55 protein-coding genes (2 of these 55 cut by a window edge) are annotated in these 55,411 nt (G+C 69.2%); 21 read left to right on the top strand and 34 right to left on the bottom strand.

All coding sequences use genetic code 11. The features are described from left to right. Both BBX35_RS17975 and BBX35_RS17970 read left to right on the top strand, forming a co-directional pair. On the top strand, window positions 1-539 hold the 3' end of the coding sequence (locus BBX35_RS17975; RefSeq protein ID WP_067223005.1) for a ribulose-bisphosphate carboxylase large subunit family protein. 718 nt of this gene lie to the left of the window's left edge; the window shows 539 of its 1,257 coding nt (coding positions 719-1,257); its start codon lies beyond the left edge, outside the window; its stop codon occupies window positions 537-539. Next, window positions 539-1,852: a four-carbon acid sugar kinase family protein gene (locus BBX35_RS17970; RefSeq protein ID WP_067223003.1), complete on the top strand. Its 1,314-nt coding sequence runs from the start codon at window positions 539-541 to the stop codon at window positions 1,850-1,852. The genes BBX35_RS17975 and BBX35_RS17970 overlap by 1 nt, the downstream gene beginning before the upstream one ends. A 13-nt stretch (window positions 1,853-1,865) precedes the next feature. Here BBX35_RS17970 and BBX35_RS17965 read toward each other — a convergent pair whose 3' ends face one another. From BBX35_RS17965 to BBX35_RS17925, 9 genes are all read right to left on the bottom strand, one after another. After that, window positions 1,866-2,951 carry a LacI family DNA-binding transcriptional regulator gene (locus BBX35_RS17965; protein WP_067223000.1) on the bottom strand — a complete coding sequence of 362 codons (1,086 nt, stop codon included), beginning with the start codon at window positions 2,949-2,951 and terminating at the stop codon, window positions 1,866-1,868. Window positions 2,952-2,973: 22 nt separating this feature from the next. After that, entirely contained in the window at window positions 2,974-3,996 is a 1,023-nt protein-coding gene (locus tag BBX35_RS17960) for a M14 family metallopeptidase (RefSeq protein ID WP_067222999.1), read from the bottom strand. Between the two features lie 25 nt (window positions 3,997-4,021). Next, a complete protein-coding gene (locus BBX35_RS17955) occupies window positions 4,022-4,366 on the bottom strand; it encodes a RidA family protein (RefSeq protein WP_067222996.1) in 345 nt (114 codons plus the stop codon). Window positions 4,367-4,458: 92 nt separating this feature from the next. Further along, window positions 4,459-5,238: a transporter substrate-binding domain-containing protein gene (locus BBX35_RS17950; RefSeq protein WP_067222994.1), complete on the bottom strand. Its 780-nt coding sequence runs from the start codon at window positions 5,236-5,238 to the stop codon at window positions 4,459-4,461. Between the two features lie 34 nt (window positions 5,239-5,272). Beyond that, window positions 5,273-6,004 carry an amino acid ABC transporter ATP-binding protein gene (locus BBX35_RS17945; RefSeq protein ID WP_067222992.1) on the bottom strand — a complete coding sequence of 244 codons (732 nt, stop codon included), beginning with the start codon at window positions 6,002-6,004 and terminating at the stop codon, window positions 5,273-5,275. Next, window positions 5,991-6,641, bottom strand: coding sequence for an amino acid ABC transporter permease (locus BBX35_RS17940; protein ID WP_067222989.1), 651 nt, complete (start codon window positions 6,639-6,641; stop codon window positions 5,991-5,993). The genes BBX35_RS17945 and BBX35_RS17940 overlap by 14 nt, the downstream gene beginning before the upstream one ends. An 11-nt stretch (window positions 6,642-6,652) precedes the next feature. Next, on the bottom strand, window positions 6,653-7,321 hold the full coding sequence (locus tag BBX35_RS17935) for an amino acid ABC transporter permease (protein ID WP_067222987.1): 669 nt from the start codon (window positions 7,319-7,321) through the stop codon (window positions 6,653-6,655). Between the two features lie 15 nt (window positions 7,322-7,336). Next, window positions 7,337-8,572, bottom strand: a complete 1,236-nt coding sequence (locus tag BBX35_RS17930) for an alanine racemase (RefSeq protein WP_067222985.1) — start codon at window positions 8,570-8,572, stop codon at window positions 7,337-7,339. A gap of 324 nt (window positions 8,573-8,896) precedes the next feature. Then, complete coding sequence (locus tag BBX35_RS17925) at window positions 8,897-9,418, bottom strand: winged helix-turn-helix transcriptional regulator (RefSeq protein ID WP_067222983.1); 522 nt, start codon at window positions 9,416-9,418, stop codon at window positions 8,897-8,899. 87 nt (window positions 9,419-9,505) lie between these two features. Between BBX35_RS17925 and BBX35_RS17920 the strand changes: the two genes are divergently transcribed. Beyond that, window positions 9,506-10,162, top strand: a complete 657-nt coding sequence (locus BBX35_RS17920) for a dihydrofolate reductase family protein (protein ID WP_067222981.1) — start codon at window positions 9,506-9,508, stop codon at window positions 10,160-10,162. 25 nt (window positions 10,163-10,187) lie between these two features. Here BBX35_RS17920 and BBX35_RS17915 read toward each other — a convergent pair whose 3' ends face one another. The 4 genes from BBX35_RS17915 to BBX35_RS17900 are packed head-to-tail and all read right to left on the bottom strand — an operon-like array spanning window position 10,188 to window position 16,345. Then, a complete protein-coding gene (locus BBX35_RS17915) occupies window positions 10,188-13,433 on the bottom strand; it encodes an error-prone DNA polymerase (protein ID WP_067222979.1) in 3,246 nt (1,081 codons plus the stop codon). Beyond that, on the bottom strand, window positions 13,430-15,004 hold the full coding sequence (locus tag BBX35_RS17910; RefSeq protein WP_067222977.1) for a Y-family DNA polymerase: 1,575 nt from the start codon (window positions 15,002-15,004) through the stop codon (window positions 13,430-13,432). Before BBX35_RS17910 ends, BBX35_RS17915 begins: the two co-directional genes overlap by 4 nt. Further along, window positions 14,910-15,707 carry an ImuA family protein gene (locus tag BBX35_RS17905; RefSeq protein WP_083206415.1) on the bottom strand — a complete coding sequence of 266 codons (798 nt, stop codon included), beginning with the start codon at window positions 15,705-15,707 and terminating at the stop codon, window positions 14,910-14,912. Before BBX35_RS17905 ends, BBX35_RS17910 begins: the two co-directional genes overlap by 95 nt. Continuing rightward, on the bottom strand, window positions 15,704-16,345 hold the full coding sequence (locus BBX35_RS17900; RefSeq protein WP_171901487.1) for an endonuclease III domain-containing protein: 642 nt from the start codon (window positions 16,343-16,345) through the stop codon (window positions 15,704-15,706). The genes BBX35_RS17905 and BBX35_RS17900 overlap by 4 nt, the downstream gene beginning before the upstream one ends. Before the next feature lie 6 nt (window positions 16,346-16,351). Between BBX35_RS17900 and BBX35_RS23710 the strand changes: the two genes are divergently transcribed. After that, a complete protein-coding gene (locus BBX35_RS23710; protein WP_171901486.1) occupies window positions 16,352-16,810 on the top strand; it encodes a small membrane protein YohP in 459 nt (152 codons plus the stop codon). 21 nt (window positions 16,811-16,831) lie between these two features. Here BBX35_RS23710 and BBX35_RS17895 read toward each other — a convergent pair whose 3' ends face one another. From BBX35_RS17895 to BBX35_RS17860, 8 genes are all read right to left on the bottom strand, one after another. After that, a complete protein-coding gene (locus BBX35_RS17895; protein WP_088946120.1) occupies window positions 16,832-17,545 on the bottom strand; it encodes an SDR family NAD(P)-dependent oxidoreductase in 714 nt (237 codons plus the stop codon). Window positions 17,546-17,550: 5 nt separating this feature from the next. Then, window positions 17,551-18,597: a glycerol dehydrogenase gene (locus tag BBX35_RS17890; RefSeq protein ID WP_067222974.1), complete on the bottom strand. Its 1,047-nt coding sequence runs from the start codon at window positions 18,595-18,597 to the stop codon at window positions 17,551-17,553. 6 nt (window positions 18,598-18,603) lie between these two features. Beyond that, window positions 18,604-19,440, bottom strand: coding sequence for a carbohydrate ABC transporter permease (locus BBX35_RS17885; RefSeq protein ID WP_067222971.1), 837 nt, complete (start codon window positions 19,438-19,440; stop codon window positions 18,604-18,606). After that, window positions 19,437-20,297 carry a carbohydrate ABC transporter permease gene (locus BBX35_RS17880; RefSeq protein ID WP_067222969.1) on the bottom strand — a complete coding sequence of 287 codons (861 nt, stop codon included), beginning with the start codon at window positions 20,295-20,297 and terminating at the stop codon, window positions 19,437-19,439. The genes BBX35_RS17885 and BBX35_RS17880 overlap by 4 nt, the downstream gene beginning before the upstream one ends. A gap of 118 nt (window positions 20,298-20,415) precedes the next feature. Continuing rightward, the gene (locus BBX35_RS17875) at window positions 20,416-21,753 is read right to left on the bottom strand and encodes an ABC transporter substrate-binding protein (RefSeq protein WP_067222966.1); all 1,338 of its coding nucleotides are present in this window, start codon (window positions 21,751-21,753) and stop codon (window positions 20,416-20,418) included. Window positions 21,754-21,799: 46 nt separating this feature from the next. After that, window positions 21,800-22,882 carry an ABC transporter ATP-binding protein gene (locus BBX35_RS17870; RefSeq protein ID WP_067222963.1) on the bottom strand — a complete coding sequence of 361 codons (1,083 nt, stop codon included), beginning with the start codon at window positions 22,880-22,882 and terminating at the stop codon, window positions 21,800-21,802. Beyond that, the gene (locus tag BBX35_RS17865; protein ID WP_067222960.1) at window positions 22,882-24,384 is read right to left on the bottom strand and encodes a xylulokinase; all 1,503 of its coding nucleotides are present in this window, start codon (window positions 24,382-24,384) and stop codon (window positions 22,882-22,884) included. Before BBX35_RS17865 ends, BBX35_RS17870 begins: the two co-directional genes overlap by 1 nt. Continuing rightward, complete coding sequence (locus BBX35_RS17860) at window positions 24,377-25,834, bottom strand: FAD-binding oxidoreductase (protein ID WP_067222957.1); 1,458 nt, start codon at window positions 25,832-25,834, stop codon at window positions 24,377-24,379. Before BBX35_RS17860 ends, BBX35_RS17865 begins: the two co-directional genes overlap by 8 nt. Before the next feature lie 369 nt (window positions 25,835-26,203). Here BBX35_RS17860 and BBX35_RS17855 point away from each other — a divergent pair, with 369 nt between their 5' ends. Both BBX35_RS17855 and map read left to right on the top strand, forming a co-directional pair. Beyond that, on the top strand, window positions 26,204-26,422 hold the full coding sequence (locus BBX35_RS17855) for a ParD-like family protein (protein ID WP_067222955.1): 219 nt from the start codon (window positions 26,204-26,206) through the stop codon (window positions 26,420-26,422). Further along, window positions 26,419-27,216 (top strand): type I methionyl aminopeptidase, encoded by a 798-nt coding sequence (map, locus tag BBX35_RS17850; protein WP_067222952.1) that lies wholly within the window; start codon window positions 26,419-26,421, stop codon window positions 27,214-27,216. Before BBX35_RS17855 ends, map begins: the two co-directional genes overlap by 4 nt. Window positions 27,217-27,223: 7 nt before the next feature. On the opposite strand, the gene BBX35_RS17845 is transcribed toward map, so the two are convergent. From BBX35_RS17845 to BBX35_RS17830, 4 genes are all read right to left on the bottom strand, one after another. Next, a complete protein-coding gene (locus BBX35_RS17845; RefSeq protein ID WP_067223934.1) occupies window positions 27,224-27,646 on the bottom strand; it encodes a VOC family protein in 423 nt (140 codons plus the stop codon). A 186-nt stretch (window positions 27,647-27,832) separates the two neighbouring features. After that, entirely contained in the window at window positions 27,833-28,909 is a 1,077-nt protein-coding gene (locus tag BBX35_RS17840; RefSeq protein WP_067222950.1) for a LacI family DNA-binding transcriptional regulator, read from the bottom strand. A gap of 207 nt (window positions 28,910-29,116) precedes the next feature. Beyond that, window positions 29,117-30,715 (bottom strand): MBL fold metallo-hydrolase RNA specificity domain-containing protein, encoded by a 1,599-nt coding sequence (locus tag BBX35_RS17835; protein WP_067222947.1) that lies wholly within the window; start codon window positions 30,713-30,715, stop codon window positions 29,117-29,119. Window positions 30,716-31,025: 310 nt separating this feature from the next. Continuing rightward, a complete protein-coding gene (locus BBX35_RS17830; protein ID WP_067222945.1) occupies window positions 31,026-31,982 on the bottom strand; it encodes a LysR family transcriptional regulator in 957 nt (318 codons plus the stop codon). Window positions 31,983-32,087: 105 nt separating this feature from the next. On the opposite strand from BBX35_RS17830, the gene BBX35_RS17825 reads away from it, so the two are divergent. Beyond that, window positions 32,088-32,708: an FMN-dependent NADH-azoreductase gene (locus tag BBX35_RS17825; protein WP_067222942.1), complete on the top strand. Its 621-nt coding sequence runs from the start codon at window positions 32,088-32,090 to the stop codon at window positions 32,706-32,708. Window positions 32,709-32,802: 94 nt separating this feature from the next. On the opposite strand, the gene BBX35_RS17820 is transcribed toward BBX35_RS17825, so the two are convergent. Next, the gene (locus tag BBX35_RS17820; RefSeq protein ID WP_067222940.1) at window positions 32,803-33,615 is read right to left on the bottom strand and encodes a helix-turn-helix domain-containing protein; all 813 of its coding nucleotides are present in this window, start codon (window positions 33,613-33,615) and stop codon (window positions 32,803-32,805) included. Window positions 33,616-33,743: 128 nt separating this feature from the next. Here BBX35_RS17820 and BBX35_RS17815 point away from each other — a divergent pair, with 128 nt between their 5' ends. From BBX35_RS17815 to BBX35_RS17770, 10 genes are all read left to right on the top strand, one after another. Then, complete coding sequence (locus tag BBX35_RS17815) at window positions 33,744-34,526, top strand: aspartate/glutamate racemase family protein (RefSeq protein ID WP_083206413.1); 783 nt, start codon at window positions 33,744-33,746, stop codon at window positions 34,524-34,526. A gap of 2 nt (window positions 34,527-34,528) precedes the next feature. After that, window positions 34,529-35,413 carry an asparaginase domain-containing protein gene (locus BBX35_RS17810; RefSeq protein WP_067222938.1) on the top strand — a complete coding sequence of 295 codons (885 nt, stop codon included), beginning with the start codon at window positions 34,529-34,531 and terminating at the stop codon, window positions 35,411-35,413. A 212-nt stretch (window positions 35,414-35,625) separates the two neighbouring features. Further along, window positions 35,626-37,056 (top strand): alanine/glycine:cation symporter family protein, encoded by a 1,431-nt coding sequence (locus BBX35_RS17805; RefSeq protein ID WP_067222935.1) that lies wholly within the window; start codon window positions 35,626-35,628, stop codon window positions 37,054-37,056. A 102-nt stretch (window positions 37,057-37,158) separates the two neighbouring features. Then, window positions 37,159-38,541, top strand: coding sequence for an aspartate ammonia-lyase (locus BBX35_RS17800; protein WP_067223928.1), 1,383 nt, complete (start codon window positions 37,159-37,161; stop codon window positions 38,539-38,541). Window positions 38,542-38,762: 221 nt separating this feature from the next. Beyond that, the gene (locus tag BBX35_RS17795; RefSeq protein ID WP_067222932.1) at window positions 38,763-39,470 is read left to right on the top strand and encodes a GntR family transcriptional regulator; all 708 of its coding nucleotides are present in this window, start codon (window positions 38,763-38,765) and stop codon (window positions 39,468-39,470) included. 97 nt (window positions 39,471-39,567) lie between these two features. After that, window positions 39,568-41,136 carry a class I adenylate-forming enzyme family protein gene (locus BBX35_RS17790; protein WP_067222930.1) on the top strand — a complete coding sequence of 523 codons (1,569 nt, stop codon included), beginning with the start codon at window positions 39,568-39,570 and terminating at the stop codon, window positions 41,134-41,136. Window positions 41,137-41,213: 77 nt separating this feature from the next. Then, window positions 41,214-42,947 (top strand): thiamine pyrophosphate-binding protein, encoded by a 1,734-nt coding sequence (locus BBX35_RS17785; RefSeq protein ID WP_067222928.1) that lies wholly within the window; start codon window positions 41,214-41,216, stop codon window positions 42,945-42,947. A gap of 9 nt (window positions 42,948-42,956) precedes the next feature. Continuing rightward, complete coding sequence (locus BBX35_RS17780) at window positions 42,957-43,703, top strand: SDR family NAD(P)-dependent oxidoreductase (RefSeq protein WP_067222924.1); 747 nt, start codon at window positions 42,957-42,959, stop codon at window positions 43,701-43,703. A gap of 8 nt (window positions 43,704-43,711) precedes the next feature. Beyond that, complete coding sequence (locus BBX35_RS17775) at window positions 43,712-44,932, top strand: acyl-CoA dehydrogenase family protein (RefSeq protein ID WP_067222921.1); 1,221 nt, start codon at window positions 43,712-43,714, stop codon at window positions 44,930-44,932. Further along, on the top strand, window positions 44,929-45,957 hold the full coding sequence (locus BBX35_RS17770; protein WP_067222919.1) for a phosphotransferase family protein: 1,029 nt from the start codon (window positions 44,929-44,931) through the stop codon (window positions 45,955-45,957). Before BBX35_RS17775 ends, BBX35_RS17770 begins: the two co-directional genes overlap by 4 nt. Before the next feature lie 11 nt (window positions 45,958-45,968). Here BBX35_RS17770 and BBX35_RS17765 read toward each other — a convergent pair whose 3' ends face one another. Continuing rightward, window positions 45,969-46,970 carry a GlxA family transcriptional regulator gene (locus tag BBX35_RS17765; protein ID WP_067222917.1) on the bottom strand — a complete coding sequence of 334 codons (1,002 nt, stop codon included), beginning with the start codon at window positions 46,968-46,970 and terminating at the stop codon, window positions 45,969-45,971. Further along, entirely contained in the window at window positions 46,967-47,533 is a 567-nt protein-coding gene (locus BBX35_RS17760; protein WP_067222914.1) for an isochorismatase family protein, read from the bottom strand. Before BBX35_RS17760 ends, BBX35_RS17765 begins: the two co-directional genes overlap by 4 nt. Window positions 47,534-47,756: 223 nt before the next feature. Between BBX35_RS17760 and BBX35_RS17755 the strand changes: the two genes are divergently transcribed. Genes BBX35_RS17755 through BBX35_RS17745 form a run of 3 tightly spaced genes read left to right on the top strand, consistent with a single transcriptional unit; the run spans window position 47,757 to window position 49,279 of the window. Next, window positions 47,757-47,963: a DUF1737 domain-containing protein gene (locus BBX35_RS17755; RefSeq protein ID WP_067222913.1), complete on the top strand. Its 207-nt coding sequence runs from the start codon at window positions 47,757-47,759 to the stop codon at window positions 47,961-47,963. Between the two features lie 16 nt (window positions 47,964-47,979). Beyond that, the gene (locus BBX35_RS17750; RefSeq protein ID WP_067222910.1) at window positions 47,980-48,519 is read left to right on the top strand and encodes an RBBP9/YdeN family alpha/beta hydrolase; all 540 of its coding nucleotides are present in this window, start codon (window positions 47,980-47,982) and stop codon (window positions 48,517-48,519) included. Between the two features lies 1 nt (window position 48,520). Further along, entirely contained in the window at window positions 48,521-49,279 is a 759-nt protein-coding gene (locus tag BBX35_RS17745; protein ID WP_083206409.1) for a sulfite exporter TauE/SafE family protein, read from the top strand. Between the two features lie 10 nt (window positions 49,280-49,289). On the opposite strand, the gene BBX35_RS17740 is transcribed toward BBX35_RS17745, so the two are convergent. Beyond that, a complete protein-coding gene (locus BBX35_RS17740) occupies window positions 49,290-50,684 on the bottom strand; it encodes an aminotransferase-like domain-containing protein (protein ID WP_067222908.1) in 1,395 nt (464 codons plus the stop codon). Between the two features lie 197 nt (window positions 50,685-50,881). On the opposite strand from BBX35_RS17740, the gene BBX35_RS17735 reads away from it, so the two are divergent. Continuing rightward, complete coding sequence (locus tag BBX35_RS17735) at window positions 50,882-51,778, top strand: LysR substrate-binding domain-containing protein (protein WP_088946119.1); 897 nt, start codon at window positions 50,882-50,884, stop codon at window positions 51,776-51,778. Here the strand turns inward: BBX35_RS17735 and BBX35_RS17730 are convergent. The 5 genes from BBX35_RS17730 to BBX35_RS17710 form a co-directional block, all read right to left on the bottom strand. Further along, complete coding sequence (locus tag BBX35_RS17730; RefSeq protein ID WP_067222905.1) at window positions 51,757-52,269, bottom strand: cupin domain-containing protein; 513 nt, start codon at window positions 52,267-52,269, stop codon at window positions 51,757-51,759. The genes BBX35_RS17735 and BBX35_RS17730 overlap by 22 nt on opposite strands. Next, a complete protein-coding gene (locus tag BBX35_RS17725; RefSeq protein ID WP_083206408.1) occupies window positions 52,266-52,700 on the bottom strand; it encodes a cupin domain-containing protein in 435 nt (144 codons plus the stop codon). Before BBX35_RS17725 ends, BBX35_RS17730 begins: the two co-directional genes overlap by 4 nt. Window positions 52,701-52,713: 13 nt before the next feature. After that, window positions 52,714-53,307: a LysE family translocator gene (locus tag BBX35_RS17720; RefSeq protein ID WP_067222903.1), complete on the bottom strand. Its 594-nt coding sequence runs from the start codon at window positions 53,305-53,307 to the stop codon at window positions 52,714-52,716. 134 nt (window positions 53,308-53,441) lie between these two features. Next, complete coding sequence (locus BBX35_RS17715; protein ID WP_244271660.1) at window positions 53,442-54,041, bottom strand: tyrosine-protein phosphatase; 600 nt, start codon at window positions 54,039-54,041, stop codon at window positions 53,442-53,444. 147 nt (window positions 54,042-54,188) lie between these two features. Beyond that, on the bottom strand, window positions 54,189-55,411 hold the 3' portion of the coding sequence (locus BBX35_RS17710; protein WP_067222901.1) for an ABC transporter ATP-binding protein. It continues 532 nt past the right edge of the window; the window shows 1,223 of its 1,755 coding nt (coding positions 533-1,755); its start codon lies beyond the right edge, outside the window; it ends in the stop codon at window positions 54,189-54,191.

Raw genomic sequence — 55,411 nt, 5'->3', positions numbered from 1 at the left:
CCTGCATCATGGTCAGCCTGCACTCGATCGGGCTTGCCGGCCTCGGCGCCATTCGCCGCCATGCCAGCCTGCCGCTGCATTGCCACCGCAACGGCTGGGGCCTGTTCTCCCGCTCGCCCGACATCGGCATCGCCTATGAGGCCTGGCAGAAGTTCTGGCGCATCGCCGGCGCCGACCACCTGCATGTCAACGGACTGGCCAACAAGTTCTCCGAGAGCGACGCCTCGGTGATCGCCTCGGCGAAAGCAGTCGGTACGCCGCTGTTCGGCGCCGGCCTGCCGGGCTTCGAGGCGCTGCCGGTCTTCTCCTCCGGGCAGACCGCGGCGCAGGTCGCCGGCACCCATGCGGCGGTCGGCTCGCCCGACTTCCTCTATTGCGCCGGCGGCGGCATCATGGGTCATCCGGGCGGCATTGCCGGCGGCGTGGCCAGCCTGCGTCAGGCGGCGGATGCAGCGATGGCCGGCATCGATATCGATACCCACGCCCGGACGCATCCCGAGCTCGCCGCCGCCCTTTCCCTGTTCAAGGACAAGCGCTGATGGCCGGCGACGTGCTGCTCTCCTATTACGGCGACGACTTCACCGGTTCGACCGACGTGATGGAGGCGCTGTCCTCCAACGGCATCGAGACCGTGCTGTTCACCCGCAAGCCGGACGATGCCCTGCTGGCGCGCTTTGCCGGCTGCCGGGCCGTGGGGCTTGCCGGCACCAGCCGTAGCCGCTCGCCCGCGTGGATGGACGCCGAGATGCCGCAGGTCTTCGCCTGGCTGAAGTCGCTCCACGCGCGCTTTTGCCATTACAAGGTCTGCTCGACCTTCGACAGCGCTCCCCATCGCGGCTCAATCGGCCGGGCGATGGAAATCGGCCTTGCCGCCTTCGACCAGCACCGTCTGGCGCTCGTGGTCGGCGCGCCGCAGCTGCGCCGCTATACCTTCGCCGGCCATCTCTTTGCTGCCTGGCGCGACACGCTGCATCGCATCGACCGGCACCCGGTGATGGCGAACCACCCGGCAACGCCGATGGGCGAAGCCGATCTGTTGCTGCACCTTACCGCCCAGACCTCCCTGCCGTCGGCCCTTGTCGGCCCGACCGACCCGGCACTGGGACAGGCGTCGCCGGACGAAGCTCGCATCGTACTCTTCGACGTCTTCGACAAGGCCTCGCAGGCGGCGGCCGGCGCCTGGCTGGAAGACGCTGCCCGGCAGAACGGGCCTCTGGTCTTCGGCTCCTCCGGCATCGAGTATGCGTTGCTCGAAGCGTGGCGGCAGAGCGAGGCGGGCGTGCGGCCCGTGCGTTTCGAACCCCTGGTGCCGCAGGAGCGGATGGCGGTCGTGTCGGGGAGCTGCTCGCCGACGACGGAGCGCCAGATCCGCACCGCGCTCGGCGCCGGCTTTACCGGCATCGAGATCGACTATGCGGCGCTGGCCTCCGGCCAGGGGCGCGAAGCGGCGTTCGAAACAGTGCTGGCCCGTGCCGAGGGGGTGCTGTCCGCCGGCGGCAGTCCGCTCGTCTACACCGCGCTCGGCCAGTCCAGCGTGGTGGCCTCCGGTCAGGATCAGGGCGGCGACGATGCGGTGGGCGAGGCGCTCGGCCGGTTGCTGGCAGCGCTGCTCGCGCGTCACGGGCTTACCCGCGTGGCGGTGGCCGGCGGCGATACGTCGAGCCATGCGCTCGGGGCGCTCGACATTCACGCCCTCACACTGCGCCATCCGATTTCCGACAGCCCAGGCTCGCCGGTCTGCAACGCCCATGGCGCCGACGGGGACCCGGGCGTCGAGCTGATCCTCAAGGGCGGCCAGATCGGCAAGGACGACTATTTCGTGCGCCTGCGCGACGGAACGCTGACCGCTTAGGCTTCACTTCCGGTCAGGTCGTCTCGCCGGGAATGAGCTCCAGATCGAGGCACAGGCTGGAGGCGAGCGTGCCATCGCTGCGCGGATCCAGCCGGTCGACGATCATCTCGCCCGCGCGGGTGCCCATCGCGTTGCTGTCGAAGGAGATGGTCGACAGGCGCGGCGACAACTCGCCGGCGAGATCGTTGTCGCCGAAGGTCAGCAGGGCAAGCTCGTCGGGAATGCGCCGTCCCTGTTGCCGCGCTTCCAGCAGCGTGCCGAGGCCGAGAAGGTCGTTGGCGCAGAAGATCGCATCGAAGCTGCGCCCGCCCTCCAGCAGGGTCCGGTAGGCCCGGCGCCCGTCGATGACGCTGTCCACCTGCTCCACCCGGATCGTCTCGACGATCTCCGCGCCCAGCTCCGCCGCGCGCTCGGCAAAGCCGGCGAGGCGCAACGCGCCGCGGCCGCCGCTGCGGCCCATGAAGGCAAGGCGCCGATAGCCGCGCCCGACCAGATGGCTCGCCGCCAGCCGGCCGGCATCGGTGTTGGAAAAGCCGACCAGCATGTCGAGCGGATCCGGCGGGTAGGCCCAGCTTTCGACGATGGGAATATCGAGCTCGCGCAACAGGTCGCGGTTTTCCTCCAGCTCGATGACGCCGGTGAAGAAGACCGCAGCGGGCCGCAGCGAGCGCAGCGACTGGATTGCGCTGAGTTCCCGCGAATAGGAATAGGAGGTCTGCCCGACCATCAGCTGGTAGCCGTGCTGCTCCACCACCCGGGCGCAGGCCAGCACCGCCTGGCTGTATTGCTGGCTGAGCAGGTTCGACACGAAGGCCGCAACGATGCTGGAGCGGCCCGAGCGCAGCGCCGAGGCATGCGGGTTGGACCAGTAGCCAGTGGCCTCGACCACCTGCAGGATGCGGTCGCGGGTCTTCGGCGAGACCATGTCGGGCGTGCGCAGGGCGCGGGACACGGTGATCGGCGACACGCCGGCCTGGCGGGCGACGTCCTCGATGCGCGGCGGGCGCGCCGGGCGGGCGGCAGCGCCTTCCGGCCTGTCGGGCGAAAGGCGCAGCACGGCATCATGGGTATGTGCCGTCAGGTCGGTCGCTTTCGCCATGCTGCCCCGCTCTCCCGCGCGTTCAGGTCATTTCGTCCTCCCGCAGGGGACGCGCCGCCTGCACGAGACAATCGCCGGCCTGGCTGTCGCAATGCAACCGGCGCGACAGAACGATACCCGACCGGGCGAAGCGCAGCTCCTCCTCCGGCAGGTCCAGCCGTTCGAAATCATGATACCAGCCGGCCAGATCGCCGGCCTCGACCCTGTCACCCAGCGCCACCGCAGGCTCGAACCAGCCCCGCCGAACCGCATAGATCGCCTGTGCGTGGCTTTCAAGGGCCAGCACCGTCATTTCCTTGCGCACCAAGGGCTTACGGGACAGCAAGGGCGCCTCGATGACGCCCAGCTCGATCAGGACGTTGTCGATGGCACAGGCCGTCGCCTGCATGGAGTCGGTCGTGACCGTGCCGCCGCCGCCGAACTCGCCGCTGAGGCCGATGGCCCCGGCGCGCGCGGCCGCCGCCATGGAAGTGGGGGCTGCCGCGCCGTTCTCCGCGACGAAGCCGTAGGGGAGCCCGGTCGCCCGCATCAGCCGCATGGCCTCCGCGAAGCGTTCCGGCGGACCCTGCCGCTCGATCAGCGCGCAGTGCAGGTGCTCCATCGAGGTGCCGCCCGAATGCAGGTCGAAGACCACGTCATGGACGGGGAACAGCTCGTGCTCGAGAAAATGCGCGATGCGGGCCGTCGGCGTGCCCAGCGGGTCGCCGGGGAAGGCGCGGTTGAGGTTGCCCTCGTCGAGCGGCGAGCGCCGCCGCGCCGCCATGACGGCGGGCGCATTGGCGAAGGGGATGATCGTCACCTCGCCGCGCATGCGCTCGGACGTCAGCTCGCGCGCAAGGCGCGCAAGCAGGATTTCGCCCTCGTATTCGTCGCCGTGATTGCCGGCCATCAGCAGGATGCGCGGCCCCTCGCCGTTGCGCAGACGCACGACGGGGATCTTCGCCTGGAAGTAGGGCGAGCGGTCGATCGAAAAGGGCACGGACAGGCGGGCAAGCCGCCGGCCCTGCGCCGTCAGGTCGAGATCGTGGAAAACACCAGTATGCATGGTCGCCCGGCCTGAAAGAGGAAGATCAGAGAGCGGCGATCGCGGTCATCTCGACGCGAAGGTCCGGATCGGCAAGACGCGCCTCGTAGCAGGCGCGCGCCGGCGGGTTGGCCGGATCGATCCAGGCGTCGTAGACGGCGTTCATCGCATCGAAGTCGATGATGTGCGGCAGCAGGACGGTCACCGCGACGAGGCGCGAACGGTCGCTGCCGGCTTCCGCCAGAAGCGCGTCGATCTTGGCCAGGACCTCGCGGGTCTGCTCCTCGAGGCTGCCCTTGCGGTTGTCGGCCACCTGGCCGGCGATATGGACATGACCGCCCGAGACGACAGCCTGGGACATCCGCGGGCCAACCTGGAAACGCTTGATCATCGACTTTACTCCGTGACTGTCGAAAACGCTGGAACGCCCGGACGGACGAGACCACGCCACAGGGGACGCGATCCCGCCCGTCCGGGAGGAACTCACATGTTGGGAAGCGGCGTCGCTTCCTTGAACCACTTGACCTGCAGAGCCTCGAGCTTGCCGTTCATGCGGTTGAAGAACAGGTCCGTGTTCAGCCACTGCAGCAGGTTGTGCTCGCCGTGACGGACGGCGGCGTGGGCCGGCGACTGACGGATCAGGAACTTCAGCTCCACATCGGCCGAGCCGGACGCATTGAGCGCGATGGCGCTGTTCTCGGCGAAGTACTCGGTCTGGCCGGCGAAGAAGGCGGCAAGCGCGCTGGCCGCATCCTCGAAGCGCACGAGGTTGGCATCCGGCACGTTGTCGGTCAGCCAGACGTCGAGCGTGGTGCCGCGGGCAACCGCGATCGACTTGCCGGACAGCTCGGCCGGGGTCAAATAGGCGGGGCTGCCGGCCTTGCCGTAGACGCCGAGCTGCACGGCGACATAGGGCGAGGTGAACATGACCTGCTGCGCGCGCTCAGGCGTCGCGCCGGCGGCGGCGACGAGCACGTCGATCTGGTCGGACAGGAGGCTCGGCAGGCGGGCAGCGCCGGTCACTTCGACGATCTCCAGATCAACGCCCAGATCGGCGGCAACGAGGTTCGCCAGCTCAACGTCGAAGCCCGTGAGCTTGCCCTCGCCGTCGCGGAAGCCCCAGGGGGCGGAATCCGCAAGCACGCCGATGCGCACCTTGCCTGCGTTGAGGATGTCCTGCAGCTTGTCGGCGAAAGCCGTGCCGGAGGTGAGCGAAACGGCGGCGATGGCAGCCGCGGCAAGAGCCGTCCTGAAGAAATTCATCGGGGTTCCCCTTTCCTTTGGAAGAAGCCGGCCGTCAGCGGACCGAGCTTATGAAATTCGCCAGTTCCGGCGTTGCGGGGTTGGCGAACAGATCTGCGGGCCGGCCTTCTTCGTGGACCATGCCCGCATGCATGAAGACGAGCTTCGAGGCGACGTTGCGCGCGAAGTTCATCTCGTGGGTGACGAGGATCATCGTCATGCCCTGGGTGGCGAGGTCTTCCATCACCTTCAGCACTTCGCCGACCAGTTCCGGGTCGAGCGCCGAGGTGACCTCGTCGAACAGCATCAGGTAGGGCGACATGGCGAGGCACCGGGCGATGGCCACGCGCTGCTGCTGGCCACCGGAGAGCTGGCCGGGATAGGCGTCGATCTTCTCTTCCAGTCCGACCTGGGCCAGGACCTTGCGCGCCAGCTCGCGCGCCGCATCGCCCTTGGCGATCTTTCCGGTCAGTACCGGCGCCAGGGTGATGTTGCGCTCCACCGTCATGTGCGGAAACAGGTTGAACTGCTGGAAAACGATGCCGACATGCTCGCGCAGCTTGCGAAGGTCGGTGGAGCGGGAGTGGACCAGTTCGCCGGCCACCTTGATCTCGCCGCCGTTGATCTGCTCCAGGCCGTTGATGCAGCGCAGGAGCGTCGACTTGCCGGAGCCGCTGCGGCCGATGATGGTGACGATCTCGCCCTTCTCGACGGTCAGGTCGATGCCGCGCAGGACCTCCACCTCGCCGAAGGACTTGTGGACGTTGCTGATCTCAACGAGCGCCATTGAGCTTGTCCTCCAGGGAACGGGACCAGAGCGTGAGCGGGAAGCACAGGGCGAAATAGATCGCCGCCACGCAGGCATAGGAAAGAAGCGGCTGGAACGTCGCCGCGCTGGCGAGCTGTCCGGCACGGGCCAGCTCGACGAAGCCGACCACCGAGGCGAGCGACGTGTTCTTGATGAGCTGCACCAGGAAACCGACCGTCGCGGGCAGCGCGATGCGGAAGGCCTGCGGCGCAACCACGTAGCGGAAGGTCTGCCAGCGGGTCAGGCCGAGACAGGCTGCCGCCTCTGCCTGCGCCACATGCACCGCCTGGATGCCGCCGCGCCAGATCTCACCAAGGAAGGCGGCGGTGAAGATGGTGAAGGCCGCACCGACCGAGACCAGCGCCGGGACCTGGATGCCGAGGAAGACCGGCATGCCGAAATAGAAGAACATCAGCAGGCCGAGCACCGGCACGCCCTGCACGAGCTGCAAGATGCCGGTGGCGACGAGCCGCGCGATCCAGCTGCGCCCGGTGCACATGCGGGCGAGCAGCAAGGCCAGCGGCGCGCCGAAGGCGAGTGCCAGGACCACCAGCGTCGCCGTCCACTGCACGGCGGCCAGCATGGTGAGGAAGTCGGAGATCGTGAAACCGCGCATCGTCCCGCCTCCTATCGACCGGTCGGCCAGCGGAAGGCGATCCGACCGATGCCTGCGAAGGCCAGCCGGAATGCCAGGACCAGGGTGAAGTAGATCGCGCAGACGACCGCATAGACCTCGAAGCTGCGGAACGTGCGGCTCTCGACGAAGGCGGCGGCGTGGAACAGTTCCGACGCGGAAACCTGCGAGGCGAGCGAAGTGCCGAGCAACAGCAGCACGATCTGGCTGGTGATCGAGGGATAGATGTTGCGCAGCGCCGGCGGCAGGATCACATGGCGGAAGACCTGCCAGCGGGTCAGCCCGAGGCACTGGCCGGCCTCGATCTGGCTGCGCGGGATCGAGGCGAGGCCGCCGCGGATGATCTCCGTCGCATAGGCGCCCATGTAGATCGAGAGCGCCGTGGCCGCGGCATAGATCGGCGGCAGGCGCAGACCCGCATAGGGCAGCACGAAGAAGATCAGGAACAGCTGGATCAGCGCCGGGGTGTTGCGGATCACTTCCACATAGCTGCGCACGAGCAGGCGGAGGGCGGCGAAGCGGCTGCCGGCGGCGGAGGCGCAGACAAGGCCGATCGCCAGGCCCGCCACCGTCGCCACGAGGGTGAGCAGCAGGATCAGCGACACGCCGTGCAGGAACTCGTCCTGATAGCGCCAGAGCTGGTTGAAGTTGAGCTGAACCATGAGCCTTCCGGCGACTTAGCTGAAGTGGGTGGGATAGGCGGCGGCAATGCGCCCGTCCGCGCCGCGCCCGAGGATCACGCGCCAGCGGTCGAGACAGGTGCAGGGATGCGAAATGCCGAAGGCGACGATGTCGCCGACGCCAAGCCCGCTGCCCTCCGGCAGCCTCAGGAAGGCGTGCTGGTCATTGAGCTTCACCACCGACCCGAGGGCATCGCGGCTTGCTGTTTGCACTCCCTCGCGCCAGGCCGCAAGCGGCACCGGCAGATCCTGGTCGTAGGACACGTCGCGCATGCCCATGCCGCAGATCGCAAGCCCCGGCTCGGGCCGCGACAGCACCTCGGCCCACACGGTCAGCGCCGGGCGGAAGGCGTCGAGCGCGGCAACGCCCGTCACAGCCGCAAATCCGCCGCGCGCATCCATCGCCGCGAGCGAGCGCTCGTAGACGCCGTGGTCGTGAAAGAAGATCGCGCCGCTGCGCAGCACCAGTTCCGTGTTGCCGTCGCGGGTCGCCAGCGGCTTGAGATCGCCGACGACGAGATCGAAGAAGGAGGACCCGCCGGCGCTGAGGATCAGCGCGCGCTCCGGCGCGGCGGCACGCAGCAGCGCATGCACCTCGCCGGCCAGCGCGTTCAGCGCAGAGATCGCCTTGACCGTCTCCCGCGGATCGGCGGTTGCGGCAGCCCCCTCATAGGCGGCAACGCCGGCAAGCTCGACATGGGACAGGCGGGACGCGGCATCAATCACGGCGCAGGCGGCGTCGAGACTGCGCGCGCCGGCGCGGCCCGCCCCCACTTCCACCAGCACCGGCACGGTGCGGCCGGCAGTGCGACCCACATGATCGATCACCTCGAGGCTCTCGGGCGCATCGGCGAAGAAGACGAGCGTCGCATCGCGAAAGCGCTGCAGGAGCGCGGCGAACCGCTCGGCCGAGCGGCGGCCGCCGATCTGGTTGGCGACGAGCAGGCGGCGAGCGCCGTTCTCGAGGAACACGCGGGCCTGCTGCAGGTTGGCGACGGAAAGACCCCAGGCGCCGCGACCCAGCAGACGGCGGGACAGTTCGGGAGACATCGGGGTCTTGGCGTGAGGGGCGATGGAGACGCCGGCCTTGGCGACATAATCGAACATCGCCTCGACATTCGCGTCGAAGGCGGCCTCGTCCATGGTCAGGACCGGCAGGGCGAGCTCTCCGCGCTCCGGCGACAGGCCGATGTCCTGCGCAGCGCTTGCCGTTTGGATCCCGTCTTCCCGCATCGTTCCGTCCCTCGCGCGGCCCTTGCCGCCTCTCCCAAACCCGATTGCCGCCTGCAACCGGCACTGCCGATCGCTGTGCGGCCATGCCCTCCGGCCACCGATCCCACGATCCGGCGCCGGTTCGCACCGACGTCATACCGGAAGTCATGATCGCGCCATGACAACGTTATCATTGGCACTAGCACTCGAATGATAACGTTGTCAAGAACGTCTATGTCAGGAGGTCCGGGCTAAATGGTTTCTGGCTGCGGTGCTGGGCAGAGACAATGCCGCAGCGGTGAGCTTGCGGCCGATGGCAGGGAACGAGACGACCGGAAGGCAGCCCTACCCGGCGGGCGCGCTGCGCGCCCGCACAGCCTCGTAAGCCCGCGTGAGATCGCCCAGAACCGGCGAGGCGATGGCTCCGCTCGCACCGGCCACGGGATCTTCCACATGCAGTCGGCGCAGGTCGTCCATGAAGGCGTTCCACATCGGTTCGCCGCCTTCCTCCAGAAGCTGCGCGCGGATCGACAACTCCTCGCTCACCGGCAAATGCCGGCGCCCCCAGGCACCGAGCGTCGCCAGCACCGGCACCAGCTGGATCGCCGGCTCGGCCAGGCTGTAGATCGCCTTCTGGCTGTGGCTGGGGTCCTCGCACCGCGTGACCAGGCCCAGCGCGACCAGGCGCTTCAGCCGGGCGGCCAGGATGTTGGAGGCGATGCCTTCTTCCGACCGGGTCAGCAGCTCGCGGAAATGCCGGCGATTGCCGAACATCATGTCGCGGATGACGACCAGGCTCCAGCGGTCGCCCAGCACTTCCATCGCCAGATTGATCGGGCAGCCCGACCGTCGCTCGATTCCCTGCATGCGCCCCTCGTCAAAACCGGTTGCAAAGTAGGATCGGCCATGGCACAAAACAACCAGTTTCAATTTGCAATCAGTTCGGGAGATGCCATGCCCAAGCTTCGCGTTGACTGTTTCAGCCTGTCGCTCGACGGCTACGGTGCCGGCCCCGATCAGGGATCGGAAGAGCCGATGGGCGTCGGCACCGAGGCCCTGCGCGAGTGGGTGTTCGACACGCCGAGCTTCCGCCGCCGCGTGCTGGGCGAAGACGGCGGCACTCCCGGCATCAACGAGAGTTTCATCGCCCGCAGCTTCGAGAATGTCGGCGCCTGGATCATGGGCCGGAACATGTTCGGCCCCGTGCGCGGTCGCTGGCCGGACGACGGCTGGAAGGGGTGGTGGGGCGATACTCCGCCCTTTCACTGCGACGTCTTCGTCCTGACCCGCCATCCTCGCGCCAGCTTCGAGATGGAGGGCGGGACGGTGTTCCATTTCGTCACCGATGGCATCCATGCCGCGCTCGACCGGGCAAGGGCTGCGGCCGGCGACCGCGACGTGCGCATCGGCGGCGGCGTTTCGACCTTGCGCCAATATCTCGAGGCCGGCCTCATCGACGAAATGCACCTTGCGGTCGTCCCTGCGGTGTTCGGCAAGGGCGAAAACCTGCTGCAAGGCCTCGACCTTCCTGCCTGCGGGCTCGGCAATGTCACTGTCGCTGCGGGCGAGCACGGCATCGCGCATTATACGCTCCGACGTTCCGCCGCCTGAGCCGGAGCACCAGCCCCTGCCGCCGTCAGTGGAAGTTCCGCCCCTTCGGCAGCACCCTCGTGTCGCGCGGATGCCGCCACAGGCTCGCTCCCGAAAGTTTCGGTCCCTCCTGCGGCGGTTCTTTCGAAAGCGAGGCCATCAGATCTGGCGTGATGTCGGTGAGCTGCCGCGCCACCACATGGATGACGCCGTCCTCCTTCTGGATCGCGCCATCCACCATGACGGCACGCGCGCCCATGACGATCCGGCGGCTGCGCTCGAAGATCCGGCTCCAGACCACGATATTGGCGATGCCCGTCTCGTCCTCCAGCGTCAGGAAAGTGACGCTCTTGGCCGTCTGCGGCCGCTGGCGCACCAGAACGAGGCCGGCGACCCGCACGAACCGGCCGTTGCCCTGCGCCTCCAGATCGGCCGCGCGCAAGCTGCGGCGGGCCTCGAGCTGCCCGCGCAGGAAGGCGAAGGGATGCGCCTTCAGCGACAGGTGCAGGCTAGCGTAGTCCTCCACAACATGCTCGCCCGGCCGCATCGGCGGTAGCTCCACCTGCTCTTCCCTCGCGACAAGAACGGCCAGCCCCTTTCGGCCGCCGAACAGCGGCAGGTCGTCCTGACGGGCAGCGCGGCCGAGCCGGCCGGCCAGTCCCTTGATCTCCCACAGGGCCTGCCGCCGGTCGAGGCCGAGCGAGCGGAAGGCATCGGCATTTGCAAGCGCCACCAGCGCCCGGCTGTCGAGGCCGACGCGGCCATGCAGGTCGGCCAGATCCGCAAAGCCCATGCCGCGGGCGGCAACCAGCGCCTGCCCCGCCTCCTCGCTCAAACCGTCGACCTGGCGCAGGCCGAGCCGCAGGGCGAAGGCATTGCCGCCCTCAGCCCCCGTCTTGCGGGCTGGAAGCTCTTCCTCCGTCAGCGTGTGGTCCCAGTCGCTGTGATTGACATCCACCGGCAGCACGCGGCCCCCATGGGCGCGCAGGTCCCGGACGATGGAGGCCGAGGAATAGAAGCCCATCGGCTGCGAGTTCAGCAGCGCGCAGGCGAAGACCTCCGGATAGTGGCACTTGAGCCAGGAAGAGGCATAGGCAAGCAGGGCGAAGCTTGCCGAATGGCTCTCGGGAAACCCGTAGTCGCTGAAGCCCTTGATCTGCTCGAAGCAGCGGTCGGCGAAGTCCGGCTGGTACCTGTTCGCGATCATTCCCGCGATGAACTTTTCGCGGAACTGCTCGATCGTGCCGATGTTGCGGAAGGAGGCCATCGCCCGGCGCAACCGGTCCGCCTCGTCCGGCGAAAACCCGGCGCCGACGATGGCGATCTTCATCGCCTGCTCCTGGAACAGCGGCACGCCCAGCGTCTTTTCCAGCACCGCGGCAAGCTCGGGCGAGGGATAGTCGACCAGCTCCGGGTGCTTGCGCCGCTGCAGGTAGGGATTGACCATGTTGCCCTGGATCGGGCCGGGCCGGACGATGGCGATCTGCACGACGAGATCGTAGAAGTTTGCAGGCCTGAGGCGCGGCAACATCGACATCTGCGCCCGGCTCTCGATCTGGAAGACGCCGACCGTGTCGGCCTTCCGGATCATCGCATAGGTCGCCGGATCGTCGCGCGGCACGCTGGCCAGCCCCATGTCGCGCCCGTAATGGCCGCGCAGCAGGTCGAAGCATTTGCGCAGGCAGGTCAGCATGCCGAGCGCCAGCACATCGACCTTGAGGATGCCGAGCGCATCGAGATCGTCCTTGTCCCATTCCACTACGGTGCGGTCCTCCATCGCCGCATTGGCGATGGGGACCACCTCGTCGAGACGTTCGCGGGTGATGACGAACCCGCCGACATGCTGCGACAGGTGGCGGGGGAAGTCGATCAGCTGGCGGACCAGCCGGATCGTCTGCATCAGGCGGGGATCGCGCGCATCGAGTCCGGCCTGGCGGATTTCGCTTTCCGCCGGCGCGCTGCCGGACCAGCCCCAGATCAGGCCGGACATGGCGCCGACCACGTCGGTCGACAGGCCCATCGCCTTGCCGACGTCGTTGACGGCGCTGCGGGCGCGATAGCGGATCACCGTCGCGGCAAGCCCGGCGCGTTCGCGGCCATAGCGGGCGTAGATGTACTGGATCACCTCCTCGCGCCGCTCGTGCTCGAAATCGACGTCGATGTCCGGCGGCTCGTTCCGCGCCGCCGATACGAAGCGTTCGAACAACAGGTCGATCTCGGTCGGATTGACCGAGGTGATGCCGAGGCAATAGCAGACGACGGAATTGGCCGAGGACCCGCGCCCCTGGCAGAGAATCGGCGGATCCTGGCTGCGGGCGAAGCGGACGATGTCGTAGACGGTGAGGAAATAGGACGCGTAGCCGAGCTCACCGATCAGCCGCAGCTCGCGCGCGATGTTCGCATGCACCTTATCCGGGATGCCTTGCGGGAAGCGGTTGTCGGCACCAAGCCAGGCCAGCCGCTCCAGCTCCTCCTGCGGCGTCGCGCTCTCGCCCGCCGGCTCGACCGGATACTCCGGCTTCAGTTCGTCGAGGTTGAACCGACAGCGCGCGGCGACCTCAAGACTGCGCGCCAGCGCCTGCTCGTGTCCCGACAGGAGCCGCGCCATTTCCTGCGGCGGTTTCAGATGCCGCTCCGCATTCGGCTCCAGCAGGAAGCCGGCCGCATCGATGGTGACGTGCTCGCGGATGCAGGTGAGCACATCCTGCAAGGGGCGGCGCTCGGGCACATGGTAGAGCACATCGTTGGTGGCGATCAGCGGCGTGCGACAGGCCTCGGCCAGCTCCGCCAGCCGGTCGAAACGAGCCCGGTCGTCGCCGCGATGGGCCGGCGACAGGGTCAGCGAAACGGCATCGGGGAACCGGCGCCCCAGCTCCGCAAGACGTGCGGCAAAGTCCGCATCGGGCCAGCGCGGCGGCAGGGCGATGAGCTGCTGACCCTCGCCGAGCGCGCCGAGGTCGGCGAAATCGAGATGACATTCCCCTTTCGGCGCCCGCCGGTTGCCAAGGGTGAGCAGGCGGCTCAGCCGGCCATAGGCCTCCCGGTCCTGCGGATGGACGACCAGTTCCAACCCGTCGCGCAGCACCAGCCGCGCCCCGACGATCAGGCGCACGTCATGCTCGCGCGCGGCCACATGCGCCCGCACGACGCCGGCCAGCGTGTTGCGGTCGGCGATGCCGATGGCGGCAAGGCCGAGCCGAGCGGCCGTTTCCACCAGCTCCGCCGCATGGGAGGCGCCGCGCAGGAAGCTGAAATTGCTGGTCGCCACCAGTTCCGCGAAGGCTGCCGTCATGCGAACAGCCCGTGGACGAACCAGCGCACCGTGTCGCCGGGCCGATCATAGAGGCCTTCGCGGAACAGCCAGAAACGCCGCCCTTCCGTGTCCTCGACGCGGTAATAGTCGCGCGTCAGACGGTTGGCCTCGCCGCCGGCCCACCATTCGGGCGCGATCCGCTCCGGCCCTTCCGCGCGCACGATGCGGTGCGCGGTGCGCCGCCACTCGAAGCGCGCCGGCGGCTTGTCCGGCATTTCCACCAGCACCTCCACCGGCTCGGGCCGGGCGAACAGCAGCGGCGGGCGGGCAAGCGCGGTGCCGCCGTGCAGAGCCCGGCCATGGGCGGTCCAGTCGTGGCGGGCCACCTGCGCAAGCGCCGAGACCGGATGGCAGGAGCGCTCCGGCACGTGGCTTTCGCGCGGTACGAAGCGGCAGACGCGCTCGGGCCCGAAGCGGTTGACCAGCCGGTCGAGAAGCCGGTCGAGATCGTCCAGCGGCGGCTGGGCGTGCCCGCGTCCCGACAGTGCCGCCTGCACCGCCTCGGCGCGCTCCACCTCGAAGGCGGAAAGCACCGCAGCCTCGAAACCGAAGCCGGCATGGTCTCGCAGCCGGTCGAGCCGCTCGCCAAGCAGGCGCAAAAGGTGCGCGGCATCGTTGCTCGGCCGGGTGATGCGCAGCTCCAGCGCCTCGCGCCAGCCGTCGACGCGAAAAAGCGCCAGTTCCAGCCGCCGCGCCGCCTTGCCGAGGCCCTGCAGCATCCCGGCAAGCTCCCCGGTCAGCCGCGCGGCCACCTCGCCGATGGCCTCCAGCGTCGACACCGGCTCGGCGAAATTGCGGGCGATCCGGTAGACGGGCGCAGCCTCCACAGGGTCGAACCGCTCGCCCTCGCGCCCCAGCGCCTGGTCGAGCCGCAGCACCAGCAGTGGGCCGAAGCGGCCGGCGAGCGGCGCGCGCGGCTTGCCGACGAGAAGGCCGATCCGGTCGAGGCCGAGCCGCTCCAGCGCGCGCACCGTTTCCGCCTCGATGCGCAGGGCCGCAACGGGCAGCGGCGCCAGCACCTCGCCCACCTCGCCCGGCGCCACCTGTACCATCTGCGTGTCGCCATAGCGGGCGAGCGCCCAGGCCGCCCCGAGCGTCGGCGCAAGGGCCAACCGTGCGGTCAGACCGAAGCCGTGCAGCCGGTCAGCAAGATCCGTCATCAGCGCCTCTTCGCCGCCGAACAGATGGGCGCAGCCGGCAATGTCGATGGACACCCCGTCCGGCGCATCGATGCGGGTGAGCGGGCTGTAGCGCTGGCACCACAGGGCGAGCCGGCGCAGTCCTTGCGCATCGCCGTCCGGGTCCGCCGGCGCGACACCGAGCGGGGGATGGATCGCCCGCGCATCGGCCAGCGGCATGCCGGGCCTCAGGCCGAGTGCGGCGGCAGGCGCGTTGACCGCACTGACCCTTGCCCCGTTCTGCTCCAGCGCGGAGAGCACGAGAGGACCAGCCTCGTCAGGCGGCAGTCGGCCGCCGCGCGAGAGTGCCGGTCCGGCGGAGCGGCGCTCTGTCGGCCAGCGGGGCAGCCAGACGGAAAGACAGCGTTTCATGGTTCCACTCGAGATCCCAGGCATCCAGGAGACCCTTGCGCGATTTCACCAGCCGGGCCTGCCAGCGCGGCGGGCCGAGGCCGGGCACCGCCTGACCGACATGGGGCACCGGCCGGCTGGCCAGCGCCGCCAGCGACCAGCGGGTGGAGGCGGCCGTTGCCATGTCGAAGACCGGCGCCGCCCCCAGCAGCAGCACCGTCGCCCCGTGGCGGGCGGCACGCATCGCCAGCCTTCGGCTTGCCGTGAAGTCGTAGAGCCGGTCGCCTTCGGGCAGCAGGCCGACGACGACGGCAAGCGAAGGGTGGTCCAGCGCCTCCTCCAGGCTCCACAGGAGGTCGGCGGTCTTCTTCACCTCGACCTGGACCACCCGGTCCGGATCGATGCCGAAAGCGGCAAGCCCGACCGGGTAGAGCTGCCCTTCGCGCCAGCCCCGCGTCGACGGCAGCCCCCACAGCAGCGGGCCCGGGCGCTGCGCCAGCAGCCGCGAGGCCAGCCCCAGCGCAAACCCGGTCGCCGCGCCGATATCGGCCGGCGTCGCCGGCTGCAGCTCGTGCAGCGCCCCGCTCGCCAGCCCGCCGGGCAGCACTTCCCCTTGCGCGTCCGCCCCTGCATCCAGCCCGACCGCCGGCCAGGCCGCCCCCTCGTCCAGCCCGCCTGCCTTGATGCGGGCGCGCAGCGCCGCCAGCGTCTCGCCGTCCCTCATGCTCGCCCCTCCGGCACCGACCGGCAGAGGCGGCACAACGGGCAATCGGGACAAAGCGGCTGCCTGTAGACGCAATGGCTGCGGCCCAGCCCCTGCATCAGGAAATGGTGTGTTTCCGTGTCATTGGCCGTCCATGCGGCGGGCAGCTGCCGGTTGAGCAGCCGCGTGGCACGGGCGATGTCGGCCCGTGCCGGCACGAGGCCCAGCCGGCAGGCGACCCGGTTATGGGCCGTGTCGACCATCAGCACCCGGCGATGCAAGGTGCTGAGGCCGAGCACCGCCATGCTGGTCTTGGGACCGACGCCGGTCAGGCTCTCCAGCCAGACCCGCCCCTCGTCCACCGGCCATCGGGCAAGAAACTCCAGATCCAGCCGCCCGCGCCGGGCCGCGATCTCGCGCAGGGCCGCCGGGATCTGCCGCGCCTTGCGCTCGGCGAAGGTCACTGCGGCGATGATGCCTTGCAGCTCGCTCGCCGCCGTTTCCGCCAGCCGCTCCCATGCGCCCATCCTGCGGGCCAGCGCTGCAAAGACCTCCATGGCGACCGCATCCCGTGTCCGGCCGCTCAGCATTGCGAAAACGAGCTGGCTCACCGGGTCGAGCCGGTAGCACTCCGGCACCGGACCGAACCGGGCAAGCAACAGTCCGTGGACCCGCGCAAGGCGGGTATCGGCAACGAGCGGCAACGTGTATTGCATGCCCGAATGAAAGAACAAAATAAGAACAAACGCAACATGAGTCTGCAGGCCGACAGGCGGTTTTCGGCCATCGCCTTGATTCAAAAACATGAATCAATTCAGGCCGATTGCCGGCACGGCACCTCGCCCGAATCCGAGCGGCGACGGGCGACGACACCGGCCTCGCGGCCGGGGCCCTCTTCCACCCGAAAGCTTGATGAAAACGGAAGCCGGGGAACGCCCGCCCAAGGCTTCAGGCCATCGAATCGGCCCGCCGATCCCGCAAGGGTTCGAACCGATCGGCCTCTTGCGCGTTACCCTTCCGAAACAAGGAGACGCATCATGCTCAAGTTCATCGGCGGTACCATCGGCTTCATCTTCCTGGTCGGCCTCGTGGTCGTGATCGCCATCCTGAAGCTGATCTTCTGATCCGGCGTCCGGATACGGGGCTCAGGCGGCGAGATAGCCGCCATCGACCGGAATGATGGCGCCGTGCACGTAGGATGCCTCCGGCGACAGCAGGAAGGCGATCACCGCCGCGATCTCGGCCGGGTCCGCCCAGCGCTGGAGCGGTATGCGGGCGGCGATGCGCGGGCCGCGCACCGGATCGGCCTTGGCCCGTGCGGACAGCCGGGTGTCGACCCAACCGGGCGCGACCGCGTTGACGCGGACCCCGCGCCCGCCCCAGGCAACCGCCAGCGAGCGGGTCATGGAGGACACCGCCCCCTTGCTCGCCGAATAGGCGGGGGCGGCCGAATTGCCGAACCAGCTCCACATGGAGGCGATGTTGACCACCGCGCCGCCGGCCCGTTCCAGCGCCGGCAGGGCAGCATTGGCGACGGCGAAACTGCCGCCGACATTGATCTCCATCACCTTGCGAAACCCGTCCTCGGTCCACTCGTCGTCGAAGCGGATGACGCCGGCACAGTTGACGAGGCCGTGCAGCTCGCCGACCCGCGAGAACAGCGCGGCCCGCGCGCCCGCATCGGTGATATCGCAGTCGGCAAAGGCGATGTCGGAGGGAAGGTCCGCGTCGCGCTCCAGCCCGGCCGCCGTCACCTGCCAGCCGCGCTGCGCCAGATATTCGGCCGTTGCCCGCCCGATCCCGGTGCCCCCGCCCGTCACGATGGCCTTGCGCATGATCCCGTCCCGAAGCTGCGCCATTCGCCTCACATCCTGTCGAGGCTGCGCATGGCCTCGACCAGATCGTCCGGCCCCAGCCGGCGCATGTAATTGCCCGCGTAAGGCGCCGTCAGCGACACCTCCGCCATCCGCCGGAAGTCGGCCTCTTCGCTCAATCCGAAGGCGGCAAAGGACACTGGCAGGTTGATCCGGCGGAAGAAGCCGGCGAGTTCGGCGATCTCCTCCGCGCTGCCCTGGCCCGCTGCCAGCTGGGTCAGCGTGCCCAGCGCCACCATTTCCCCGTGCAACAGGCGGGCGAGCTGCGGCATCACCGAAAACCCGCGCACCATGGAATGGGCGATGGACAGGCCGCCGCTTTCGAAGGCCAGACCGCTGAGAAGGATCGACGCCTCCACCACCCGCTCGAAGGCGGCGTCCGGCTCGCGCGCCGCCATCGCTGCCTCGCCATCAGCGAGCAGGATCTCCCGCGCCCGGCCGACGATGGCCTTGGTCAGTTCGGTCGGCGTGCCGCCGAAGAAGTTGAGGCCGCCCCCGGAAAGGGCCCCGGCGAGCTCGTAGGGCTTGGACATGGCATCGCCGATGCCGGCGGCCAGAAAGCGGCGCGGCGCGGAGGCGATCACCGCCGTGTCGACGAGAACCAGCGAGGGATTGGCCCGCATGTGACGCACGCCCTCGACCGCATGGTCGGCGGTATAGACCACGGCGATATGGCTGGTCGGGCTGTCGTTGGAGGCAATCGTCGGGACGATGCCGACCGGCAAGTTCCGCAGGATCGCCGCGCCCTTGGCCGTGTCGATGGCCTTGCCGCCGCCGATGCCGAGGATGAGCCGCGCCTCGCCGGTCTCGGCCGCGCGCGCCTCTATCTCGGCGCCCGTGCATTCGCCGCCGAAGGCGAGCAGCCTTGCATCCGGCAGGGCCCGGGCGATCCTCTCGCCCAGCAGCTCGCGGGCGACCGGGTCGATGACGACCGCCACCGGTCCGCCGCCGAGCCGCTCGACCTCCTCGGCCAGCGTATCGATAGCACCGGGTCCCTGGACGTAGCGCTGGGGCGCGCCGAGAATGCGCAGGGCCATCTTCGATTATCCTTTCACCGCGCCGGCCGTCAGGCCTTGCACGAAATAACGGGAGAGCAGGATGAAGGCGACGAAGAGCGGCAGGGCGATCAGCGTCGAGCCGGCCATCACGTCGCCCCAGCGCAGGTCGAACGCGCCGATCATCGAGGCAAGACCGAGCGGCACGGTCTTGTTGACGTCGGAGCCGATCATCACCAGCGCGAAGGTGTAGTCCGTCCAGGACAGCAGGAAGGCGAAGATCGCCACCGTCACCAGTCCCGGCACGGAGAGCGGCAGCACCACCCGCAGGAAGGCGCCGAGCCGGGTGCAGCCATCGACCATCGCCGCCTCTTCCAGCTCGAAGGGCATCGCCTTGAAGAAGCCCCACAGGAACCAGACGCCGAGCGGCATGGTCATGGTCAGATGCGAGATCACCAGCGAGAACAGCGTGTCGTTGAGACCGATTTTGGTGAACATCGCATAGAGCGGGATCGCCAGCAGCAGCGGCGGGAACATGTAGGCATAGAGCATGCCGGCGATGATCGCCTTCTTGCCGCGGATCCGCTGGCGGGTGACGCCATAGGCGATCATCACCGACAGGACCATGGTTAGCGCCACCGTGGCGATGGCGACGATCAGGCTGTTCAGAAACTGCCGCGGATAGTCGGTCTGGGCCAGCAGGCTGTAATAATATTGCAGCGTCAGCTCGCTGGGGATCAGCGAGGGATTGAGCAGCAGCTCCTGCGTCGGACGCAGCGACGACGACACCATCCAGTAGATCGGGAAAGCGCTGTAGAGCGCGATGGCGAAGGCGGCGAAATACAGGCCGACACGCGCTGCCGGCCGCCGGATTGCGTGTGTCATGCGTCGTCCTCCATCGGGAACACGCGGAAATACAGGAAGACGGCCAGCGACAGGAACAGGAAGGAGATCGTGGCAATCGCCGCGCCCGTGCCGATGTCGTAGAGCGTGAAGGCCGTGCGGTAGGAGAGGATCGGCAGGTGTTCCGTCGCCCCGACGGGACCGCCGCCGGTGGTCAGCCAGATCACGTCGAACTTGTTGAACATCCACACCCCGCGCAGCAGGATGATGACGGTCAGGATCGGCCGCAGCATCGGCAGGGTGATGTGGAAGAAGCGGCGGATCGGCCCGGCGCCGTCGACGCGCGCGGCCTCGTAGAGCTGGGTCGGCACGGTCTGCAGGCCGGCCAGGAACGTGGTGGTGACGAATGGCGTCCACAGCCACACCGAGACCAGGATCACCGAGATCATCGCCGCCTGCTCGGTCTCGAACCAGTAGATCGGCGGCAGGCCCCACTCGTCCATCAGGATGGTGACGATGCCGAGCGACCCGTCGACCATCCACTTGAAGGTCAGCACCGCGATCACGGTCGGCAGGAGATAGGGCAGGAACGCGAGCCCGCGCACCAGCGCCCGGCCGCGGAAGGGCTGGTGCAGGATCAGCGCGAAGCCGATGCCCAGCACCACCTGCAGCACGATGGCAAGGCCCGCATAGACGATGCCGTTCCACAGCGCGCGCCAGAACTCCGCGCTCGCCAGCACCGCCTGGTATTTCGCAAGGCCGACCCAGACCGGGTCGGAGGTCAGGGACGGCAAGTCGAAGAAGCTGAGCGACACGGCATAAACGGCCGGGCCGACGATCAGCAGCAGTGTCACGAGCACGCCCACGGCAAGGAAGGCGGGCAGCATCCAGCGGGTCATTCTTGGCACCCTTTGTCCGGTCGGGGAGCCCGCAGGCGGGTCTTGCACCGCCTGCGGGCCTGTCGATGCGCGGACGGCGCATGGGACCGTCCGCGGACCTGTCGGCGTCGGGATCGCCCTACTTGATCAGCTCGCGCATGCGGGCCGCAGCCTTTTCCACCGCCTCGGTGGAGGACATGCCCTTGATCAGCTTGTCCTGCAGCATCTCCGGCATGACGAAGCCCTCGAAGACCTTGCCCGGGCGGATGTCCGGGGCCGGGCCCTGCGTGTCGATCGAGGTCACCAGCATGTCGTCGTCGGTGACCATCTTGCGCATGGTCTCGATCTGCTCGCCATACTTCGTGATCAGGGGGTTCGAGCGCCACTGGTCGTTGTCGTAGATGTCGAGGCGGGCCGGCTGGAAGTGCACCGGCGCGGTGTGCAGGAAGTCGACCAGACGGTCGGTCGTCATCCAGCGCATGAACTCCATAGCCGGGCCGGTGTTGTCGGTCTTCAGCACCACCCAGCCGTCATAGCCGTGGCTGACCGCCTTGTTTTTGCCGGCGCTGTCCATGTACGGCATGATGCCGAGGTTTTCCGCCACTTGCGGGTTGTCGCGCTCCGCCGCTTCCAGCACGCGGCCGGCATAGGGACCGTGCGCCACGGTGCCGCCGACGACGTTGGACAGAACAGTCGCGTAGTCGGCCTGGATCGCTCCAGGGGGCATGGTCGGGTAGAGCTTCTCCATGAAGTCGAGATAGGCCGCCGCCTTCGACTTCATGCCTTCGGCGTCCAGCGTCACGTTCCACTGGTCGTCGAAGAGCTTCACACCTTCCGCCCACATGAAGGCGACCGACATCCAGTTGGTGGCGCCGTTCGAGCCGATCGGGAAGATGCAGCCCTTGCGGCGGCCCTCGATGGTGGCCTGGCAGTTGGAGACGAACTGGTCCCAGGTGTCGGGCAGCGACAGGCCCAGCTTCTCGTACAGATCCTTGCGGTAGTAGATCACCGAGAGATTGTAGTCGAACGGGTACCAGTAGACCTTGTCATCCATCGGGAAGAGGATGTTGTTGCCCCACTCGTACGGGTCGGTCAGCTCGTTCAGCGGCACGATCTGCCCCTGGTCGGCCAGCAGCAGCACATGGCCGATGAAGCCGACATTCGCGACGTCATAGGGCGTGCCGCTGCGGATGCCGTTGGTGATCTTGGTGAAGGCCTCGCCGAGCGGCACGGAATCCACCCGCACCTCGATGCCGGTCTTCTCCTGGTACTCTTTCGCGATCCTGTCGAAGAAGGCGAGCGTGTCCTTGCCCGTCTCGCAGTTCAGGAAGCGGATTTCCTTGCGCCCCTGCGCCCGGATGGCCGGAGCCGCGAGGCCCGACAGCGCAAGGCCGAGGCCCAGCACGCCGGCGCCCTGAAGCGTCTGGCGACGGGTAATGAGGCGAGACTGTCCAGAGTTCTTTCCAGTGTCCTTCATGGTTTCCTCCCAAGGTTCCCCGCGTCCTTTGCCGCGGTGGTTCAGTTCACGCGTGCGCCGGCGCCGCAGAGGCGGTTGTCGCCAGCCGCTGTTCCGTCTCCCGGTCGAACAGATGGATGGCGGACGGGTCGGCAGAGACCGCCACCGTGTTACCCGCCCGAATGTCGTCGCGCCGCCCCTCCATGACGCGCAGCGACACCTCGCCGATGGTGCCGATCAGCAGGGTCTGCGACCCGAGCTGCTCGACCGCCCGCACCGCAAAGGGCAAGCCCTGCGGCGCCACATACATCGCCTCCGGCCGAAGACCGGCGATCACCGGTCCCTGCCGTGCACCGGCCGGGGCCGGCAGGCTCATTTCGGCGGACGGGCCCATCTGCAGGCGCCCATTGGCGATCTCGGCCGGGAAGAGGTTCATCTCCGGCGAGCCGATAAAGCCGGCGACGAAGACGTTCTGCGGCCGGTCGTAGACCTCGAGCGGCGCGCCGATCTGCTGCACGTGGCCGTCGCGCATGATCACGATGCGGTCGGCCAGCGTCATCGCCTCGGTCTGATCGTGGGTGACGTAGATCATCGCCTTGCCGATGCGCTTCTGCAGCAGGGCGATCTCCTCGCGCATGCGCACGCGCAGCTTGGCGTCGAGATTGGACAGCGGCTCGTCGAGCAGGAACACCGCCGGGTCGCGCACCAAGGCCCGGCCGAGCGCGACGCGCTGCATCTGCCCTCCGGAAAGCTGGCGCGGCTTGCGGTCGAGCAGATGGGTGATCGCCAGCATCTCGGCGACCTCGTCCACCCGCCGCACCGTTTCGGCAGCGTCGATGCCGCGCATCTTCAGGCCGAAGCCGAGATTGGCGCGGATGGTCTTGTGCGGGTAGAGCGCATAGTTCTGGAACACCATCGCGATGTCGCGATCCTTCGGCTCCAGCTGGGTCACGTTGCGCTCGCCGATGAACAGCTCGCCGCCGGAAATGCTTTCCAGCCCGGCGACCATACGCAGCGTCGTCGACTTGCCGCAGCCCGAGGGGCCGAGCAGCACGATCAGCTCGCCGCGGGCGATGTCGAGGCTGACGCCTTCGACCGCGACCACTCCGCCATAGGTCTTGCGCAGCTTGCGCAGGCTCACTTCGGCCATCAGTTTCCTCCCCTGCCGGCTGCGACGATGCGGTGGTTGACGGGCGTCAGCGCCTCCTTGGTGTCACGGTAGAGCGCGAAACCCTCCTCGTAGCGCTGCATCGCCCGGCGATCCGGATGCCGGGTCGCCGCCACACCGATCACCGCTGCGGCGGCCTTCGTGTCGGCAAACACGCCGGCGCCCATGCCGGCAATGAGCGCGGCGCCGAAGGAGGCGTCGCCCTCGCGGGGGATCTCGATCGTCAGGCCGGTGACATCGGCGATGATCTGCTGCCACAGCTCGCTGCGGGTTCCGCCGCCGACGAGCCGCGCCGTCGAAAAGCCCATGTCGAGCCCGCGCAGCACCTCCAGGCAGTCGCGCAGGCTGTAGGCGATGCCCTCGTAGAGCGCGCGTACGAAGTGGCCCGGCCCGTGGGCGAAGCCGAGACCGACATAGGAGGCCCGAAGGTCCGGGTCCCAGTAGGGGCTGCGCTCGCCGTTGAGATAGGGGTGGAAGAGCAGGCCGTCGCTGCCGGCCGGAACGGCGCGGGCGGCCGTGTCCATGCCCTCGAAACCGAGCCCGGCGAACAGCGTGTCGCGCAGCCAGCGGTGGGCGGAGGCACAGGAATTGGTGCCAAGGATCGTGTAGCAGTGGCCCGGCACCAGATGCGGATAATGGATCACCTTGGCCGAGAAGGAGGGTGACGCCGTCAGCGAGGAGACGGTGCCGGCGGTCGCAAGCTTCAGCGCCCCGAGGCCGGGACGGGTCATGCCGCCGCAAAAGGTCTCCGCATTGGTGTCCGACGTGCCGCAGATGACCGGGGTTCCGGCGACCAGCCCCGTCGCGGCAGCGGCGTCCGCCGTCACTGCGCCGGTGATGTCGCTCGAGCCGACAAGCGGGGGCAGCACGGCCGGATCGATCCCGGCGATGCGGCAGAGCTCATCCGACCAGGCGCCTTCGGCGGAGCGGGCATCGGCCAGCATCAGCCCCCAGGCGTCGGTGATATCGGTGGCATCGCTGCCGTCGATCTGGCGGCGCAGCCAGTCCTTCGCCGGGCGGATCCGGCGGATGCGGGCGAACAGCTCCGGCTCGTTCTCGCGCACCCAGACCAGCTGCGGCAACGTCCAGGTGGGGCTCGCCTGATTGCCCGAAAGCTCCAGGATCCGTGCGCCGTCGCTCTCGCGCAGCGCCGCCGCCTGGCGGCCCGAGCGCTGATCGTTCCACATGATGGCGGGGCGCAGGATCGTGCCGTCCGCCTCTTCCAGCACATGGGTATGGGCGCCGGCGGTAAAGGCGATGCCCCCGATCCGCGCCGGGTCGACGCCCTGGCGCCACAGCTGCGCCAGGGTGTCGATCATCGCCGCGCGCCAGCCGAGCGGGTCCTGCTCGCTGAAGCCGGGATGCGGCACCAGGGTCTCGACGGCGGCCGAAGCCGCGCCATGGACCTTGCCGGTCCCGTCGATCACGGTCGATTTGAGCGAACCGGCGCCGAGGTCTATGCCCAGCAGCAACGGATCAGGCATGGTCCATCCTGTCGCGATAGGGGTCGATGGCCCCGGCGCGCGGCGGCAGGCCGAGCTTGCCGGGATTGAAGATGTTCTGCGGATCGAGGGCGTCCTTCACCGCCCGCAGCACGTCCATGCCGACGCCGAGCTCGCCGTCCATCCAGGGGCCGCGGAACAGGCCGGTCCCGTGATGGTGGGCGATGGAGCCGCCATGGGCGAGCGTCTCGCCCTCCAGCAGCTCCCAGAGCCTTGCATGGAGCGGCAGCGCCTCGTCCTGAGGCATCTGCGGCAGGCGGATCGTCATGTACTGGCAGACACCTTCCGGATAGACGTGCGACCAGTGGGCGCTGAAATGGGCGTCGGGATGGATCGCCGGCACCGCCGCGCGGATCGCATCGTACAGGGCGGCCGCCCGCGACCAATTGACCGTCACCTCGATCGTGTCGTTGTAGAAGCCCTTCTCCTGCCATTGCTGGCTGATCGACTTGTAACGGTGCGCGCGCCATTCGTCGAACGGCCGCGTCTCGGTTTCCACCGCCCCGGCTTCGCCGGCGAAGGCGCGCACCAGCGCAGCTTCCGCCGCCACCAGCCCGGGATCGCCGCACAGGACGATGTTGGCCATCACCGGACGCTCGCGATAGGCGTCGATGCCTTCGGTGCGCGAGGCCGTCTCCTTCTCGTCGTAGAGGCGGACGATGCGCGGGTGCAGGCCGGCCTGCATGATCCGGCGGGCAAGGCCCAGCGCCGCAGGACGGTCCGGCAGCGCGAAGGCCAGCACCTCCTCGGCCTCCGGCAGCTTCCACAGGCGCAGCGTCAGCTCGGTGATGATGGCGAGCGTGCCCTCGTTGCCGACGATCAGGTCGCGGATCGAGGGGCCGGTGGCGCGCTTGGGCAGCGGCCGCACCTCGAGCATCCGCCCGTCCGGCAGTACCGCCTTGAGGCCGACGACGATGTCCTCGATCTTGCCGTAGCGGCTCGATTCCTGGCCGCCGCCGCGGCAGGCGGCCCAGCCGCCGACGGTGGAAATGGTCAGCGACTGCGGCAGGTGGCCGGCCGTGTAGCCCTGCTTGTTCAGCGCCTCCTCGAAGAGTTCGCCGTTCATGCCAGCCTCGACGGTGACGAGCGCATTCTCGGGATCGACGTCGAGGATCCGGTCCATGCGCTGCATGTCGATGAGCACTTCCTCACCGAGCGGGATGGTGCCGCCGAGCACGCCGGAACCGCTGCCATAGGGGATCACGGGCAGGCCGGCTTCGGCCGCCAGCTGCACCACCCGCTGCACCTCCGCCGCCGTGCCGGGACGCACCACGACGCCCGGCAACGTGCCGACCAGCGCGCCGGCCCGGGCCCGAAAATTGGCGTAAGGAAGCTTGTCATGGGCGTATCGCCGGCGGTCGTCCTCGGCCGTCAGAACGTTCTGCGCCCCGACGATCTTTGCAAATTCCGCTACCCGCGTTTCACTGCTCACCCTGAACCTCCCTGTCCGATCGTCCTGTTCGCTCGCCGCGGCCCGCGCTGACGCGCCGACTACGGTGAAACCCCGAACGACCGCTCGATCAAACCCGTTGGACAAACCGTTTGAACAAACGTTTGTTCAGATAGAACGCCAAGAGGCCTTCGACGTCAACAGCAAAATTTTCGAGCCATCTTTCGCAGCCCTGAGACGGCGGAAACCGGGGGCTCGCAGCCGCATCGGACGAGGTGTCCGATAGTGAAAAGCCCGCGAAGCGGGACGGCGAATCGCGCGCCGGGAGCAGCCGAGGCCCGCCTATGCGGGCTTGGCATCGCGCACTACGTGGAATATATGAAATGTATACACATCATATGGAGATGCATGATGGGCATCGTGAGCATCGACGAGGAGCTGCACGACCAGCTACGACGGGCGAGCAAGGTCTCGTACCGCTCGATCAACGCGCAGGCCGCCTACTGGATCCGGATCGGCATGCTGTGCGAGACCAATCCGGGACTGAGCTTTTCACAGATCATGCAGCGCGAGCTCGCAGCGGCTGGCGTTGCCGCGCCCGAGGCGGCCGCCGAGCTGGCGGGCGCATGACCAAGGACCCGCACGAGCTGGAGTTGCTTGCCGAATCGGGCCGGCTGCTGGCGCGCGTCTTCGAGATGCTCGACCGCACGGCGCTCAGCGGCCTGTCGACGCTCGAGGTCAACGACAGGGTCGAGCGCTTCATCGTCCAAGATCTTGCCGCGCGCCCGGCCAGCAAGGGCCAGTACGGCTACGCATTCGTGCTGAACGCCTCGGTCAACGAGGTCGTCTGCCACGGCATCCCCTCACGCGAGGCGGTGCTGCGCGATGGCGACATCGTCAATTTCGACATTACGCTGGAGAAGAACGGCTACATCGCCGACAGCAGCAAGACCTACCTGGTCGGCGAGGTCAATCCGGCGGCCAGGCGGCTGGTGCGCACCACCTACGAGGCGATGTGGAAGGGCATCGGCGCGGTGCGCCCGGGTGCAAGGCTGGGCGATATCGGCTGGGCCATCGAGCGCCACGCGAAACGCAACGGCTACTCGGTGGTCCGCGAGTATTGCGGCCACGGCATAGGCCGGGAGATGCACGAGGAGCCGCAGATCCTGCATTACGGCAAGCCCGGAACCGGCCTGGCGCTGCGCGAGGGGATGGTCTTCACCATCGAGCCGATGCTCAACCGGGGCCGGCGCAGCGTGCGCACGCAAGACGACGGCTGGACCGTCGTCACTCGCGACGGATCGCTCTCCGCCCAGTTCGAGCATACGGTCGCCGTCACCTCCTCCGGCGTTCGCGTGCTGACCCTGCGGGCCGGCGAACCCGTACCGGCGGATGCTATCCCCGCGGCACGGGCGCAAGCTTGAGGCGACGTCAGTCGGCCGGCAGCATCGCCGGGTTCCAGACGATTTCCCAAAGGTGCCCGTCGGGATCGGTGAAATAGCCCGCATATCCGCCGTAGAACGTGTCCTGCGGCTCCTTGACGAGTTTCGCCCCGGCGCTCGATGCCTTGCGCATGATGGCGTCGACGTCCTCGCGGCGCAGAACGTTATGCCCGATGCTGACGGCGGTGGTACAAATCGGGGTCTTGGGCAGGCCGGTGTCGTGGACGAGATCGTCCTGCGCCCAGATGGCGAGCTTCAGGCCGTCCGAGAGGTCGAAGAAGGCGACCGCGCCATGTTCGAATTCGCGTCCGACGATGCCCTCGGTCGGCAGACCGAGGCCGTCGCGATAGAAGGACAGCGCGTTTTCGAGATCGGAGACGGCGAGCGTAAGAACAGAAATTCGCGGCTTCATGATGTCCATGCCCATGCTATCGGCGCCCGCACCATGCGCGCGCCCTGACAGTCTTGGGCCGTCACCGTGGTGACGGAAGGACCCGCGAAGCGGGGGCCGGGCCAACCGTCCCGAACCTAACCTGTTTCAGACGCAGGCAGGATAGGGACCGATGCGCGCGCCCGTCAACACCTCCTCGCGAGGGAATTAGAGGGCGTCAGCACCGGCTTCCGGGCCGGCTTTCGGGGCGGCGGCGGATGCCCGGACGACGAGATCGCCCGGCGGCAGCAGCAGCACGCGGGCCGGCTCCGTCCCGCCAGCCGGGGCAGGCTCCAGCTGCGCCAGCAGCGCACGCACCGCATCGCGCCCCATCTCGGAGGTCGGCAGGCCGACGGTGGTGATCTCCGGATGCACCACACGCGCCAGCAGGTCGTCATGCATGGTGACGACCGACATGTCGTCCGGCACGTCGAGGCCGCGCTTGTGCAGATGGGCGATTGTCGCCGCCCCGGTCAGCAGCGTTGCGGCATGGATCGCCGTCACGCCGCGTGCCAGCAGGGCATCGACGGCGCCCGGCACCCGCGCCGGGTCGTAGCCGGCCTCGGCCACCAGGTCCGGGTCGGGGTCCAGTCCGGCGGCGCTCATCGCCTCCTGCCAGCCCTGGCGGCGGGCATTGCCGTTGAAGCGGCCGAGCCGGCCGGCGAGATGGCCGATGCGACGGTGCCCCAGGGCGACCAGGTGGCCGACGCCGATGGCGGCGGCGGCGCAGGTGTCGACGGCGACGCAATGCACATCGCCGGGCAGCACGCGGTTGATCACCACATAGGGCCGGTTGATGGCGGCGATGCTCTGGCGCAGGCTGTCGTCCTCATCGAAACTGGCGATGATGACGCCCTCGATCAGGCTGGACTGCGACACCCGTTCCAGCACGCTGGCGGCCGAGCCGTTCTGGTCGTAGGCGACGAGCAGCACATAGCCTTGCGCCCGCGCCTCGGCTTCCGCGCCGAGGATCGCCGAGGCGAAGACCGGGTTCTCGATCTGCGGCACGACGATCAGCAGCGTGCGCGAGCGGGCCATCTTCAGCGCGCGGGCCAGCGGATTGGCGCGGTATTGCAGCCGCTCCGCCGCATCGATGATGCGCTGGCGGGTCTCGGCGCTGGTGCGCACGTCCTTGTCGTTCTTCAGGACCCGCGAGACCGTGGAGACGTCGACGCCGGCTTCTCTTGCCACGTCCCGCAAGGTGGCGTTGCGCGGGCGCGGGGCGGCGGGGGCTTCCTTGGTCATGGTCAACCGGTCGTCATCGGCGGCCTGCGCCGGGCTTCGCGAGAGCGCGAACGCATCCCGGCCGAGCCCCGCAAGGGTTCCGCCGCGTCAGCCGTCCGCAAGGCCAGAGAAAGTGCCCAAGGCGCGGCGCGGAGGCAAGTTGAACCGCGCCGGCCTCGCAAGTTTATCGCGGACAGGCGCTGCCAGCCGCCTCGCCCAGGTCGCGACCTAACGGCCGCCCTCCTCGCCGGCAAGCGCCCGGCGCAGGCGGCGAATCACGACATTCCGGCTCTTTTCGTCCGTTTCCGCCGCAAGCTGGTCGCTGATGTCGAGCAGCAGGCGGGTGACATCGTTGTGCCAGTCGAGACGCCCGACCTCCTCGCGCGGCACGCGCGGCGGCGCCTCGCCGGCAAGGCGGACCGCGCCGGTCGACGTCAGCTCGAAGCTCTCGTCGAGACCCGGTTTCAGCACATGATCGGCCTCGATCAGCCCGGACAGCCGGTCGGCCAGGCCGTCGATCGCCTCCCGCTCGCCGTGAACGAGGAAGATGTCGTGCGCCAGCGGCAGGCGCTTTTCGACCCAGCTCGCCAGCTCCGGGCCGTCGGCATGGCCGGAATAGAGGTCGATGGAGCGGATGCGGGCGCGCACCGTGAACTCTTCGCCCTGGATGCGGACGGAGGGCGCGCCGTCCTGGAGGATGCGGCCGAGCGTGCCGGTCGCCTGGTAGCCGACCAGCAGAACCGTCGCCTCGTCGCGCCACAGCCAGTTCTTCAGCCGGTGGCGGATGCGGCCGGCCTCGCACATGCCGCTCGCCGCGATGACGATGTGGAAGCCGCGGACGCGGTCGAGCGCCTTGCTCTGCTCGACCGTCTCGGTCATGTGCAGGTTGCGGGCGGCCAGCCCCTTGAGCAGAACGTCGCCGCTTTCCAGCTCGCGGGCATGGCGGGCGAAGACGCGGGTGGCGGCGGCCGCGAGCGGCGAATCGACATAGATCGGGATCTCGGGCAGCGCCCCTTCCGCCATCAGCTGGCGCAGGTCGCTGATCAGCTCCTGGGCCCGCTCGACCGCGAAGGACGGGATCAGCAGGGCGCCGTCCGGGTGCATCGCCGCCTTCACCTCGGCGCGCAGCTGGCCGCGCCGGTGGGCGGGGGTAGCGTCCTCCCGGTCGGTGTCGCCATAAGTGCTCTCGCAGATCAGGTAGTCGATGCCGCTGGGACCTTCCGGGTCCGGATGCATCAGCTTGTAGTCCGGGCCGATATCGCCGGAAAACAGCAGTTTCATGGGAGGTTCGGCGAGGTCCAGCTCGACCGAGGCGGAGCCGAGCAGGTGGCCGGCGTTCCAGAAACGGGCGCGCAGGCCGGGCAGGACCTGGAACCAGTCGCCATAGGCAAAGGGGTGGAAAAGTGCGAGCGTCGCCTGCGCATCCGCGCCGGTATAGATCGGCTCGACCGTGTCGCGGCGCTGGCGCCGGCGGTTGCGCCGGTTCAGCTGCTCGACCTCGATCTCCTGGATGTGGGCGCTGTCGGGCAGCATGACGCTGCACAGCTCGAACGTCGCGCCGGTGGCGTAGATCGGGCCGGAATAGCCGTCGCGAACCAGCTTCGGCAGCAGGCCGGAATGGTCGATATGGGCATGGCTGAGCACGACCGCGTCGACGTCGCCGACGGAAAAGGGGAAGGGCCGGTAGTTCAGCTCCTTCTCGGTCTTGGAGCCCTGGAACATGCCGCAGTCGAGCAGGACGGTGCCGCCCGCCGTCTCGAGACGATGACACGACCCGGTGACGCCGCCGGCGGCGCCATGGAATGTCAGCCTGGGTAGAACGGTCATCGGAACCTCCCCGGAACTTCCCCGACACGCGCGCGCCGGACGGCGCAAAGCCCAACAGATGCTGCAGGTTAGCACGGATTTCGCCCGCGCAAGCCGGCAAGGCCGGCGCGGGGAGAAAACGCCGCAGGCCGCTTGAGAAATTTTGAGACGGATTTTGCAAAATCCCGTCTCAATTCGCGCGATTTTCGAGACGGCGCCCGCAAAATCGCCAAATCGGGGCCGCCCAGTGAAAAAAGGGCGTCAAACGCCCCGCGCCGCGCCGGTTATCCCCGCGCCGAGGCGCTGAGGCCGGTTTCGCTTATCCCCGCGTTCAGAGCTTCGCCGAGGCACGCGCGGCGGCCTCCGCCTCCGCCACATGGCGGACGCAGCGGTCCCAGGCCGGGGTGCCGCCGAAATGGCGCAGCAAGGCCTCGGTCAGCGCCTTGACCTTGCCGGGCGTGTGCGGGCCGGGCGGGCGGACGACATACATGCCGTATTCGGGCAGCGGGTAGTCGAGCAGCAGCGGCTCCAGGGCGCCGCTGTCGACCGTGTCGCCGATGAGGAAGGAGGGCAGCTGGACGATGCCGAGGCCGGCCAGGGCCCAGGCGACCAGCGTCTCGCCGCTGTCGCTGCGCAGCCGGCCGCGCGGGCGCACCGCGACGGTCTCGTTGCCGCTCGTGAAGACCCATTCGCCCGAACGGCTACCGGTATAGATCAGGCAGTCGTGATCGGTGGCGAGGTCTTCGGGCCGCTCCGGCCGGCCCTTGCGGGCGAGATAGGCGGGGCTGGCGACGACGAGGGAGCGGATCGGCGCGATGCGGCGGGCGATGTGGCTGGAATCTTCCAGCTTGCCGATGCGGATCGCCGCGTCCAGCCGCTCGCCCATCAGGTCGACGACCCGGTCGGAGAGCGAGACGTCGAGCTCCAGGCGCGGGTGGGACGCGGCCAGCTCGGCCAGCACCGGCGCGAGGTGCTGGATGCCGAAGGAGAGGGGCGCGGAGATGCGCAGCCGGCCGATCACCTCGCCGCCATGAGCGGCGACCGCATCGCAGGCCTCGTCGTAGTCGGCGAGGATCCGCTCGGCCCGCTCCTTGAACTCGAGCCCGGCGTCGGTGGTCGTGACGCTGCGCGTCGTGCGGTTGAGCAGGCGGGTGCCCAGATGCTCCTCGATGCGGGCGATACGCCGGCTGACGATGGATTTGGAGACGCCGAGACGCGCGGCGGCGCGGCTGAAGCCGCCGCTCTCGGCGATCTCGACGAAATAGCGCATGTCTTCCAGTTCGATCATCCGTTGTTCCTGCTGGCGCAACAGTGTGGTGCCCATTTCGGGAGTTCTGGTGCCGCCCGGGGGCGACTACCTGTGGGGTACAACATTATCGAAAGGAACAGGGTCATGCCCTCGACTTTGAAGGTTCTCGCCATCACCAGCAGCGCGCTGGGCGATGCGTCCGCATCCAACAAGCTGGTCAACGACACTGTCGAGCAGCTCAAGTCCCGCAACGCCGACCTGCAGCTGACCGTTCGCGATCTCGGTGCCGGCCAGGTGCCGCATCTCGACCTCGACGGCGCCACCGCGATCCGCGGCGGCGAGCCGGCCAACGCGGCGCAGGCCGCCGCCCAGAAATTGTCCGACGAGCTGATCGCCGAGGTCAAGGCCGCCGACGTTCTGGTCATCGGCGCGCCGATGTACAATTTCGGCATCCCCTCGACGCTGAAGTCCTGGTTCGACTACGTGCTGCGCGCCGGCGTGACGTTCCGCTACACCGAAGCCGGGCCGGAAGGCCTGATGACCGGCAAGCGCGCCATCGTCGTCGCCACCCGCGGCGGGCTCTACAGCGAAGGCCCGGCCAAGCCGATGGATTCGCAGGAGCCGCATCTGCGCACGATGCTGGGCTTCATCGGCATCACCGACGTGACCTTCGTCTATGCCGAGAAGCTGGCCTTTGGTCCGGAGGCCCGCGAGGCCTCGATCGGCGAAGCCGAGCGCAAGCTGGAAGAGCTGGTCGCCGCCTGAGGCAAGCCGCAAGGCCGCACTCCAAGACCCGCCGGGAGCCCATCCCGGCGGGTTTTTTGTTGCCGGCCCGCTCGTTGCCGGCACGCCGGCGAGCTCAGCCGCGCTCGTCGGCATAGGCCTCGAAGACGTGGTTGCCCGAGCGGGCATTGTCGATCATCGGCAGCACATAGGCCGGAATTTCCGGACTGTCGGCATCGAACAGGCCGCAGCGGCGCAGCGCCCCGGACAGCGGCATGCGCGGCAGGGTGCGCTCCAGATAGGTGCGCACGGCGCAGGGCACGTGATCGCGATTGGCCGAGACGCCGACCTTGACCCCGTGCAGCCGCGTCCAGCGATGGGCGTAGTCGGGATAGAGTACGGTCTGGGTGATCTCGATGCCGGCGCTGTATTCGTAATCGTTGAGGAACACCCGGTCGCCGGTCAGCAGCGCCGCGCCCTGGTAGCGGTAGTGGCGCCGGCAGGTCCGGTCGAACGGCCCCATGCGCTCCAGCCGGCGGTAGAAGACGTGGTCGCCCTCGATGGAGAAGGAGACCAGCGCCCGCACGATCTGGCCGCGCGAGGACATCGAATAATAATATTCGAAGAAGGTGCCGACGAGGTTGAAGATGCGTTGGTCGCCGCGCGCGAAGATCTGGTCGAAATGCTGGCGGAAGGTGCGGGTCAGCGTGTCGGAGGACAGGCCGCGCAGCTTGACCAGCCGGGCGAACTCGTCCTCCGGCAGCAGCATCTCGTGCGGCTCGACGCCGAAATAATCGCAGATCTTCCGCATCAAGGCGTTGCGCGGGAAGGAGCTTCCCGCAAGATAGCGGTTGAGCTGGCTGCGGTTGATCTTCAGGTCCTGCGCCACGCGGGCGATGGAGGGCCGGTAGCCGCACAACAGGCGGAGATTGGTGCCGAAAGGATGCATGATGCGCTTTGGTGCATTTTTCGCGCCCGAAAGCGCCGGTTCCCACTCAATTGCACAATTGCCGCAGACATGCACGGTGAATCACCCTGCGAGCGACCATGGGCACCGAACCATCGCGGAGACGAGGGATGCAGAACGACACCGGCCGAACGGCCGCCGGTCACGCCACCAGTCAAGCCACCGGCGCGAAGCCCGCGCGGGCGAGCCTCGGCATCATCGCCGGCTCGGGACCGGAAGCCGGGCTCGACCTGTGGGCCAAGGTGCTGACGCGCAACCAGCAGCTGATGGGCGCAGCGTTCCGCGGCGATCTCGACGCCCCGCGCGTCGTCGTCGTGTCCGAGCCGCGGCTCGGCCTGTCGATGGACCTTGCCGCGAACGATGCCGCCGTGTGGTCGGCGATGCGCGACTCGCTCGACATCCTGGCGCCGCAGGTCGAGGCCTATGCCATCGCCTGCAACACGCTGAACTGGTACGCCCCGCGCATCGCCGAGCTCGGCCTTGCCGCGCGGCTGGTCTCGTTCCAGGACGCGCTTTCCGATTGGATCGCCCGCAGCGGCACGCGCAAGCTGGCGCTGCTCGGCGCCGGGCCGGTGACGGCGATGGACGAGTGGTCGGCCTATCGCGACCTGCCGCAGCAGGTCGAGGTGGAGCTGCCGGGCGATGCTGCCGCGCTGCACCAGCTGATCGAGGACGTGAAGCGGCTGGGCAGCCGGGACGCGAGCTTGCGCCCGCGCCTTGCCGAGCTGGTCGCCGGGCTCGACGCCGAAACGGTGCTGCTGGCCTGCACCGAGCTGCCGCTGATCGCCGACATCGAAACGGACAAGCAGCTGGTCGACGTCACCGATCTTGTCGCCGATGCGCTGGCGCGGCGGGCGCTGCCGGCAGCAACCGTGCTGCAGCAGGCGGTGTGACGATGGCCGAGATCCTACTGATCCACACCGGCGGCACCATCGGCATGGCGCCCGGCCCGAACGGACTGGCGCCCGCCAAGGGCCTGGTCGAGGCGGCGGCCCGGCAGATGGCGCCGGCGGACGCCCGGCTGACGCTGCATGTCTTCGACCCGCTGGTCGACAGTTCGGCCATCGGCCCGGACCACTGGAATGCCATGCTGGAGGCAATCGACACGTTCGCGACCCGCTGCGCGGACATGCCGGGACGGGCCGGCGTCATCATCACCCACGGCACCGACACGATGGCCTTTACCGGAGCGGCGCTGGCGCAGGCGCTGGCCGGCCTGCCGATGCCGGTCCTGCTGTGCGGGTCGATGCAGCCGCTGGGCATGAAGGGCGATGCGGAAGGCAACCTGAAGCTGGCGCTGGATGCGGTGCGCGACGGGCCGGCCGGGGTGCGGCTCGCCTTCAACGGCGCGATCATGGCCGCCGCCGGGCTGGTGAAGCACAATTCGCAGGAGGCCGATGCCTTCCGCTCGGTGCCGCAGGCCCCACTTGCCGGCCCCTATCGCCGGCGCCGCTTCGCCGACCGGCGGCTGGCGGTGCTGACCCTGTCGCCGGGCCTGCCGGCCGGAGCGCTCGCCGGGGCGCTGGCCGAACTGGACGGGGCGGTGCTGCGGGTCTACGGCGCAGGCACGGCGATGGACGACCCGAAGCTGGAGGCGGCGCTGGCGCAGGCGGTGCAGCGCGGCTGCCGCATCCGCGCGGTCAGCCAGTGCGAGGAAGGCGGCTTGTCGCCCGGCTCCTATGCCGCCGGTGCCCTGCTGTGGCGCGCGGGCGTGGAAAACGGCGGCCCGGAAACGCCGGAAGCGGCGCTGGCGCGGCTGTGGATCGAGCTGTCGGAGTAAGGAACCGCACGCATCCGCGCCGCAAGGCGCAAGGTGTCGCGCAAAATGCACCACATTGCACCACTCCGCTCCATTTCGCGCAATTGGGGCGGGAGCGCACGCAGCCTATTGTTGCGGCTCGGGCCGGGAGGGCCCGCCGGATCCTTGACGGGAGATCCGGACGTTGAGGGAATTTTGAGGCGGGCGGGGCTCGTCGTGAATGGGAGGGTCACATGGAGTTTCTGAAAACGCTCTTCGGCTATATCGACGCCCTGACATGGGGTTGGGCGCTGATCCCGATCCTGGTGGTGTTCGGCGTGTTCATCACCATCATGTCCGGCTTCGTGCAGATCGAGTTCTTCGGCCGGATGTTCCGCGTGCTGTCGGGCCGCAACCAGAACAACGATCCCAACGCGATCAGCGCCCGCGAGGCGCTGCTGGTGTCGGTCGGCGGGCGCGTGGGCGGCGGCAACATCGCCGGTGTCGCCGTGGCGATCACCCTGGGCGGGCCGGGCGCGGTGTTCTGGATGTGGTGCATCGCGCTGGTCGGCATGGCCACCAGCCTGGTCGAATGCACTCTGGCGCAGGTCTACAAGCGCAAGGACGGCGAGCACTCCTTCCGCGGCGGGCCGGCCGACTACATCCGCCGGGGCCTCGGCCATCAGTACAACTGGCTGGCCATCGTCTACGCCACCTGCCTGCTGGCCGCCTTCGGCCTCGGCTTCAACGCCTTCCAGGGCAATACGGTGGCCGGCGCTGTGCAGGATTCGCTCGGGCTCGACCGGATGATCACCGGTGGACTGCTGACCATCGTCACCGGCTTCGTGATCTTCGGCGGCATCAAGCGCATCGCCAAGGCGGCGGACGTGGTGGTGCCGATCATGGCCATCGGCTATCTGGGCCTCGCCCTGATCGCCATCCTGATCAACATCCAGGAAATCCCGTCGGTCATCGCCCGCATCGTCTCCAGCGCCTTCGGCTACGAGGAGGCGATCGCCGGCGGCATGGGCGCGGCCATCGCACAAGGCCTGCGCCGCGGCCTGTTCTCCAACGAGGCCGGCCTCGGCTCGGCGCCGAACGTGGCGGCCACCGCCTTGGTGCGCCATCCGGTCAGCCAGGGCGTCACCCAGGCCTTCTCGGTGTTCATCGACACCATCGTCATCTGCTCCTGCACCGCCTTCCTGATCCTGCTCGGCGACGTCTACACGCCGGGTGCGGAAGGCATCGACGGTGTGGTGCTGACCCAGCAGTCGCTGGCGAGCCATTTCGGCGAGTGGTCGCGCTACGCGCTGACGCTGGCGATCCTGCTCTTCGCCTTCTCGTCGATCATCTACAACGTCTATCTGGGCGAGAACGCGCTGGCGGCGATGACCGACTCCAAGATGGCGCTGAACGGCTTGCGGGTGCTGATCCTCGGCCTCGTCTTCATGGGCGCGGCGGCCCCTTCGGCGACGGCCGTGTTCTTCTTCTCCGACCCGATGATGGGCGTGCTGGCGCTGGTCAACCTGGTGGCCATCCTGATGCTGTTCCCGACGGCGATGCGCGTGGTCAACGACTTCCGCGCCCAGCTGAAGGCCGGCGTCGCCCGCCCGATCTTCGATCCGGCGAAGTTCCCCGATCTCGACCTCGACCGAGAGGCCTGGGACCCCGCCCGCTGGAAGTGAGCGGCGACACGACGAGCGACGGGCCGCCGCAAGGCGGCCCGTTTTCCTTTTCTGAGCGAGCCTGAAAGACGCGGGCGCAAGACCCGCGCAATGGAGACCGGAATGACTGTGCAGATGCGGCGCGAGGAAGACAGCCTCGGCCAGATGGAGCTGCCGCGCGACTGCCTTTGGGGCATCCACACGCAGCGTGCCATCGCCAATTTCCCGATCTCGGGACTTCCGCTGGCGCATTTTCCCGAATTCGTGCGGGCGCTCGCCTGGGTCAAGCTGGCGGCCGCCAACGCCAACCTGGAGCTCGGCGTGCTGGCGCAGGACAAGCACGCAGCCATCGCGGCAGTGTGCGAGGAGATCATCGCCGGGCACCACATGGCGCATTTCCGGGTCGACATGATCCAGGGCGGGGCCGGCACCTCGACCAACATGAACGCCAACGAGGTGATCGCCAACCTCGCCCTGCTGCGCATGGGCCACCAGCCCGGCGACTACGCCAGGCTGCATCCCAACGACGACGTCAACCGCTCGCAATCGACCAACGACGTCTACCCGACCGCCATGCGGCTGGCCATCGTCAGCCAGTGCAGCCCGTTCCAGGACGCGCAGCGGCGCCTGTCCGCCGCCTTTGCCGAGCGGGCGCGGGCCTTCGCGACGGTGCGCAAGATCGGCCGCACCCAGCTGCAGGACGCGGTGCCGATGACGCTCGGCCAGGAATTCGCCGGCTTCGCCGCCACCATCGACGAGGACGTGGCGATCATCGGCCAGCTGTCGCGCCTGCTGCTGGAGGTCAATCTCGGCGGCACCGCCATCGGCACCAGGGTCAACGCCCCGACCGGCTATCCGGAGAAGGCGGTGGCGGAGCTGTCGCGGATCACCGGCATGCAGGCGAAGCTTGCCGTCGACCTGATCGAGGCCTCCTCCGACACCGGCGCCTATGTCACCTTCTCGAGCGTGCTGAAGCGCATCGCGGTGAAGCTGTCGAAGATCTGCAACGACCTGCGGCTGCTGTCGTCGGGCCCGCGCTCGGGCTTCAACGAGATCCGCCTGCCGCCGGTGCAGGCCGGGTCGTCGATCATGCCGGGCAAGATCAACCCGGTGATCCCGGAAGTGGTCAACCAGGTAGCGTTTCAGGTCGTCGGCAACGACCTGACCGTGACCATGGCGGCGGAGGCCGGCCAGCTGCAGCTCAACGCGATGGAGCCGATCATCCTGCTCAACGTGCTGCAGTCGATGCGCATCCTGATGCAGGCGATGGACACGCTGGCGGAGCGCTGCGTCTCCGGGATCGAGGCCAACGCGGCGCAGTGCGAGGGCGCGCTGGAGAACAGCCTGGTGCTGGCGACGATGCTGGTGCCGCATCTGGGCTATGCCAACGCGGCGAAGATCGCCAAGACCGCGCTGGCCACGGACAGGAGCGTCACCGAGACCGCCGTGGAGCTCGGCTTCGGCACGCGCGAGGACATCCAGGCGATGATCCTCAGCGAGGCCTGAGCCGGCTGAACGGCCAAATCCGGCGCGAGCCGGGGTGCGAAACACGACGCGCGCGGACCATCCGGTTCGCGCGCGTTTTCTTTTTCGGCGCAAGGCGTTGATACTCGATGCCGGCCCTTCCGCCGGCGCGCTGCCGGACGCACTCGCCCGGCCCGCCACACCTGCCGCTTGACAGAAGCGCGCCGTCACCACATTCTGAATTCAGAATTCGGAGTTCACTCATGACCCAGATCCGCACCGGCCCGAGCCTGACCCAGCAGGTCTACGACGCGATCGCCAACGAGATCTTCGACGGCGCGCTGCCGGCCGGCGCGCATCTCGTCCAGGAGCAGCTGGCCGAACGCTTCGGCGTGTCGCGCCAGCCGATCCAGCAGGCGATGGCGCTGCTGAAGGCCGACGGCATGGTCGCCGAGATCGGCCGGCGCGGGCTGCAGGTCACCCCGCTCGATCTCGACCTGATGCGCCACCACTACGACATCCGCGCCGTGCTGGACGGGCTCGCCGCGCGCGGCGCCGCGCAGCGCTGCCGGGACGATGCGGCAACGGCGCGCGATCTTGCGGAGCGCGGGGACAAGATCCTGAAGCTCGGCGAGACGGCGGTGCGAAATGGTGCTGTGGGAGACCAGGTGCGCCATGACGCCGAATTTCACGGGCTGATATACGAGGGCTCGGGCAATCCGCTGCTCGACAGGGCGGCGGAGCCGCATTGGCGCTTCCTGCGCAGGGCGATGAGCGACGTGCTGCGCCATGCCCAGCTGCCGGACGAGATCTGGCGCCAGCACGGCGAAATTCTCGACGCCGTGATCGCGGGCCAGCCCGGGCGGGCGGAAGAGCTGATGATGCGGCACGACCTCGATGCCGCCGGTGCGCTGGAGACGGCGCTGCGCAGACGGCCGGACGAGGCGCCGGAGAGCAAGAAGACGCCGTAGCCGGGCACAACGGTTGCGGCGCCCCACGGGAGGACAGGTGCGCAGCAGCTGCCGGAAACGGTCCCTGACAAGAGCGAAGAGCGGGAGGATTTCCGGCATGCATCCCATGCTGACCGTCGGACAGATGCTGAGTGCCCAGGCGCGGCTGCAGCCGGGGCGCATCGGCGCGCGCGACCTGGAACGCGCGATGACCTTTCACCAGTGGAACGAGCGGGCCTGCCGGCTGGCCAACGGCCTGTTGGGTCTCGGCCTCGCCAGGGGCGCGCGGGTCGCGGTGCTGGCCTACAACCGGGTGGAATGGGCGGAGATCTACGCCGCGCTCGCCAAGGCCGGCCTCGTCGCCGTGCCGATCAACTTCCGCCTGACCGCGCCCGAAGCGCTCTATATCTGCCAGGACAGCGGTGTGTCGGCGCTGATCGCCGAGCAGGCGCTGCTCGGCATCGCCGGCGAGATGCGCGAGGCGCTGTCGCTGGAAGAGCGCCGCTACATCCACATCGCCCCAGCGGACGGAGGCGAGACGCCGGCCGGCTGGACCGGCTACGAGGACCTGATCGCGGCGGCCTCCGCCGACGAGCCGCAGGACCCGGCCGCCATCGACGATCCCTGGTGCCTGATGTACACGTCCGGCACCACCGGCAAGCCGAAGGGCGCGATCCGCGGCCATCGCGGCATGGCGATGCTGGCGCTGATGACGCAGATCGAGCTGAGCCTGAAGCGCGGCGACGACGCGCTGCTGGTCATGCCGATGTGCCATGCCAACTCGCTGAACTTCTTCACCTCCTTCCTCTATATCGGCGCGGCGGTGACCGTGTTCTCGCGCCAGAGTTTCGATCCGGCGCTGTGCCTGCGCACCATCGGCGAGACCGGCGTCACCTTCACCTCATTGGTGCCGACGCACTTCTCGCTGATGCTGGACGTGCCGCCGGCCCAGCGCGGCACCGCCGGCTTCGAGCGGGTGGAGAAGCTGATGATCTCCTCCGCCCCGGCGCGCGCCGAGACCAAACGGCAGGTGATGGAGATGTTTCCCAATTCCGGGCTGTTCGAGCTCTACGGTTCGACCGAGGCGGGCTGGGTGACCATGCTGCACCCGGATGAGCAGTTCGACCATCTGGGCACGGTCGGCCGCGAGGTGGTCGGCTCCGCGCCGATCCGCCTGCTCGACGAGGCCGGCAACGAGGTGCCGGACGGCGAGCCGGGCGAGCTGTTCTCCTGCGGACCTTATGCCTTCGACGGCTACTGGAACCTGCCGGACAAGACCGCCGAGGCGCTGCGCGGGCCGTACCTGTCGGTCGGCGACATGGCCCTGCGCGATGCCGAAGGCTACATCCGCCTGATCGACCGCAAGAAGAACATGATCATTTCCGGCGGCGAGAACGTCTACCCGTCCGAGGTGGAGGCGGTGCTGGCCGGCCATCCGGCGATCAGCGACGTGGCCGTGGTCGGCTGCCCGGACGACACCTGGGGCGAGCGCGTCGCCGCCGCCGTGGTGCTGCGCGACCCGGCCGTCACTCCGGACGAGATCATCGAATGGTCGCGCGGCAAGCTCGCCGGCTACAAGCGCCCGCGCAAGATCGTGGTGCTGGAGCAGGACGAGATGCCGCGCACGGCGACGGGGAAGATCCTGCACCGGGTGCTGCGCGACATGCTGAGCGGGGACGGACACTGACCGCAGCCGGCGCGGGAGGCGTCGGCACGAAACGCGACAAGAGACGACAAGACACGGCAAGTTCAGGGAGAGAGACAGTGAGCGAGCAGCAGGACCTCAACCGCGACGAGGACAGCGTCGCCGCCTGGATCGCGGAGGCGCTGCAACGGCGCGGCGTCACCCGCGTCTTCGGCCTGCAGGGCGGGCATATCCAGCCGATCTGGGATCACCTCGGCCGGCGCGGCGTCGAGATCGTCGACGTGCGCGACGAGGGCGCGGCCATCCACATGGCACAGGCCCATGCGGAGCTGACGGGCGGGCTGGGCGTGGCGATGGCCACCGCCGGCCCCGGCGTCACCAATTGCGTGACCGGCATGGCCAATGCCTCGCTCGCCCGCACGCCGGTGCTGCTGATCGGCGGCTGCACCTCGCGGCCGCAGGCCAACATGGGGCCGCTGCAGGACATCCCGCATGTCGACATCCTGCGCCCGGTCACCCGCTACGCCCGCACCGCGCGCGTCGCCGACCAGGTGCTGCGCGAGCTGGACGAGGCGATAGCGCGGGCCTTCGGTGCGGCCGGCGAGCCGGGACCGGCCTATATCGAGGTGCCGACCGACGTGCTGCGCACCCGCGTCGCCGCCAATCTGGTGCCGGACGACTGGCTGCGCCCGCTCACCCCGCGCCGGCTGATGCCGCATCCCGACCGCATCAGGCAAGCCGCCGAGGCGATCCGCGCGGCGCGGCGCCCGCTGGTGATCAGCGGCCGGGGCGCACGCGATGCCGGCCCGGCGCTGGTGCGCTTCCTCGATGCGGCGGACGCGCTCTATCTCGACACGCAGGAAAGCCGCGGCCTGGTGCCGGCCGACCACCCCTCGGTGGTGGGCGCGGTGCGCGCGGCGGCGATGAGCGAGGCCGACCTCGTCATCACGCTGGGGCGCAAGCTCGACTACCAGCTCGGCTTCGGCTCGCCGGCGGTCTTCCCGCACGCCCGCTTCATCCGCATCTCCGACACGGACGGCGAGCTGCTGGACAACCGGCGCGGCGATCCGGAGCTGCTCGCCTCGGTGGATCTGGCGCTCGATGCCCTGAGCGAGGCGCTCGGCAACGATGCCGGCAGTCGCGACGGCGCCTGGCTGGAGGGCCTGCGCGCCAAGCACCGCGCCCGCATCGAGGCCGGGGACAAGACCCCGGCGCCGCGCACCGGCAAGGACGGCAAGATCCACCCGATGGCGATCTTCGAGGCGCTGAAGGACGTGGCCGAACCCGACTACATCGCCGTTGCCGACGGCGGCGACCTCCTGAGCTTCGCCCGGGTCGGGCTGTCCGCCTCGACCTATTTCGATGCCGGCGCCTTCGGGTGCCTGGGCGTCGGCGTTCCCTTCGCGGTCGCTGCCGCCCTTGCCTGCCCGGACCGACAGGTGATCACCGTGACGGGCGACGGCGCCTACGGCATCAACGCCATGGAGATCGACACCGCCGTGCGGCACGGAGCGAAGATCGTCGTCATCGTTTCCAACAACGCGGCCTGGAACATCGAGCGCTACGACCAGGAATACAACTACGGCGGCCGGGTGATCGGCACGGTGCTGCGCCATTCCGACTATGCGGCGATGGCCCGCGCGCTCGGCGCCCATGGCGAACGGGTGGAGAACCCGGACGATCTGGCGGACGCCATCCGCCGGGGGCTGGCCAACGCGCCGGCGGTGATCGACGTGGTGACCTCGCAGGACGCGGTCTCCTCCGACGCGCGCAAGGGGCTCGGCTTCGTGCCCGACTATCAGGCGCTGACCGCCTGGGACGATGCCGAGCGCAAGCGGCGCGGCGAGGCGTGAGGGGCGGTCATGGACTTGCGGATTGACGGAAAGCGGGCGCTGGTCACCGGCGCCTCGAGCGGGCTCGGCGAGCATTTCGCCAAGGTGCTGGCGGAGGCCGGCGCAAAGGTGACGCTGGCGGCGCGGCGTCTCGACAAGGTGGAGGCGAATGCCGCTGCCCTGCGCGAGGCGGGGCACGATGCCGAGGCGGCGGAAATGGACGTCGCCGATGCGGAGAGCGTGGCGGCGCTGTTCGCCGGGCGCGCGCCCTTCGACATCCTGATCAACAATGCGGGCGTTTCGGGCACGGGCGCCGCGCTTTCCATGACGGCGGAGGAGTTTGCCGGCGTCATCGACACCAACCTGACCGGCGCCTTCGCGGTGGCGCGGGCGGCGGCGGCCGGCATGCGCGCGGCGGGCGGCGGCTCCATCGTCAACATCGCCTCCATCCTGGGCCTGCGCGTCTCCGGCCATCTTGCCGCCTATACCGCTTCCAAGGCAGGGCTGGTACAGCTGACCAAGGCGCTGGCGCTGGAGTGGGCGCGCTACGGCATTCGCGTCAACGCGCTGTGCCCGGGCTATATTGAGACGCCGATCAATGCCGAATTCTTCGCCACCGAGGCGGGCAAGGCGCTGATCGGCCGCATCCCGCAGCGGCGGCTGGGATCGCAGGGCGATCTCGACGCACCGCTGCTGCTGCTGGCCAGCGACCGCTCCGCCTACATGACGGGCTCGGTCATTGCGGTGGACGGCGGTCATCTGGTTTCTGGATTGTGAGGGCATTCATGGATTTCACCCTTTCCCCCGAGATCGCCGGCCTGCGCGCCGAGATCGCCGCCTTCGTCGAGGAGCACCTGATCCCGCTGGAGAGCGATCCGGCATCCTACGACGCGCACGAGAACATCGCCCCGGATGTGTTGGCGAAGATGCGCGCCAAGGCCCGCGAGCAGGGCCTGTGGTGCCTGCAGCTGTCGCCCGAGAACGGCGGGCGCGGCGTCGGCAAGATGGGCATGGCCGTGTGCTACGAGGAGATGAACCGGTCGATCTTCGGGCCGGTCGTCTTCAACTCCGCCGCGCCCGACGACGGCAACATGATGATGCTGGAAGCGCTCGGCACGCCGGAGCAGAAGGAGCGGTGGCTGGCGCCGATCGCGCAGGGCAAGGTGCGCTCCGCCTTCGTGATGACCGAGCCGCATCCGGGCGGGGGCTCCGACCCCGGCATGATGCAGACCCGCGCCGTGCGCGAGGGCGACGACTATGTGGTCACCGGGCACAAGTGGTTCATCACCGGCGCGGAGGACGCGGCGCATTTCGTGCTGATCGCCCGCACCTCGGACGATGCGCGCGCCGGGCACACCGCCTTCCTGTTCCACCGCGACCAGCCGGGCTGGGAGATTGTCCGGCGCATCCCGATCATGGGACCGGAGGAGCATGGCGGGCATTGCGAGCTGCGCTTCGACGGGCTTCGCATCCCGGCGGAGAACGTGCTGATCGGCGAAGGACGGGGCCTCAAGGCGACGCAGACGCGGCTCGGGCCGGCACGCCTGACCCACTGCATGCGCTGGCTCGGCCTGTCGAAGCGCTGCGTCGAGATCACCCGCGAGTATGCCTCCAAGCGGATGGGCTTCGGCGTGCGACTGGCCGACCGGGAGAGCGTGCAGGTGATGCTCGGCGAGCTGGCGATGCAGATCGAGATCGGCCGCATGCTGGTGATGAAGGCCGCCTGGGAGATCGACCGGGGCGGCTATGCCCAGAAGGAAGTGTCGATGGCCAAGGTGCATGTCGCCAACCTGCTGCACAAGGCGGCGGACACGGCGATCCAGATCAACGGCGCGCGCGGCTATTCCAAGGACACCGTGCTGGAATGGATCTACCGCTACGCCCGCCAGGCGCGGCTGGTCGACGGCGCCGACGAGGTGCACAAGATGGTGCTCTATCGGCATCTGGAAAAGGACGGGCGCGACGCCTGGCGCTGGGAGACGGCGAGCCGGGGGACAGGAGAATGAGCGGACCCGGCTTCGATACGGGGAGGCTCGCCGCGCGGCTCGATGCCGAGCTCGGCCCAGCGGAAACGGGGATAGTGCTGGAGCGGATCGGCGGCGGCCAGTCCAACCCGTCCTTCTTCCTGGACCGGGGACACGAACGCTACGTGCTGCGCAAGCAGCCGGGCGGGCCGATCCTGCGCGGGGCCCATGCCATCGACCGGGAATACCGGGTGCTGCAGGCGCTGGCGCCGACCGGCGTGCCGGTGCCGAGGCCGGTGCTCTATTGCGAGGACGCCGAGGTGATCGGCACGCCGTTCTACCTGATGGAGCGGGTCGAGGGGCGCGTCTTCACCGACACCTCGCTGCAGGAGCTCCCCGCCGGCGAGCGCCGCGCCATCTGGATGGCGGCGGCCGAGGCGATGGCGGCGATGCACGCCATCGTGCCGGAGGAGGTCGGCCTTGGCGACTACGGCAAGCCGGGCAACTATTTCGAGCGGCAGATCAGCCGCTGGGACCGGCAATATCGCCAGTCGGAGCTGGCGCCGATCCCTGCAATCGAGGCGCTGTTCGACTGGCTGAGCGCCAACCAGCCGGCGGACGATGGACGCGTGTCGCTGTGCCACGGCGATTTCCGGCTCGGCAACCTGATGTTCCACCCGAGCGAACCCAAAGTGGTGGCGATCCTCGACTGGGAACTGTCGACGCTCGGCCATCCGCTGGCCGATCTCGGCTTCTGCTGCATGCCCTGGCACACCGCGCCGGAGGAATATGGCGGGCTGCTGGGCATCGACCTTGCTGCGATGCAGCTGCCACAGGAGGACGAGTTCGTCGCCCGCTACATGCAGGCCGCCCCCGGCTCGCCCCCGCTGCTGCCCTTCCACAAGGCCTTCGCGCTCTACCGCTTCGCCGTGATCTTCGTCGGCATCGCGGAGCGGGCGCGGCTCGGCAATGCCTCCGATCCGGAGGCCGCGAAACTGGCCCCGCTCGCCGAGCGCTTCGCGCTCAGGGCGCTGGAGATCGCCGAAGGACGGCCGCACGCACTGTAAGGTGCCCGCCTTCAGGAGGCGGCGGCGCGCAGGCTGGTCGGCGAGGCGGGATGCAGCCGGTTCCAGGCCCGGCGGAACTGTCGGGCGGAGGAGAAGCCGGCTCTGGCGGCGATCTCCTCCATGTCGAGCCGCGAGCCGAGCACCATCTCGCGCGCCAGCGCGATGCGCATGCGGTTGACGAAGTCGGTGACGCTGAGCCCGGTATGCTCGTTGAACAGGCGCGAGAGATTGCGCGGACTGGTGGCGGCAAGGCGGGCGAGCGCGGCGACGGTCCAGGCGCGGGCGGGGTCGCCGGCGACCGCGTCCTGCACCCGGTGGATGGCGGGATGGATGTGGTTGCGCCCTTCCAGCCAGGGCGAAAGCTGCGGGTCGGCGCCGCCGCGCCGCAGATAGACGACGAGATAGCGCGCGACCAAAAGCGCCACGTCGTGGCCGGCCTCGCGCGCGACGATGGCCAGCATCAGATCGATGCCGGCGGTGATGCCGGCGCTGGTCAGCCGCTCGCCGTCCTCCACGAACAGGCGGTTGTCGCGCACCCGCGCGGTGGGCGCCGCGCGGCGCAGGTCCTCGATCGCCGCGTGATGGGTGGTGCATTCGCAGCCTTCCAGCAGGCCGGCGCGGGCGGCAAGCAGCGCGCCGGAACAGATCGTCACCAGCCGGATGCCGGGGCGCACCACCCGGCGCAGCCAGTCGGCGATCTCCGCCTCCAGCGGCGCGTCGTCCTTGCGCGTGTCGGTCTCGCTCCCCAGTGGCCTGTCGGCCGCGCCCGAGACCACCACCATCGCCCCGTCGGGCAGGGCGGCGGGCAGCGGCGCGATGCCGGTAACCGCAAGGCCGACGGAACTGGTGACGTCCGCCGCCGGGCCGACATAGGCGACGTCGAAGCGCAGCTGCGCCTGCTCCATGTTGGCCTTGCGCAGCACCTCGACCGGGCCGGCGATATCGAGCAGCAGCGCGCGCGGCGGAACCACGACGAAAACGGGTGTGGTCCGCACGCGCGCTGCCTCGTTCATGCGGCGAGCCTACCGTCCGCGGCGGCGGCCAGCGCCTCCTCCACCGTGGCGATGCGGGCGAAGCGGCCGGCAAGCACCAGCTCGCTGCGGGCGCGGATTTCGGCGGCGCTCCACTCGCGCCCCGCCGCATCGACCATCGGGAAGGTCAGCGTCGCCTCGCCGACGAAGTCGACCTCGTATCCGAGATCCGAGGCATGGCGCGTGGTGGTCTCGCAGCACTGCTCGGTGCGGATGCCCGAGACAATCAGCCGGCGGATGCCGCGCTCGGTCAGCCAGACATCGAGGCCGCTGCCGACCAGCGCGCTGTGCCGCCGCTTGCGGAAGACGGCATCGGCGGCAAGGCGCAGCGGCGACAGCGGCACGACGAAGCCGGAGCCTTCCGAGAACGGGCCGGTCTCTTCCACATGGAAGATCTGCACGACCGGGATGCCGGCGGCAGCGGCGCCGTCGATCAGCGCCTGCTGGCGCTCCAGATAGAGCCCGAGCCCCTCCTCGCGGAAGTAGGGCCGGTGGCGGAAGGATTCCTGGGCGTCGATGACGATGAGGGCGGTCGTTGCGGACATTTTCCGTATCTCCTGACGAGGGACAGTATCGACAGGATAGCTGCACCTTCAAAGGGCGAAATGCACCCACCGGACGGATGAGGGACACTTCGCGCCAAAACATTTCAGCCGCAAGGCCGTGAGAAATGGTCCCCCTTGCCTGAAATCGCTTCAGTTTCCTTCGGTGGCCGGGGGACGGTAGAGTTCCGGCCGGATCTGCGCAGCGCAAGAGGAGCGTGCCGCGATGATGGTGTACCGCGTGCTGACCGGCGTCGACGATGCCGCCTTCTGCCACCGTGTCACCGAGGCCCTGAGCCTCGGCTGGTCGCTGCACGGGGCGCCGAGCCTTGCCTATGACAGCGCCCGGCGGGCGGTGATCTGCGGCCAGGCCATCGTCAAGCAGGTGGAGGGCGGGCGCTACGACCCTGCCCTCGACCTGTCGCGGCAGTGAGGGAACGGAGCGGGCAATGACGGACGGACTGGTTCTTCCCGGCATCGGCGGATCGGGCGAGGCGCATTGGCAGAGCCTGTGGGAAGCGGAGGACGGCGGGCTGGCGCGCTTTGCCCCGGCCGACTGGGACCGGCCGGAGCTTGCCGAATGGACGGGCGCGCTGGAGCGGGCGCTCAGCAACTTTTCCCGCCCGCCGCTGCTGATCGCGCACAGCCTCGCCTGCTTGCTGGTCGCCCATGCGGCAGAGAGGCTTTCGGGCCGCGTGCGCGGGGCCTTCCTGGTCGCCGTGCCGGACCCGGACGGGCCGGCTTTTCCGGTTGAGGCGGCGAGCTTTCGCGACGTTCCGGCGCAGGCGCTGCCGTTCCCGGCGCTGATCGTCGCCAGCAGCGACGATCCCTACGGCACGACGGAGCATGCCCGCCGGCGGGCGCGGGACTGGGGAGCCGGGCTCGTCGAGATCGGCGCGCGCGGCCATATCAACGGCGCGAGCGGTCTCGGGGTCTGGCGCGAAGGGCGAATGCTGTTCGACGCTTTTGCCGCCGGGGTGCGGGGCTGAAATGGGGGGCGCCGCGATCGGCCTTGCCGAGCTGCTCCTGCTGCTGGCCGCCGGGCTCGTCGGCGGCGCCTGCAACGCCATCGCCGGCGGGGGCACCTTCTTCACCTTTCCCGCGCTGCTGCATGTCGGCGTGCCGCCGGTCGCCGCCAATGCCACCAGCGCGATCTCGATCTGGCCGGGCCATGCCACCAGCCTGCTCGGATATCGCGAGGAGCTCCGCCGCCAGTCGGCGCGGCTGAAGGCCAGCGCCCCGGTCTTCATCCTCGGCGGCATCGTCGGCGCGGCGCTGCTGGCGGCGACCGGCAACGCGGTCTTCCGCCAGCTGATCCCCTGGCTGCTGCTGGCGGCAACGCTGCTCTTCGCCGCCGGACCGTGGCTGCGTGCCTGGGTGAGCGCGCATCGCGGCGGCGAACTGCCGAGGGCGGCGCTGCTCGCCATCGATTTCGCGGTCGCCGTCTATGGCGGCTATTTCGGCGCCGGGCTCGGCATCCTGCTGATGGCGGTGCTGACCTTGATCGGGATCGACGACGTCAACGAGGCGAATGCCCTAAAGAACGCGCTGGCGACCGTGGTCACCAGCGTCGCCGTCGCCGTGTTCGTCGCCACCGGCATCATCGCCTGGCTGCCGGGACTTGTCGTGCTGGCCGGGGCGATTGCCGGCGGCTATCTCGGCGCGCGGCTGGCGCGCTGGGTGAAGCCGTCCGTGCTGCGGGCGGTGGTGATCGCCGTCGGTCTGCTGCTGACCTGGTCCTATTTCTGAGCCGCCTGCCTCAGGCGAGAACGGACGGCGCCGACGCGCCTGCCCCGAGATTTTCGACAAGGCCGGCAATGGCGCGAAGGGCCGTCTCCAGCTCGTCCATGGCGGGCGCGCCGAGGCACAGCCGCACGCCGCAGGAGGCCTCATCCGCCGGGGTGCCGGGCGCGGCGGCGGTGGAGGCGGGCGGGGTGACGAGGATGCCCAGCGCCCGGGCGGCGGTCTCCAGCGCCGCGGCCCGTCCGGCCTGGAGCGGCAGCCAGACGTGATAGCCGACATGGCACGCGTCGCGCATCGCCCGTCCCAGGATCGCCCCGGCCAGCGCCCGGCGGCGCGCGGCCTCCTCGCGGATGGCGGTGCCGATGGCCTCGGCCGTGCCGTCGAGCACCCATTGCTCCATCACCACGCAGCCGAGCGGCGAGATCATCAGCCCGCTGGCATGGAGCGCGGCTTCCGTGCGGGCGACAAGGGCCGGGGGCACCACCAGACCGCCGACGCGCAAAGACGGGTTCAGGGTCTTCGACAGGCTGTTGATGTAGACGACGCGCTCGGGCGCAAGGCTGGCGAGCGGGGGAAACTCCGCCTCCGGCGCCAGCGTGTAGACATCGTCCTCCACCAGCATCGCATCGCGCGCCCGGCAGACCGCGACGATGGCCTCGCGCCGGCCGCGCCCCATCGAGCCGGTGGTCGGGTTCTGCATGGTCGGGGTCAGGTAGACCGCGATGCCGCTTGTATCCGCCCGAAGGCCTTGCAGGATCTCGTCGAGCGCATCGGGCAGCATGCCTTCGGCGTCCATCGCAACGGCGAGCACGCGCAGGCCCATGTGGCGGGCGAGCGTCAGCACGCCGGGATAGGTCTGCGCCTCGACCAGCAGCGTGCCGCCGGGACCGCACAGGGTGGAGAGCGCGACGGCCAGCGCATGCTGGGCGCCGCCCGCCAGCAACAGGCACTGCGGGTCGGCCTCCATGCCGAGGCGGCGGAACCAGCGGGCCATCTCGTTGCGGTAGCGGGCATGGCCGGCTACCGGCGGATAGGCGTTGAACACATCCGCATCGAGCCTGCGGGAGACGGCGGCCAGGGTGCGGGCGAGCAGCCGCTCGCTGACGCCGGAGGGCGGGGCGTTGCGCGACAGGTCGACGAGCGGGCCCTTGCGCGCCTCGGTGGCGGCGACGAAGCTGCCCAAGCCGCGCACCGAGCGCAGCAAGCCGCGCCGTTCCAGCAGCGCATAAGCCTTGGTCACGGTGCCGAGCCCGATGCCGAGGCGCCAGGCGAGATCGCGCTGCGCGGGAAGGCGCGCGCCGACCTCAAGCGCGCCCGACAGGATGTCCTGCGACAGGGCGGCGGCGAGCCGCTCTCCGGGCGAGCCGGCCCCTTCGGAAAGGCGGGGCTGCCAGGGCGAACGCAGGCGCATGCGAAATCTCTCCAAGTGTAACGTGACACTTTTGCTATTTTATCGAAGTGTCACAGCCAATAGCATCCCGGCTCGTGAAAGTCCCGCCTGACAGGATCGGACCCCGGATGCTGCAGCATGCGCCCTCTTGCCCCTGCCCCTCCCCCTCCCGCTCCCCCTCGCCCGCCCTCTCGCCGCCGAACGAGACAGGCGGTGCCATGCGGCTCGGCGTGCCGCTGACGGCGCTGCGCGCCTTCGAGGCGGCGGCGCGCCATCTGTCGATCAAGGAGGCGGCGGGCGAAATCGGCGTGACGCCGTCGGCGGTGAGCCACCAGCTGCGCGTGCTGGAATCGGTGCTGGGCGTGGAGCTGATGCGCCGCGTCGGGCCGCGGCTGGAGCTGACGGAGACCGGACGCATGCTGTCGCCGGAGCTGACGGCGGGCTTCGGCCGGATCGCCGGGGCGGTGGGGCTGCTGAAGAGCGAGCGCAAGCTCGGCCCGTTGCGCCTGTCGATGCTGCCGACCTTCGCCGCGCACTGGCTGTCGCCGCGGCTGACCCGCTACCCCTTCGCCCGCGCCGGGTTCGAGCTGCTGATCTCGACCGGGCAGGACCGGGCCGACGTTTCGGCCGGGGCGGCGGATGCGGCCGTGCGGCACGGCGACGGCCAATGGCCGGGCGTCGTCGCGGAGCGATTGTTCGAGGAGACGGTGGGGCTACTCGGCGCACCCGGCATGGCGACGGGCGGGGAGGACGAGTTGCGCGCCCGTGTCGGCCGCACGAACCTCTTCCTGTCGCAGAACCGGCGGGAGAACTTCGCCCGCTGGAACGCCTCGCTGCCGGGCGGGCCGTTGCAGCCGGCAGCGGTGACCATCGTCGATTCCGCCGGGCTCGGCCTCAAGGCCGCCATCGACGGGGCCGGCGTGACCCTCGCCGGGATCGAGATCGCCGGGCAGGACATCGCCGCCGGGCGGCTCAAGCCGCTGTTCGCCCACAAGGTGCCGGCCAATGCCGGTTACTATCTGTGCTATCCGCCGGCGCTGGAGCGCGACCGGCGGATCCGCAACGTGCGCGCCTGGCTGCTGGCCGAGGCGGGTCACCCCTCGCCGTCCCAGTAACCGGCGGTCGCATCGCCGCGCAGCACCAGGTCCAGCCGCCGCGCGGCCTTGTCGCCGCCGGGGGCGGAGCCGGCAAACACCACCAGCTTGCCGCTGTCGGGATATTCCATCACGTCCGGCTCGCGCATGCTGCTGATCGCGAGATAGCGCAGCGGCGCGTCCGGTCCGGCGATCAGCTGGTGCGCGGTCTGCGGCCCGCCGGCCGGGCAGACGACGACATCGCCGGCACTGAACGGGTGCTCGTCGGCTCCGAAGCGCAGCCGGCCGGAGCCGGCGAGGATCACGAACATCTCGTCATTGGCGTGATGGCAGTGGAACGGCCAGGCCTTCTTGCCGGCCGGCACCTCGACATAGCGCGCGCCGAGATGGCGGGCGCCGAGCGGCGCGGCGATGGCGGCCGTGCCGGCCTCGAAGGTCTCGCCATGGCGCTGGATCTGGAGCGGCAGGGCGTCGGGCCGCACGATGGGGGGCTGCACGATCGGGGAGGTCATCGGTCACCTTTGTCGTTTGCATCGTCGGGACGAAGGGGCGCCCAGCCGGCGGTTTCGACCTCGATGCGGTCGCCGGCGGTGGAGGGCGCGGAGGCGAGGACGAAGACCAGATCGCCGGTTCCGTCGTTGCGCACCCAATGCGGCCGGCCGGGCGGCACGTGGATCGCCTGGCGCGGGCGGGCGCGCAGCGTCCCCTCCGGCATGCGCAGGGTCATCTCGCCCTCCAGCACGTAGAAGACCTGGCGGGCGCGGCGATGCAGGTGCGGCGTCTCGCTGGTGCCCGGCTGCATCAGTTCCTGGCGCAGCTGCAGGCCGTCCTGCTCCAGCAGGCGCCAGCCGAGGCAGCCCTCGCCCCAGGAATAGAGATTGTCGGGGCCGGCCTCGGTCAGGGCGACGGCGGACGCGACAAGGGGTGCGGTTTCGCGGGTCATCGGGATCGCTCTCTCACAGCCAGAACAGGACGGCGGTGAGGGCGGCGAGCGCGGCCATCGTCCGGTTGACCAGCAGCAGCTTGCGCCGGTCCTTGAGCACTTGCCGCAGCCCCGCGCCGAAGGCCGCCCAGACCGACATGCAGGGAATGCCGATCACGGTGAAGACGAGGCAGACCATCGCCAGCCGGCCGGCATAGCCCTCGCCCGGCGCGACGAAGGCGGCGATCACCGTGCCGGCGATCAGCCAGGCCTTCGGATTGACGAACTGGAAGGCGGCGGCCTGGAAGAAGCCGATGGGCCGGGCCATGGAGGCATCGCGCAATTCACCCGCGCGCCAGAGCTTTGCCGCCAGCCACAGGAGATAGAGCGTGCCGATGACCTTCAGCGCCACCTGCAGCCGCGGCTCCAGCGCGAAGATGGCGCCGAGACCCGCACCGACCGCGCTGAGCTGCACCGCGACGCCGAAGGGAATGCCGAGGATATGCGGCCAGGTGCGGGCCATGCCGAAGACGAGGCCGGAGGTCGTCAGCATCAGGTTGTTGGGGCCCGGCGTGATCGACATCACGAAGGCATAGATGGCAAGCGCCATCAGCGAGGTGGGATCCATATGCGCAACCGTCCTTCACCGCGGCCCGCATCGATGCGGAGCCGCCGAAGGTCAGTTGAGCACGGACGACGGCCGCCGGCTGCTGAGTTTTCGTCAGGAGAAGATGAGCCGGGCTAACGCGGCCGGCCAACGACTCAGGAGGCCGTGAAGCCGAGCCAGAGCTCCAACTGCTCGAAGCTTTCGTCCATCGGCCAGGCTCGCGACAGCCAGGGCAGCGGCACATGGCCGAAGCGGAAGGAGAGCTGCGCCTCGGCCTCCTCCTCGTCCGCGCCGGCGATGGCGGCCATGTAGAGGGAGGCGGCAAGGCCGGTGCGGTCCGACCCGGCGCGGCAATGGATGAGCAAGGGCTTCGGCGCCTCGCGCATCAGGGTCACGAGTTGCTCCGCCTCGGCCCGCGACAGGACGAGGCTTTCGGACATGGCGAAGTCGAGATGGCCGATGCCGAGCTGCTGCGCCGCCGCGCGCTCGCCCTCGTACCAGGGGGCACCGGGACTGGCGCCGCGCAGGTTGAGGATGGTGCGGATGCCGAAGCGCTGGTGCTGGCTGGCGATGTCCGCGCCGGACGGCTGGGCGGAGCGGTAGAGCTCGCCGGCAACGACCGTGTGGAGATTGCCGGTGAGCTGCAGCAGCACGGCATGGCCGATGCACAGGGCAAGGATGGCGGCGAGGGCCAGCCCCCCGCGCCGGAGCCACCGCCAGAGACCCGCGTGGGCCGGCCGTTTCGTCTTGGTCACACGCAGATCCCGGCAGGGCGGGCAAAACGAACGCCCGCGGCAGATATCGATCGATACTTGCATCATCGCGCAAGTCGCGCCGCCCGTCGAGAGCCGACCGACGCTACGGCTTGCGCCCGAATGTCGCGCGGGAAGGCGCCTGCCCGCTCACGCCGGCAGGGGGCGCAGGCGGTGGGCGCTCTCCAGATGGATGCGCGGGACGGCGGCGAGCAGGCTGCGCGTGTACTCGTGCTGCGGATCGGTGAAGATCGCTTCCGTCTCGCCGTCCTCGACGATCTCGCCGGCGCGCATGATCGCCACCCGGTCGGCGAACTGGCGCACGGTCGACAGGTCGTGGGTGATGAACAGGAAGGACAGGCGGTGCTCGTCCTGCAGGTCGGAGAGCAGGTTCAGCACCTGCGCCCGCACGGAGACATCCAGCGCCGACACCGCCTCGTCGGCGACGATGAAGCGCGGGTCGAGGGCCAGCGCCCTTGCGATGGCGATGCGCTGGCGCTGGCCGCCGGAGAACTGGTGCGGATAGCGCGAGACGTAATCCGGGTCGAGGCCGACGCGGGCCAGCAGCGCGCGCGCCCGCTCGTGCCGCTCCTCGCGCCCGGCAAGGCCGTGGATGGCGAGCCCGTCGGTCACCGCCTCGCCGACGGTGCGGCGCGGGTTGAGCGAGGCGAACGGGTCCTGGAAGATCGTCTGGACCTGGCGGCGGAAGGCCATCAGCTCGTCGCCGCGCAGGGCGACCACATCGCGGCCGCGATAGAGGATGTCGCCGGAGGTCGGCCGGTCGAGCCGGGCGACGCAGCGCCCGAGCGTGCTCTTGCCCGAGCCGGATTCGCCGATCAGCGCCGTGGTGGTGCCCGGCGCGATGGTCAGGCTGACGCCGTTGACCGCGTGCAGCGACTTGCCGCCGAAAGGCAGGAGGCCGCCGCCGAGGCGGAACGTGCGGTGCAGGTCGCGCAGCTCCAGCGCCGGGGTTGCCGCGTCCTCTTCGGTCCCAGCCAAAGAGGCGGGCGCGGCAGGAACCGGGGCGGCAGACGACGGAGCGGGGGCGGAAGCGGGCGCGCCATCGGCCCGGCCGAAGATCGCATCCGTGTCGACGGTCGGAAAACGCAGGCCCGGCGTGCGCGGCAGCTCGACATCGGGCGCGGCCGCGATCAGCGCGCGGGTGTAGGGATGCTGCGCCCGCGTGAAGATCTCCGTGACCGTGCCCTGTTCCACCACCTTGCCGCGATAGAGCACCACGACGCGGTCGGCGATGCCGGCGACGACGCCGAGGTCATGGGTGACGAAGACGACGGCCGAACCGAGCTCGCGCTGCATCTTGAACAGCAGCTCCAGCACCTGCGCCTGCACGGTGACGTCCAGCGCGGTGGTGG

Source organism: Stappia indica (genome assembly GCF_001696535.1).
Lineage (GTDB): Bacteria > Pseudomonadota > Alphaproteobacteria > Rhizobiales > Stappiaceae > Stappia > Stappia indica.
This window is presented reverse-complemented; position numbering and strand designations above follow the sequence as displayed.

Coding starts and splice junctions, on each gene's coding strand:
- BBX35_RS17970 (WP_067223003.1), top strand. CDS start 539: ATGGCCGGCGACGTGCTGCTCTCCTATTACGGCGACGACTTCACCGGT.
- BBX35_RS17965 (WP_067223000.1), bottom strand. CDS start 2,951: ATGGCGAAAGCGACCGACCTGACGGCACATACCCATGATGCCGTGCTG.
- BBX35_RS17960 (WP_067222999.1), bottom strand. CDS start 3,996: ATGCATACTGGTGTTTTCCACGATCTCGACCTGACGGCGCAGGGCCGG.
- BBX35_RS17955 (WP_067222996.1), bottom strand. CDS start 4,366: ATGATCAAGCGTTTCCAGGTTGGCCCGCGGATGTCCCAGGCTGTCGTC.
- BBX35_RS17950 (WP_067222994.1), bottom strand. CDS start 5,238: ATGAATTTCTTCAGGACGGCTCTTGCCGCGGCTGCCATCGCCGCCGTT.
- BBX35_RS17945 (WP_067222992.1), bottom strand. CDS start 6,004: ATGGCGCTCGTTGAGATCAGCAACGTCCACAAGTCCTTCGGCGAGGTG.
- BBX35_RS17940 (WP_067222989.1), bottom strand. CDS start 6,641: ATGCGCGGTTTCACGATCTCCGACTTCCTCACCATGCTGGCCGCCGTG.
- BBX35_RS17935 (WP_067222987.1), bottom strand. CDS start 7,321: ATGGTTCAGCTCAACTTCAACCAGCTCTGGCGCTATCAGGACGAGTTC.
- BBX35_RS17930 (WP_067222985.1), bottom strand. CDS start 8,572: ATGCGGGAAGACGGGATCCAAACGGCAAGCGCTGCGCAGGACATCGGC.
- BBX35_RS17925 (WP_067222983.1), bottom strand. CDS start 9,418: ATGCAGGGAATCGAGCGACGGTCGGGCTGCCCGATCAATCTGGCGATG.
- BBX35_RS17920 (WP_067222981.1), top strand. CDS start 9,506: ATGCCCAAGCTTCGCGTTGACTGTTTCAGCCTGTCGCTCGACGGCTAC.
- BBX35_RS17915 (WP_067222979.1), bottom strand. CDS start 13,433: ATGACGGCAGCCTTCGCGGAACTGGTGGCGACCAGCAATTTCAGCTTC.
- BBX35_RS17910 (WP_067222977.1), bottom strand. CDS start 15,004: ATGAAACGCTGTCTTTCCGTCTGGCTGCCCCGCTGGCCGACAGAGCGC.
- BBX35_RS17905 (WP_083206415.1), bottom strand. CDS start 15,707: ATGAGGGACGGCGAGACGCTGGCGGCGCTGCGCGCCCGCATCAAGGCA.
- BBX35_RS17895 (WP_088946120.1), bottom strand. CDS start 17,545: ATGGCGCAGCTTCGGGACGGGATCATGCGCAAGGCCATCGTGACGGGC.
- BBX35_RS17890 (WP_067222974.1), bottom strand. CDS start 18,597: ATGGCCCTGCGCATTCTCGGCGCGCCCCAGCGCTACGTCCAGGGACCC.
- BBX35_RS17885 (WP_067222971.1), bottom strand. CDS start 19,440: ATGACACACGCAATCCGGCGGCCGGCAGCGCGTGTCGGCCTGTATTTC.
- BBX35_RS17880 (WP_067222969.1), bottom strand. CDS start 20,297: ATGACCCGCTGGATGCTGCCCGCCTTCCTTGCCGTGGGCGTGCTCGTG.
- BBX35_RS17875 (WP_067222966.1), bottom strand. CDS start 21,753: ATGAAGGACACTGGAAAGAACTCTGGACAGTCTCGCCTCATTACCCGT.
- BBX35_RS17870 (WP_067222963.1), bottom strand. CDS start 22,882: ATGGCCGAAGTGAGCCTGCGCAAGCTGCGCAAGACCTATGGCGGAGTG.
- BBX35_RS17865 (WP_067222960.1), bottom strand. CDS start 24,384: ATGCCTGATCCGTTGCTGCTGGGCATAGACCTCGGCGCCGGTTCGCTC.
- BBX35_RS17855 (WP_067222955.1), top strand. CDS start 26,204: ATGGGCATCGTGAGCATCGACGAGGAGCTGCACGACCAGCTACGACGG.
- map (WP_067222952.1), top strand. CDS start 26,419: ATGACCAAGGACCCGCACGAGCTGGAGTTGCTTGCCGAATCGGGCCGG.
- BBX35_RS17845 (WP_067223934.1), bottom strand. CDS start 27,646: ATGAAGCCGCGAATTTCTGTTCTTACGCTCGCCGTCTCCGATCTCGAA.
- BBX35_RS17840 (WP_067222950.1), bottom strand. CDS start 28,909: ATGACCAAGGAAGCCCCCGCCGCCCCGCGCCCGCGCAACGCCACCTTG.
- BBX35_RS17835 (WP_067222947.1), bottom strand. CDS start 30,715: ATGACCGTTCTACCCAGGCTGACATTCCATGGCGCCGCCGGCGGCGTC.
- BBX35_RS17830 (WP_067222945.1), bottom strand. CDS start 31,982: ATGATCGAACTGGAAGACATGCGCTATTTCGTCGAGATCGCCGAGAGC.
- BBX35_RS17825 (WP_067222942.1), top strand. CDS start 32,088: ATGCCCTCGACTTTGAAGGTTCTCGCCATCACCAGCAGCGCGCTGGGC.
- BBX35_RS17820 (WP_067222940.1), bottom strand. CDS start 33,615: ATGCATCCTTTCGGCACCAATCTCCGCCTGTTGTGCGGCTACCGGCCC.
- BBX35_RS17815 (WP_083206413.1), top strand. CDS start 33,744: ATGCAGAACGACACCGGCCGAACGGCCGCCGGTCACGCCACCAGTCAA.
- BBX35_RS17810 (WP_067222938.1), top strand. CDS start 34,529: ATGGCCGAGATCCTACTGATCCACACCGGCGGCACCATCGGCATGGCG.
- BBX35_RS17805 (WP_067222935.1), top strand. CDS start 35,626: ATGGAGTTTCTGAAAACGCTCTTCGGCTATATCGACGCCCTGACATGG.
- BBX35_RS17800 (WP_067223928.1), top strand. CDS start 37,159: ATGACTGTGCAGATGCGGCGCGAGGAAGACAGCCTCGGCCAGATGGAG.
- BBX35_RS17795 (WP_067222932.1), top strand. CDS start 38,763: ATGACCCAGATCCGCACCGGCCCGAGCCTGACCCAGCAGGTCTACGAC.
- BBX35_RS17790 (WP_067222930.1), top strand. CDS start 39,568: ATGCATCCCATGCTGACCGTCGGACAGATGCTGAGTGCCCAGGCGCGG.
- BBX35_RS17780 (WP_067222924.1), top strand. CDS start 42,957: ATGGACTTGCGGATTGACGGAAAGCGGGCGCTGGTCACCGGCGCCTCG.
- BBX35_RS17775 (WP_067222921.1), top strand. CDS start 43,712: ATGGATTTCACCCTTTCCCCCGAGATCGCCGGCCTGCGCGCCGAGATC.
- BBX35_RS17770 (WP_067222919.1), top strand. CDS start 44,929: ATGAGCGGACCCGGCTTCGATACGGGGAGGCTCGCCGCGCGGCTCGAT.
- BBX35_RS17765 (WP_067222917.1), bottom strand. CDS start 46,970: ATGAACGAGGCAGCGCGCGTGCGGACCACACCCGTTTTCGTCGTGGTT.
- BBX35_RS17760 (WP_067222914.1), bottom strand. CDS start 47,533: ATGTCCGCAACGACCGCCCTCATCGTCATCGACGCCCAGGAATCCTTC.
- BBX35_RS17755 (WP_067222913.1), top strand. CDS start 47,757: ATGATGGTGTACCGCGTGCTGACCGGCGTCGACGATGCCGCCTTCTGC.
- BBX35_RS17750 (WP_067222910.1), top strand. CDS start 47,980: ATGACGGACGGACTGGTTCTTCCCGGCATCGGCGGATCGGGCGAGGCG.
- BBX35_RS17745 (WP_083206409.1), top strand. CDS start 48,521: ATGGGGGGCGCCGCGATCGGCCTTGCCGAGCTGCTCCTGCTGCTGGCC.
- BBX35_RS17740 (WP_067222908.1), bottom strand. CDS start 50,684: ATGCGCCTGCGTTCGCCCTGGCAGCCCCGCCTTTCCGAAGGGGCCGGC.
- BBX35_RS17735 (WP_088946119.1), top strand. CDS start 50,882: ATGCGGCTCGGCGTGCCGCTGACGGCGCTGCGCGCCTTCGAGGCGGCG.
- BBX35_RS17730 (WP_067222905.1), bottom strand. CDS start 52,269: ATGACCTCCCCGATCGTGCAGCCCCCCATCGTGCGGCCCGACGCCCTG.
- BBX35_RS17725 (WP_083206408.1), bottom strand. CDS start 52,700: ATGACCCGCGAAACCGCACCCCTTGTCGCGTCCGCCGTCGCCCTGACC.
- BBX35_RS17720 (WP_067222903.1), bottom strand. CDS start 53,307: ATGGATCCCACCTCGCTGATGGCGCTTGCCATCTATGCCTTCGTGATG.